Below are 57,671 nucleotides of genomic sequence, written 5' to 3' on the forward strand. Positions count from 1 at the left end.
CCTCGTGGACGTGCTGCGCGCCCGCTGGCCCGAGGACATCGTCTACACCTACTGGGACTACCGTCAGCTGGCCTTCCCGAAGAACAACGGCATGCGCATCGACCTCACCCTCGCGACCCCGGACGTGGCCGAGCGGGTCCGCGCTGTCTGGGTGGACCGGGCCGCCCGCAAGGGCACCGGCACCAGCGACCACGCGCCGGTCGTCGTCGACCTGGATCACGCCCCGGACGGGGACGTCGGCCCCATGGTGCCGCCGCCGTCGGCACGCACGTCGTCGGGTCGTGCCTCCTCCCGCGCATCGTCCGCCTCAGCCGCGGGCGCACCGCGCCAACCCTGACCACGGGCGCACCGCGCCACCTCTGACCACGGGCGCACCGACGCACGCGGGGGTGTCGGGGTGCGCGGGCGGAACGCACCCCGACCGGCTTCTCATGCGCCCGCGGTGTCCGTGGGCGCGTCCGGCGCGGCATCCGACCCGGTCGCGGCGCTGCCCACGGCCAACGCCGGCTCGCCGGGCTGCCGCGCCGCCGTCGCCGCGACGGCGATCCGCGTGGTCCTCGGTGCGACCGCCGCGCCCGCGAGCCGGACGGTCAGCACGCCACGCTCGTATCCGGCCGAGATCCGGGACGCGTCAACCCGCTCGGGCAGACGGAACTCGCGGCGGAAGCTGCCGGACCACCGCTCCCGGTGCACCCGACCATCCCGCTCCTGCTCATGGTGCCCCTCCCGCTGACCGCGCACGACCAGACGGCCACGGTCGATCTCCACGACGACGTCGCGCTCCACGTCGATACCCGGCAGCTCGAGGTTGATCAGCACATCGTCGCCATCGGCGATGACATCGGCGGACGGGACCGCCACCTCGGCGGGCACCGCTCGGCCGGCGGGCACCGGACGGCCGGCGGGCACCGGACGCCGGGTGCCCCACGCCCGCCGGACGATCTCCTCGAACTCCCGGTCCATCCGACCGAGCGCGGCAAACGGATCCCACAGGTAGGTGCTCACAGGACTCCCCTTCGTTGATCGACTCGCCGTTGACCAGCTCTTCGTCGGCCAGCTCTCCGCTGATCGCCTCACCATGACCACGCCTCCGCGTTCATCCCTCCCTCATTGTTTATGAGTCTAGACGACTCAATCTTACGTCGACAAGGGGGCTCAGAAGTCCTGGACTCATCCGTCGTGATCGTGATGCCCCGCAAGGCCGCGACCCGGCCATGACTCCCCATGAAACAGTCCAATACCCCCCAAAACCATCACAACTATCGTGCCGTCGCCACGGATTCCCCTCGGGCCCACGCCTCGCCGCCCCCACGCGCGAACCCGCCGACCACCAGCCGCCGACCACCAGCCGCCGACCAGCCGCTGCCGACCAGTCGCCGCTCGGCATCAGCGCGCCGGGCGCCATCGTTTGCCGTCGCGGCTCTCGGACGCGAGTGAGTGCCGCCGCACCGGGGCCCCCGAACGAGGGGCCGACCGGGGGCGAACAGCTCTTCCCACCGCTGCTGCGCTGGGATTGCGGGCCATCCCGGCCCGGACATGCCCGCACCGCGGCGCGCACCCGGAAGAGGGCCTCCAGTCCGCACCGTCCAAGCCGGCAGGCGCCGCCCCGACCCGACCCGGCCACTCCCTCCAACCCACGCCCTCCAATCCGGGCCCACCGACCGGCCGCACCGACCCGGCCCCGCCCCACCCCGCCGCGCCGCGCCGCGCCGCGCACCAGCCGACTCCACGGCCATCGCGAGCCGCGGCACCCTCGGGACGGCCAACGCGGATCCGCCGGGACGCCCGCCGCGACTCCGGAGGATCTCCTCCCGGCGCCGAGCGACCAGCGGGTCCGCCGGCCGCATTACCGACGTGTTGACCAATGTCGTGCCGTCGAATCGAGATTCATGTCGCTAAAGCGACAACAAACCGACCCTTCCGTCAGGGACAAGGAGGGCCTGGATAGCTATGTCATAGGACCGTGATATAAAGATCGACGCCAGCTGGAGAGGGGATCGTCAAGGTGGGTTGTTCGGGCCCGTGGAGCGGATCGTCCGGGTACGGCGCAGGTTTCCGTGGCGCGCTCGGCACGGTTTCGAAACCATGTCACCCCTGGCCCTCTCACAGCCGTCACCCAGGCAGCACACAGCCGCCGGACGGATGCGACGTCCCGAATGACGCTCCGGGCACGCCACCGGGACGACCCGCCGGGACGACCCCGTGCCGCCTGGATCAGTGGCGGCTGCCGACAGTGCCCGGCCGCACCGCTCGAAACACGCACCAGCTGATGAGATCGTCCGGCCGGCGAGGTTGAATCATTCGGTGCAGCCGGTTCACCCGGCGAGGTTGGATCAGTCGGCGAGGTTGGATCCGTCGATGAGGGCGGCGTGGTGGTGGGCATCCGCCGGGTCGGTGTGGGTGGGCCGCCGGTGGTGGCAGGAACCGGCGGGCAGTGCGCGGCAGGCTGGCGACGCGGATGTCGCGGGCGGCACAGGACGAGGGAGCGGCAGTGAACGAAGGTGATCGGCGCGCGGCCCTGGCGGTCGCTCAGCTCAGGAGCGCTTTCCTCCCGAGGTTGGACCTCGACATGCTCCCCGACTCGGTGGTCAGCCGGTTTCGCGAGGTCGCCGCTCGGCTACCCGACACACCCGCGCTGGTCTCGCCGGGTGTGTCGATGACGTTCGCCGAGGCCGACCGGCGCACCGATGACATCGCGGTCGCCATCCTCGGTCGACTCGACGCGAGCGAGGTCGGTCCGGTCGCCACCCTGCTCCCGCATGGCGTGGCCGGGCTGCTCGGCCTGCTCGCGGCGATGAAGACCGGGCGGGCCGTCGTCCCGCTCGACCCGATGGTCCCGCCGGAGCGGATGGCCCAGATCGTGCGTCAGGCCGGCTGCGCCGTCCTGCTCACCGACCTCGCCGACAGCACCGTCGAACGCTCGACGGTGGGCCTGCCCCCGCTCGACACCGGCTGGTCCGAGGCGCCGGCGGCCACCCGCGTCAACGCGGAACCGCTGCTCGACCTGCTCGGCGGGGCCGGTCCCCAGCTGATCCTGGACGTGGCCGCCGCGGCCAGCGACGGCTCGGAATGGATCACCGCGAACGGTTCGGACGCGGTCTGGTGGCCCGAACCCCGCCTCGACGAGCCGGCCTGCATCGTGTTCACCTCCGGCTCCACCGGGGCGCCCAAGGGCGTCGTCTGGACGCATGGGACCTTCCTGAGCGAGGCCTGCGCCGGTGCCACGCGGCTCGGGTTCGCCCCGGGCGACCGGGTGGCGCTGGTGCTGCCGTACTCGTTCGCGGCCGGCGTCACCGTGGTGGTGTTCGGGCTGCTCAACGGGGGCGGTCTGTACGCCTACGATCCGCGGTCGGCGGGTGTGCGCGGCCTGGCCGACTGGCTGGTCACCCAGCAGCTGAGCGCGTTGGCGACGACCCCGTCGCTGTTGCGGGCGCTGCTGGGCACCCTCGAGGTGGACGAGCCGCTGCCCGACCTGCGCATCGTGATCACCTGCGGGGAGGCCTCGTACGGGCGGGACATCGCCGCGCTGCGCACACATCTGCCCGCGACCTGCACCTATGTGAACTGGACGGGCGCCTCGGAGATCGCCTCGCTGGGCTTCCACGAGATCCCGGCCACGGCGGTGCTGCCGACCGGGACGATCCCCGGCGGGCGGCCCGCTCCCGGCAAGGAGGTCGTCCTGCGCCGTGAGGACGGCTCGCTCGCCCCGCTGGGCGAGGTCGGCGAGGTCGAGGTGACCTCGGCGTACCTGTCCGCCGGCTACTGGCAGAACCCGGCGTTGACCGCCGAGAAGTTCACCCCGCTGCCCGATGGGCGCGCCACCTGTCGCACCGGCGACCTCGGGCGGTGGGAGCCGGACGGCACGCTGGTGCTGCTGGGTCGACGTGACGCCGCCGTGAAGATCCGCGGCTATCTGGTCGAGCCGAGCGAGGTGGAGGCCGCGCTGCTGCGCTCCCCCGAGATCGCCGAGGCCGTCGTCACCGCGGTGAGCAGCCCCGACGGGCCGAACCGCCTGGTCGCCTATGTCGTGCCCGCGGTGCACGGCAACACGCTTTCCCCCGCCCGGGTCCGCCGGGCGCTGCGCGAACGTCTGCCGGTCTGGATGGTGCCGGCGACGATCGTGCCGATCGCCGAACTGCCCCGCAACGAACGTGGCAAGGTCGACCGCGGCGCCCTGCCCCCACCGCCCCAGCCGGCGGCGGTGTTCAAGCGTCCCCGGACGCAGTGGGAGATCGTCGTCGCCGACATCTGGACGCGGGTGCTCGACCTCGAGGAGGTCGGCATCGGCGACGACTTCATGGAGCTTGGCGGCGACTCGCTTGCCGCCAACGAGCTGCTCACACTCGTGCAGGAGCGGCTCGGGGTGTCCATGTCCTCGTCCACCCTGGTCGACTCGCCGACCCTCGGTGCCTTCGCCCACGCGCTGTCGCTGGCCCAGCAGTCCGGGCCACGTCACCCCACCGTCGTGCCGCTGCGGACCGTCGGCTCACGCCCCCCGCTGTTCTGCTTCGCCGGCGCCGGTGCCCTCGCGCTCGGCTTTCACTCGCTGGCCCGCCGGCTCGGCGAGGACCAGCCGGTCTACGCCTTCCAGGCGCACGGGCTGGAACGGCGCGGCTTCCCGGACTGGAGCGTCGTCAAGACCGCGCGACGCCATCTTGAGGTGATCCGGCTGCTGGCGCCGCGCGGCCCGTATCTGCTTGCCGGGCACTCGCTGGGCGGCCTGATCGCACTGGAGATCGCCCAGCAGCTCACCGCGGCCGGCGAGGAGGTCGGATTCCTGTCCATCATGGACACCTATCTCCCGTCCTCGCTGCGCATCGAGCCGGGCGACACACCCGACGGTCCGCTGCGCCTGGCCGCCGCCAGCAGCACCACCGGTACTCCCAGCGCCACCAGCGACGGGCCGACGAGTGCGGACGCGCGGGCGCATGCCAGCTCCTACCGCCGTCGGCTGGCCCGGTTCACCCAGCGACTGCTGCCCGAGCAGCGGACCAATCTCGCGAACATGTCCACGTTGAAGAAGATGGTGCAGATACCGCTGACCGGGATGGTGCAGTTCGGCGGAACGGAACAGTTTGATGTGTTCTTCAACCACGGCCGGCTGCTGGAACGTTTCTACCGCCCGGGCCCCTGGGCGGGCCGCACGCTCGTCTACCGCTCAGCCGAGAACCCGGACCCGGAAAATGCCTGGTCAACCTACCTGACCGGCAGCCACGAGACCTACTACGTCCCATGTGAGCATTTCTACCTGCTGCGCGAACCACATGTCATCAGGATTTCCGAGCATTTCCGGGCCGAGATCGACCGGGTCGTCGCCGAGCAGGCCACCCGGGGGTGACCCCCGGGTACCGCCCGCCTGCTCACCCTCGTCGGCGGGCGGTACCCACTGGCCCGAGGGGCCGCGGGGTCACCGCTTGTCGGCGGTGTAGTTCACCTTGACGTCGGTGAAGCCCAGCGCGCCGAGCAGACCGCGCAGCATCGCGGTCGTGTTCTTCTTGCCGAGTTCGATGACCTGACCGTCCTGCTTGGCCGCGTCGGTCATCTTCGTGGATGCCTTCTGGTAGAGCCCCTTGTCACTGCTGATCCCGCCGACCAGGCCACCCACCCGGTCCAGCACGCCGCGCTGGCGGGCGACGACGTAGCTGCGGTTCAGATCGAGCTGCGCCGACGACAGCGTCGGGTTCGGCAGGTTGATCGTGACCGAGCGCCGGTCCGGTGAGACGACCACGTCGCCGCTGCCGAGGTGGCTGAAGTCGACCATCGAGTCGACCGTGCCCACCCCGACGAACAGGGTGCGCTCACCCTTGAGCGCTGACGGGATCCACCTGGTGTCCTCCTCGAGGTCGACGACGACCTCGAAGTGGGCTCCAGCCGCGTGGTATTCGCTGAGATCCTCCAGGGAGCGCAGCACCGCCGGGGAGCTGCGGTCGATCGTGCGTTCCTTGAACGGGTTGAGGCTGGGTCGCCAGCCGACCACCACAGCGATGAGGCCAGCGACGAGGACGGCGAGCAGCGCGACAGCGATCAGCCGCAGCGGGCTGAAGTGCGGTCGAGGGATACGAGCGGACCGCGGGGCGGTCTGGGGCCGGTCCGTACCGGACTCGTCGTTCATAGTTGTTGATGTACCCCGAAATCACCCCGGCCACGCTCGTCGTCATCATCACGCCCCACTGTCGACCTCCTGGTCATGCTGGTTGGACCAGGCCAGGATGATGGCGGTCCGGTCGTCGTCGCGCTGCCCCGAGGCGTGCCGTCGGACCGCGTCGAAGGCGCCGTCGAGCAGCCCCACCGGGTCGCGGGTGGGATCGCGCAGGATCTCGGCGATCAGTCGGTGCACCCCGAACTGGCGGCCGGCGCCGTCGCGGGCCTCGACCAGGCCGTCGGTGTAGGCGATCAGCACGTCGCCGGGCTCCAGCTGGAGCGTCCCGCTCTGCCAGGCGTCGGGGGCGGCGAGCAGGCTCGACAGCAGCGGCCCGGTCGGTGGCAGCCGGATGATCTGCGCTGGTCCGCGGTCCCTGGGCGCCGCGGCTCGGGCCGGGTGCGCGGCTCGCGGCGGCGCCCCGGCGGAGGTGGCCCGGGTGAGGGAGACCTTCGGACGCGGCGCGCCTGCCGTCACCACAGCCGAACCCGCGGCACCTCCCGCCACCGCGTCCGAGGCCACCGCGTCCGAGGTCACCGCGTCCGAGGTCACCGCGTCCGAGGTCACACCGCTGGACGCCGTCGCGCCGACCGTCGGGGCGCTCGAGGACTCGGCGGTGTCCGGGGCCACCGGAGCCACCGGAGCCACCAGGGCCGCCAGCGCCGCGTGGGGCGCCGTGGCGGCCAGGGCCGCCGAGGGTGAGGTGGTGGTGGTGCGGGCCGTGGTCAGGGTCACGGGACGGCGCAGCAACAAGGTGTCGGGGTGGCCGGCGTTGACGTACTGCAGTTCACCGGTCCGCGGGTCGATCAGGAGAATGATCGCGGTAGCGAACATCTCGTCGGTGTCACCGAGGTTGTCCACCACCCATTCGAGGACGGCGGCGGGTGGGCCCCCGTTCGTCAGCGCCGCGTCCAGGAGCTGTTTGAGCCGCAGGGCGAAGACACCGGCGGCGGCACCGTGCCCGGAGACGTCGCCGACCACCACCGCGACCCGGCCGTCGGGTAGGTCGAGGGCGTCGTACCAGTCCCCGGCCAGCTCGCCCTGCGCCGGCTCCACCCGTCCGTGCAGGACGACGTCACGGGCCCGCAGCAGCGAGGGGGTGAGCGCGTCGCGCAGGGCGATGACGGCGGGTCCCTGCTGTGCCAGTGCCTCGAAGGACCGCTGGTTCTGGCGGACCAGACGGACGAGCTGGGCGCGCATCGTCTCGACGTCCGCGGCCAGCGCCACGATCTCCGCGGGACCCACCGACGGGATGCGGGTGTCGTAGCGCCCGGCGGCCACCGCGTTCACCGCTCGTTGCAGCGCTCCGATCGGCCGCAGCAGCCAGCGCCGGGACGCGGTCAGCACCGTCGCCAACACGATCAGGATGATCAGCACGGCGCTGGCCAGCGAGCTGAGCAGCAGGACAGCGGCCGTCTCCAGCTGCTCGGACGCCTCGTTCTGCTCGCGGTCGATCCCGGCGCCCAGGCGGGCCACGCCGGTGCGCAGGGAGTCGAAGTCACGCCGGGCGCTCTCGCGCACGATGTCGGTGGCGGCGACGACGTCCCCACGGGCCATCGCCGCGAGCTCGGGCCGCACCACCTCGCGTCGCCACAGGTCGTAGGCGGTGCGGACCTCGGCGAGCTGCGCGCGCAGCTCCGGGAAGTCGACGAGCAGCTCCTCCAGGGTCGCGGTGAGCCTGGGGACGGACCGGTTGGAGGTCGTGAACGGCGCCAGGAAGCCACGGTCGCGCGTGACGATATAGCCACGCAACGCGCTTTCCTGGTCGACGTAGCCGGCGAGCAACAGCGCGGTGGTGGTGGCGGCCGGGTCCAGATGGCGACTGCGGTTGGTCGCGGCCTGCCTCGACCCCCACCCAGAGATCACGGCAAGCACAAGCATCACCACAATGGCGACGCTGGCGACCAACGTCAGCACCCGGAGGCCACGGCGCAGGCCAGCGGTCTCGCTCACGCCAGGATTGTCGTCCACCCGCCGTGGCCGCGGCCTGGCGGGGCCACGATCCGACCGATCAGGCGCACTTCGCCCACCGCCACGGCTCGACCGACCCTCCCACACACGGCCATCCGACCAGGACGGGGGCCCTCCCCCGGGGTCACCGGGACCCCCACCGGTGGCGGCCGCCACCCCCGGCCGGTACGGCGACGCGCCACCACGTCAGCCGTGGTTCGCGCGCCCTTTCCGCGCCCTTCACCATGGATGGCCCAGATATAGCGGAAACAGAACGAGACGCCCGAAAAATCCATTTCGGCGCTCCCTTTGCCCATGGCGGCCCCGCAGGTCACAGGCGGCGCGAAGGAGAAGGACCGCGAAGGGGGGCAAAGGCGTGAGGATGAGGCGTTTCGCATGGGCGCCGCGTAATCCGACCCCGACAACTTCGGACCGCGCGGAACCCGGACTACCGGCCGCTCGTTGACCTGGCTGGACGCACCACCCGGCACGGGTAGGTAGGCGTCGAATCTCCGCGACATGCGCTGCCGCGCCGGTCGCCGTCCCTGTCGTCATCGCCGACCGCAGGCCCGGCCGCCGCCGTGCCCGTCTCGCGGCCAGACCGTGGCTGTCCCGCCCGTCGAACCGCGCACCGCGGCGATCCGGGTGGGGCGACACTCGAGCCTGGGAGCACGCAACGATGACGTCTGCTTCACCCGTCGGCCCGACGCATTCCCGGGCCGGGCCGACCCGCCCCACGGCCGGGCACCGGCCCACGCTCGGCTCGCGCCGGGCGGCCACCAGCGCCCGCTCCGAGGCGGCGATCTGGACGCGCGGCCTGACCCGCGACCACGGCACCCGCCGCGCGGTCGACCGGCTGGACCTTCAGGTCCCCCGCGGCGCGCTGTCCGGCTTCGTCGGGCCCAACGGCGCCGGCAAGTCCACCACGCTGCGGATGCTGCTGGGGCTCATCCGTCCGTCCGCGGGCCGTGGGTACGTGCTCGGCCAGCCGATCAGCCGGCCCGACCGGTACCTGCACCGCGTCGGCGCGATGATCGAGGGTCCGACGTTCCACCCGGGCCTGTCCGGCCGGCGTAACCTCGACCAGCTCGCCACCCTGCGCGGCCTCGGCGCCCACGGTGGCGGCGGCTCCGCCGGGCGTCGACGCCGGGTCACCCAGGTCCTCGACCAGGTCGGCCTGGCGGCGCGGGGAGACGACCGGTTCAGCACCTACTCCCTCGGGATGAAGCAGCGCCTCGGGATCGCCGCCGCGCTCCTGCCCAGGCCGTCCCTGCTCATCCTGGACGAACCGACCAACGGACTGGACCCGGCCGGTATCCGGGAGATCCGCACGTTGCTCGGGCAGCTCGCCGCGACCGGGATGACCGTGTTCGTCTCGAGCCATCTGCTCACCGAGGTCGAGCAGATCTGCGACCACCTTGTCATGATCAACAATGGTCGGATGCTCTTCCAGGGGCATGTCACGGACCTGCTGGCCGCCGAGGATCCGCGCATCCACCTCGTCCCCGAGCATGGCGACGACGCCCGCCGACTGGCCGGAATGATCAACAACGTCGGCCTGCCGGTCGAGCTCGACCTGCGCCTGGACATGCCGGACGCGGCCGGCCCCAGCACCCACCAGCCGGTCGTCACCGTGCACGGGCCGGAGGGCCTGGCCGCCGACCTCAACCGGATGGCGATGGGCGCGGGCATCGCGCTGCGCTCACTGCGCACCCAGCGCCCCAACCTGGAGGAGACGTTCCTGCGCGTCACCGGTGAGATCGACGGCGACCTGGTCCGCACCGGGTCGCTCGGGCACCTGCCGGACGGCAGCGTGCCGTCGGCCGGCGTCGGGCTCGACCCGGCGCACAGCCGTGGGGGCGCCACATGATCAACGCCTTTCGGGCCGAATGGGTGCCGCTGCTACGCCGGCGTTTCCTGCTGGGCACGCTCGGAGCCGTGTTCGCCTGCGCGATGCTGGGCACCGTGCTGACCTTTCTCTCCGTCGGGCACACCGACTTCGACGGCGACCCGGTGACCGCCGCCTGGCTGGCCGAGCCCGGTGGCATGGTCCAGGGCGCGCAGGCGGTGAGCATCCTGCTCGGTGTGGTCGCGCTGTCGGTGGTCGCCGCGGCGCTCGCGGGCGACCACGGTCACGGGATGCTGCGCAACCAGCTGGTCGCGCAGCCGCACCGGGCCCGGCTGCTCGCCGGCAAGCTGCTGGCGCTCGCCGTGTTCGTCGGACTGGTGGTGGCCGTGGCGACGCTGGTCTCCGCGGCGTTGGCCTTTCCGCTGGCGCCGGTCAAGGGGGTCTCGAGCGCCGCCTGGCACAGCTGGGCCGGTCTGGCCGCCCTCGGCGCCGGATTCGTGAACCTGTACATCGGGTCGCTTGGCTACGCCGCCGTCGGCGCCCTGGCCGCGATCGTGCTGCGCGGCCCGGCCAGCGCCATCGCGGTGGGCATCGCCTACGCGCTCCCGGTGGAGATGCTGGTCTCGCGGATCTACCATCCGGCCCGCGCGTGGCTGCCGATACAGCTCATGCAGGAGATCGCCACCGGAGGGGCCGCGTTCGCCACGCCGTACGCGGACGCCCTGCTGCGCGGCTGCCTCTACGCCGCCGCCATGCTCGTCATCGCCCTGGTGTACTTCCGCCGCCGTGACGTGACCTCCTGATCACCTCCTGATCAGTGACCGAAGGTGTCGGAGTCGAGGGCGGCGGCCTCACCGGCCGGGCCACGATCGAGCGCCGAGATCGCGGCGATCTCGGCCGACGTCAACGAGAAGTCGAACACGGCGATGTTCTCGGCCAGCCGACGCTCGCTCGCCGACTTCGGGACGACCACACAGCCGGAATCCAGATGCCAGCGCAGCACGACCTGGGCCGGGGTCCGCCCGCGTTCGGCGGCGATCCGGGCGATCACCGGTTCGTCGAGCAGACCGGTGCCGGCACCCAGCGGGCTCCACGACTCGGTGACGATGCCGTGCGCGGCGTGGTACTCCCGGGCGGCGGCCCGTCCCAGCCGGGGGTCGAGCTGGATCTGGTTGACCTCCGGGGCGACGCCGGTCTCGGCGAGCAGCCGGTCCAGATGCGCCGGTTTGAAGTTCGACACACCGATCGCCCGGACCAGCCCCGACCGCTGGAGCTCGAGCAGGCCCCGCCATGCCTCGACATACCGGTCCCGCCACGGGTTCGGCCAGTGGACGAGCAGCAGGTCGAGGTAGTCCAGGTCGAGGCGACGCAGGCTGTCCGCCGCGGCCCGGCGCACCCCGCGTACGCTGTGCGACCGCTTGTTGAACTTGGTCGTGACGAACAGCTCCTCGCGGGGCACCCCGGCGGCTCGCAGCCCGGCACCGACCCCACGCTCGTTGCCGTAGTTGTGCGCGGTGTCGACCAGCCGGTAGCCAAGCCCCACCGCCTGTTCGACCACACCCTGCACGGCACGGTCGTCCAAGGGCCAGGTTCCCAGGCCCAGTCGGGGCATCCGGGCACCGCGGGCAAGAGCGACGGTCGGCACGGGCGAAGGTGGCACGGTCGGCGGACCCTTCTGTCAGGATGGATGATGGTGACGGCGTGGGGCACCCAGGGCACCCGGTTCGGTGCCCTGGGGTTCTGGCCGGCGCCGGGTACATCGAAGCACCGGCGCACCTCCGGGCGGCACACCACACCCGGCGGGCCGGTACGTACGCGCGGGGAGCAGACTGCGAAGATGAGTGCCACCAGGGATGACAGACTGACCGTGGTGCTACCCACGGACGAGGCCCGTACCATCCGCGACGCCGCGGAGGGCGAAGGTCTGTCGCTGGAGAGCTTCGCCGTCGAGGCGATGAAGCGCTACGCCCGTGAGGTCCTCGCCGACCGGCGCCTGTTCCGTGTCCCCGACACGGACTGGAGCGCGTTCGAGGCCCTGCTGGAGTCACCGCCCAGTGACGCCACCCGGCTGCGTCGCCTGCTCGACGACGAACCGGGCGCCGAATAACCACCCCGCCCGGAAGGACCGTCTCCGTGCCGTTGGCCAAGCCGACCGCCCTGCTCGAGAGCATGGACCGCAACACCTTCAGCTGCGGGGATGATCCGCTGGACGCCTGGCTACGCCACCACGCGCTCGATCATCAGCATGACCGCACCACGAACACCTTCGTGATCATCGATCGTCCACTGGCGGGTCGAGGCGACTCCGACACCCCCGGTGGCGAGCGACCGAGCGACCCGGACCTCACCGCCGCGGGATCGGTTCTCGACGGACCGCGGGCGCAGCGGCCCGGAGCCGACGGCGCGGGCACCGAGGGAGCGGGCCATCCGCCGCCGGGCGGCGAGGTGCCGGGCGATGCGGGCGGGCGGATCGCCGGCTACTACTGCCTGGCGACCGCCGCCGTCGAACGCGTCCCCGGGTCGCGCCGCCGCTCCCGGCGCCCGACCGAGCCGGTGCCGGCGATGTTCGTCGGCCGGCTCGCGGTGGACCTGCGGTACGCCGGTCGCGGTGTCGGCGCCCGCCTCGTGCGCGACGCCGTGATGCGTTCCCTCACCGTGCACCGGATGGTCGGCCTGCCCGTGCTGCTGGCCCACACCCCGCACGCCGCCGGGGCGGCGTTCTACCACCACCTCGGCTTCCGTCCGACCCGCTTCGACCCCTACCTTCACGCCCTTGCGCTACGAGCCGCCGCCGGCTGATCGCCCGGGGCGAAGACACCATCCGCGCCGCCCGTGGCCGCGGCTGCTGTGGCTGGCGGGGCGGGGCTGGCTGGCGAGACCGGGTTCGCCGTGGCCTGGCCCGCGGCGAGCAGCAGGTCGGTACCGGTGCCAGGACGAAGGCGCAGTCCACCGGAGTCGGGTGCCGCGGTGACGCCCATCCGTTCGAGGGCGGTCCGCGTCTGCCGTGCGTCGGCCCCGTAGAGGACGGCGACGACCTGCTCACCGGCCGGATCCGGACGGTAGACCAGGTCCGTACGGCGCAGGGCCGGCAGGCCGGCGTGCACAGGCAGGGTGAACGTGGCGTGGGTGAGATCGTCGTCGATCCGGCGTCGTTCCCGGGCCCGCGACCGGGCGTCGACGGTGGGGCCGGTGAACCGGTCGATCTCGGCGCTGACCACCCGGGCGAGCAGTTCGGCGCTGGCGTCCCAGGTGAAACCGGCCGCCCAGGCCCGCGCCGCGGCGCGCAGATCCGCCGCGGCGGCCGGCTCGGCGAGCAGCCGCAGGCCGGCGTCGATCGCGGGGCCCAGCGGCTCGCCGTCGCGCACCAGCCAGCCGGTCGTGCCATCGCGGACGGCATCGCGCAGCCCGGGCACCCGGAAGGCGACCGCGGGCACCCCCAGCGCCGCGGCCTCCAGCACCGACAGACCCCAGCCCTCCCCGTGCGAGGGGTTGACCGTCAGCCAGGCCGAGGCCAGCAGCCGATCCCGCACCCGCGCCGCGACCTGGCCATGCCAGTGCACCACCTGCGCCGCGGACGGGCCGGACGGGCCGGACGGGGCGCCCGGGTCGCCCGCCGCCACGGCGGGGGCGCTCAGGCCGAGGCTGACCGCGTGCGCCGTCAGGCGCTCACGGTCAGGTCCGTCACCGACGATGTGCACCACCAGGCCGGGATGGGCCTCCCGCAGCGCCGGCAGCGCGTCCAGCAGCAGATGCAGGCGTTTGTGTGGGACCAGCCGTCCGACACAGACGATCGTCGGCGTGGCCGCGGGGCCCACCTCCTGCGGCGAGCTCGACACCGTGGCCGCGGTGACCCCGTTGGGGACCAGGTAGCGGGGGCCGGGCAGGCCCAGGACAGCGCGGGCCTCCTCCCGGGTGGACGGCGAGACGACGACCGACGGCCGACGGCGGTAGACCAGCCGGCTCCCGGGTGCCTCGAGCAACTGCCCGATCCGGGCCACCGGACCCGGAAAGTACAACGGGAACTGTTTCTGGTGGACGTGGTGCAGTACCTGCACCACCGGCGTCTGCCCGCTGAGGACCAGCGGACTGAAGAACGGGATTCCGTTCTGGCAGTCGACCACCGCGTCGACCCGGTGCCCGGCGCGGCTGATACTCGCCAACCGGGCCAGCACCGACGGATACACCCCGAAGGTGCCACCACCGCGACGTACGTCGACGCCGGCCACGACCTGCGCCGCGGCCGCCGGGGGTGCACCGTCCGGGCTCACCCGTGAGGTCAGCAGGGTCACCCGTACGCCGGCGGCCGCGAACCGTTCGGCGACGGACTCGCAGAACAGCTCGGCGCCGCCGGCCTGGGGGTGCGCGCGGTCGCGCCAGTTGAGGAACACCACGTGCCGCCCTGCGAGACTGGGCAGGTACCGGCTCGGGTCGGATGCGCCGGAACGCGGCGCGTGCGGGCTTCCCATCACCAGTGGCGTTCCTCTCGGGCGAAGGGGCAGGGCTTAGCATGTTCGCCTGCAACCTACCGATGCCGGAGAAATCCATGTCCTGCGCCTGATGGGAGACCGATGGCGAAGCCCTCGCGAGCGGCCGTGACCGGCCTGCTCGCTGGTCCGGCGTCGCTGGCGGTGGCCGGAATGCTCGTCAACGGCTGCAACCTGCTGATGAACCTGATCGTGGCGCGCTCGCTGGATTCGGACGCCTACGGCGCCGTATCGGTGCAGGTCAGCATTTTTCTGATCTTGTCTGTCGCCGGGAACGCGTTGCTCATCGGGGTCGTGCACCACGAGACATCCGGTACCGGTGAGTCACGGCGCGAGCAGTGGTACTGGATCCGTCGGCTGCGCGGTGCGTGTGGTCTTGGCATCGCCGTCGCGACGCTCGCGGCGCTCGTGCTGTCCCGGCCGGCGGCGGCGCTGATGTCCTACCCCCATCCGGTGGCGATCGCCGAGGCGACGATCGGCGCGGCGCTGTGGACGCTGCTGTGCGTCGAGCGGGGCCTCATCCAGGCACGCGGGGCCTACCAGCGGCTCGCGGTGAACTTCGTGGTCGAGGGGTTCGTCCGGATCGGCCTGGTGATCCTGTTCGTGGTCGCCGGGATGGGCGTCAACGGCGCGGGCCTGGGCATCGTCATCGGCGTGCTGGTCGGGTCCGAGCATGGCCGCTGGGCGGTCAACCGCACGCCCCGGCTGCCCCGGCTCTCCGCATCCACCGCCGCGGGCCAGGACCCGCCGGCGGATGCGTCCCTGACCGCGGCACGGGAACTGACAGCGGCACGGGAACTGTCGGTGGCACGGGAACTGTCGGTGGCGCAGGAGTCAGGACGGGCGTCGGCGGGCCAGGGGCAGCCGGCCGGGGTCGCGGTGCCACTGCTGCTCGAGGATGGGCTGCCGCCGGCCACCGGACCGATCCCGGTGCCGATCCCGGCGCCGCGGCCCAGCGCCCGCCAGAGCGTCATCGCGGACACGACAGTGGCACTGGGCGCTCTCGTCCCGCTGGCGCTGCTGCAGAACATGGACGTGGTGATCGTCGGCTGGCTGGGGTCGGCCGGTGTCGGTGGCTACGCGGCGATCTCGACGGCCTGCAAGGTTCCGGTGTTCATCGGGCTCGCGGTGGCCAACTTCCTGCTGCCCGAGGCGGCACGGCGGCGCAAGGAAGGTCGTCCGGCCGGCGGGACCCTCGCGATCGCGCTCGTCTTCGTGGTCACACCCGGGCTGCTGCTGGCCGCCATCGGTCTGGTCGGCGCGCACTGGCTGATCGGGCTGGTGTTCGGCGCCCATCTGACCGACGCGTCCGGCGCGCTGTGGGTGTTGGCGCTGTCGATGACGCTGCTGGCCGTCACCCTGATGTTCACCACCTATCTGCTCGGGGCGGGCGTGCGCCGGGTGGTGGCCGTGCTCGCGGTGGCCACGGTGGCCACCGCCGGCGCGCTGGTCTCCGCCGGCGGCGCTGCGATGCCGACGGCGGTCGCGGCACTGGTCACCGAACTCGTCACCGCGGTGGCCGTCGGCCTGCTCGTCGTGCAGCTGCATCACACCGATCGCCAGGAGGCCGCCGCCCGGCAGGCCGCCGACGTTCGCCGGCAGGCAACGGACGGCGGATTTCCGGCGGCGGTCTGAAGGACTGACCGATTGCGGGCCAGGGTAAAAGGCACCGGTCAACCCGTTTCGGCTGCCCCGAATGGGCGTGGGCCTTTGCCCTACGCCCGATATGCCGGATGGGTCGGTCCGGTACCGTCGTTCTACTCGATGGGCTCCCTTTCCATCGGTGTGGAAGCCCCCACCAGCGTCGAGAGGCGGAGGCCGCCGCACATGCCAGTCAGGATTCGCTCGGGCACCGACAGCGGTGAGCCCGGCCGCCAGGAGCACGAGTCGTCATCCGGCTCCGAGCCCGGCGGTGATGCCGGCGGCACGGCCGACGGCGACACCGGTCGTGGTCCTGGCGACGCCGGCCGGTCGGGTGGGCGTACCCAGGGCCCGGTGACCCGCCGGCGGCTGCTGGGCACCGGTCTGGGGCTCGGCGCGGCGGCGGCGGGTGGCCTGCTGGCCGGGCGGCTGCTGTCCTCGGACGGCGCGACGCGCGGCGGTCTGCCCGCCACCCGGCCGTCGGCACCGGTCGGCGGGGTGACGGCGGGGCCGTCGGAACCGGCCGGCGCGGTGAGCGAGGTACCGCGGGACCTGCTGACCATCTACGGCGCACCGGACAGTTTCAACGACCTCGGCTCACCCGGCTCGGCGGTGCGCACCGTCGACATTCCCGGTTGGGGTTTCGGCCCCGGGCAGGCCGCTTTCATGTCGGCCGTCGCCGAGGACGGCACGGTGTTCATCTCCACAACGCCGTTCACCGACGACCAGTCCAAGCTCACCGGCACCGACATGGAACTCGAGATCTTCGAGCCCGAGGCGCAGCGTTTCACCCGCCTGGTCATTCCCTCCAGTCGGGGCCGCACCTCACTGCCCCGTTTCGATCCGGGCTATCGCGGTGTCGGCGGCGGTGACACGTCCGATGTTCTCGTCGTACCCGGAAACGACGACGAGCAGCGGGTCATGTTCACCTCGCTGATGCCGTTCTACGGCTGGGATGTCCGCGCCGGCGGGGAACTGCCGAGCATCGGTTCGCTACGCAAGGACCGCGACTCCGGGCGCTGGGTCTACGACCCGACCGCCTCGCACACCGCGGCGGAGCTGGCAGCGTCCGCCCAGCCCAACATCGCCGCCAGGGCCTTCCCGACCTTGTCCGCGCTGGAGCCGCGCTCCCCGCGTGGGCCGGCGTCGATCGCCCGCCTGCCGCGCAGCGGCCATCTGGTCATCGCCCAGTACCTGGGTACCGGCGCCGGCGGCACGGACAACGGCTCCCTGCTGGTCATCGACCCCACCGGTCGGGTCCGCGCCTTCTGGCAGTACCCGCAGGTGCGACCGCTGGGCATCGAGGTCGTGGTCAATCCGCGCGAGATCAGCGTCGACCCGACCAGCGAACCGGACGACGAGCGGTTCGTCCTGATCAGCGACGCCCGCGGGCTTGACTACAGCACGCAGCCGTTCCCCATCCAGGAGTTCTCCTACAACGAGTCCCAGGGGACGATCTCCCCGCGTAGCACCGCGGTGCGGGCCGCACAGGACGGCTCGCGGATGGAGTCGGCGGTCTTCGACGGCGACGGCACCCTCTACATCGCCCGGACCAGGCGCGACGGTCTGACCGCCGAGACCCTGGCCGTCTACCCGAAGCTCGGGCGCGAACGGGGCCTGGTGACCCGCAGCCCGGCGACCGGGAACTGGCCGGTGGACAGCTGGGGCATCGCCAACCCACCCGACTACCTGGTGGTCGGCACCGATCAGGGTGGCCTGGTGCGCAGCGTGACCCTCGATCCGACCACCGGGGCGATCCTGCTGGCCGGCCTCGACGGTCTGGTGCAGGTGATCCGCCCCTCCGGACGGGGCAACCAGATGACCTTCCGGACCGACCGTCCCATCGACGTGGGTCTGTCCCGCCTACGCGGACCGTCGACCCGGTATGTCGGGGTCCGCCGCGGCGCGGTCGACGCGTCCCGGCGCATCCTGTGGCTGCCGGTGAACCAGATGGTTCTCGACGGCCTGACCTGGCCCTACCCGCCGTTCAAGCTGGACCAGTGGCTGCTGCGCGTCGACCTGGACGTTCTGCTCGCCGACCACTGAGTCCTGCCGGCCGACCACTGGGCCGTCTCGATGGTCGGGCCGGCCGGCGTCAGGGGGTCGGAACGGCGCCGCGTGGTGTTGTTCGCGGCAACCGGCGGACGGAGGCGCCGTTTGCCGAGGCGCCGTTTGCCGAGGCGCCGCGGGAGCGGCCCGACCTCGACGGCGACGGGGAGGGCGGGCACACCCCTGCGGGCGCCGCCGCCGCGCTCCCCGTCGGGTCGCCCACCTCGAGGTAGGCGGCCCGGAACAGGTCGGCGAACGCCGGTACGGATTCCGGCCCGAACATCTGCCGGTGATAGCAGACCGTGACGTTGAGGGCGCCGCCGATGCTCATCACGCCGAGGAACAGCCCCTGGGGCATGCCCGCGGTCCCGGTGAAGTAGGCGGCGGTCACCGCGGGACCGGGCAGCGCCGCCCGCCCCGCGTCGCCGACGGCGACGAGGTAGCGACCGCGTTCGCCGGAGCCGCCGACCGGACCGGCCACGTCGTCATGACGACCCAGGTTGCTGACCGCGGCGGTAGGTGCCAGCAGCGGCCGCGCGGCGGCGACCCCGATGCGCAGCAGGCCGCTGCGCCACGGACCGGGAACGTAGCGGGCCATCGCGACACCGAGCGCCCCGGACACACCCGGCACCGGCGGCGGGATCGCACCCTTGGCCTCGACGGTCTGGTCGACGACCCGGGCGGCGAGCCGCGCCGGGTCACGCCGGTCGGCCGCCTCGCTGATGATGAGCGCCTGACCGGTGTGGTTGCCCTGCATCTCGGTGGCCGCGGCCATGGTCGCGGTGCTGGCCGGGGCGGGGGCCGCGGTGGTGGCCGGCCCGGCCGCGGTGGCCAGGTCGATGGGCATCCGAATCCGCAGGCAGCCGGTCTGCCCGCCGCGGCGGGTGTTCCACCGGTCGATGGCCAGATGCGCCGCCGCGAGCAGAAGGTCGTTGATGGTCATCCGGCGCCCGTCGGCCAGGGTGCGATCGCCGGTGGGCAGCGCCAGCACCATGGGGTGAAAGCCGTAGCCCTCACCGCGCCCGGCGGCCAGGGGAACGACGTAGCGCCCCGAGCGCCGCGCCATCGTGGCCCACGGCGACGGCGCGGTCCGCACCACCGGCCCCACACCGGCCGGCATCCCCCGTAGCTCGCCGTCACCACCGGCCGCGCCGAAGGCACCCGGAAGCCCCCACTCCCCCGGTGACTGGCGGTACACGGCGAGGATCTCGGTGGCGAGCCTGGTCAGGCGCAGCCCGTCGAGGGCCAGGTGATGGGCGACCACGCTGAGATGATCACCACCGGGCTGGCGGACGAGGACGACCCGCAGCGGCGGGAAGCGGCGCAGGTCGAACGGTGCCGAGGCGAGCACCTCGTGCACCCGCCAGGCCTCGGTGCCGTCGTCGACGAAGCCGAACGGGTCGCTGGTCGGCTCGGCGACGAAGCGCCAGGCGTGCTGGCGGGAGCCGTAGAGCACCGCGCGCGTCATCGGATGGCGGCGCATGACCGTCCAGACCGCGGCGCGCAACCGGCGGGGATCAAGCTGGCCATCGGTCTGGACGAGCAGCCCACAGGTCAGGGGTGCGCTCGCCCGATCGGAGGCGGCGAGAATCTGCTCGCCGGGAGTCAGGACTCGATCCGGAATCGGCGAAGTGGCGGCTCCGCTCTCGTGCGCCCATCCCATCCTTGTCGGCCGGCCTCTCTCCCGTAGCTCGCACATCCAGCACGGCGCGCTGATCGCCATGCAGTCGCAGCTTTCAAGCCTAACCAGCGGGAAAGTCCCGGCCGCACCGCCGGTAAGCCCGATCAGGCGATCGGGTCGCCGCGCCGCCACGATTCCCGCATCGGTTCACCACCACCGGCTACGAGGCGACGCCCGCCGCCTGCTCCGAGGTGACTCACAATCGCCGGTGGCCGGCCTTGATCGGAGCGTACGGGCCCCACCCACCCCCGTCACGTCGCCGCAGGCAGACCCCGCGCCGGCGACGGCGGCCACCATCACCCGCGCCCTACCCCGCACCCACACCCGGCCATCCCCCGCTGATTACGCAGCGTACAAGACTGGTTATTTTTCGACAGAAATGAGAGGATGGTCACAGGGTTGACGGATGCGCCTGGGTCCGGACGGAGCTGGTGCGGCGGCGAAGGAGTGGTATGTCCGATGACGGGACACCCGGATCGCAGCGCCTCGAACTCGCGGACCTGGTCTGCCTGACCGGCGGCCGAACCCGGCGGTACGCGACCCGCCCGATCCCGGACGAGCGTGACGTCGCCATCGTCGCCCTGCTGCGCAAGGCTGGCCGCACCGGCGGCCTCGGCCAGCTGCTCGAGCTGATCCGCCCGGACGTGGAGGCGGAGACGCTGCGGACGTTCGCCGTGCGGATGGCGTCGTGCGCGCTCCGGCGCACCGATCCGGAGCTGCTGCGCCTCGGGGTGTGCGCCATGGCCCTGGCCGCCCTGCGCGGTACCGCCCGCCGCGACGACGCCGCGGCCTTCGCTCCGCTGTGGCACGCCGCCGGCCAGGTGGGCCTCGACCCGGCGGCCGAGTTCGCCACCACCGCCTCGGCCGTGCCCGCCGCGGCGCCCCTGCTGGCCGGGTGGTCTGCCCGCCCGGCCAGCCAGCGTGAGCTGCGGGTGATGGGCTTTCATCTGTCGACGGACGTGGACGGTCCGCGCTACACCGAGGACTGGACGCTGCTGGCCGCCGACTTCGACCGTGAGTTCGCGGGTCCGTCGCTGCTCGACCAGCTCCACCTGCCGCGCCGGTGGCGCAACGCCCGAGCCGCCGGACGCGCCGCCCGCTGCCTTGGCCACCCGCCCCGCAACGGCCTGGACGTCCGGCCACCGAGCACCGACCCGACCAGCACCGACCCGACCAGCACCGAGCGGGCCGGCACCGATCACACGGACGGCGCGACAGACGGCGACGGCCCGATCTGAGCCGCCCCGGGCACATCCGACCCAGGCACATCCCGCTCAGGTCCCTCTCTCCCAGGTCCCTCTCGCCCAGGCACATCCGGACCGGCAAGCGGACGGTTCCAGCACCAGGACACCAGCGTGGCGAGGACGGCGGCGAGCGCGAGCGCGCCGAGAACCTGGGTGGCGGCGCCGAAGGCACCCTGGCCGGAGCCGGGTGTGCTGTTCGGGGCGACGGCGACGGCGATCCCGGCACCGGCCATCGTGGCGCCGGCGATCCAGGCCGGCACCGTCGGCCAGCGCCGTGCGATCACCACCAGCACGGGCACGGCCAGTGCGACCGGGCCGGCCACCAGCACGACCGCGAGCGTCGCGAGTCCGACCCAGGCCAACCGCGCCGGCAACCGGGGCCGCGTGGGGCCCGACACCGCGTCCGACCCCGGGGACACACCGGGAATCCGGGCCAGCCAGGGCATCAGCGGGGTGTCGCGCCGGTCGGGACGACCCCGGCGCCGGCCGGGCCACCGCGGCACCACGGCGAGGACCACCAGTACGAGGATGCCCACCAGCCCGATGAGGAGATTGCGCCGGTACTCCTCGCCCGCGGCGTTCTCGATGACGATCGTGCCGCCCGCGCCGGCCGGCACGATCCAACCCTGCTGCCAGCCGTCCAACCGCAGGGGGACGAGGGTGGCACCGTTGAGCTTCGCCGTCCAGGAGGCGTTCGCGTTCTCCCGCACGGACAGGAACGCCCGGCTGCCGGCGCCGATCGTGACGGTGCGGTGTTCGGCGTTCCACGCGCCGACGGTGGTGGTCCGCGCGGCGGCGAGGGCGGGTTCCCGGCCGGGCCCGACGATGCTCAGCGAGTCGACCAGGATGGAGGTGGTGCCCTGGTCGACGGTCACCAGGTGGGAGCCGGGGGTGAGGGTCAGGCGGCTGCCGTCGGTGCACAGCGACACCTGCACGGGTCGGACGGCGGTCACGTCACTGTTGCGTCCGGTGATCCGCAGCGGGTAGCGCTGGCCGTCGACGACCAGGCTCGGGCCGCTGCCGCAGTCGACGAGCAGCGGGCTGTCGTCCGCCGCCGGGGTGCCCCGCGGTGGCGGCAGGAAGCTGGCGCTGCCGGCGACGACGACGTCCATCCGGGTGGGGACCTCGAAGCGGCGCGAGAGCACCAGCTCCTCGGAGCCGCCGAACGGCTGCGCCGGGTCCACCCGCTCACGGACCATCGAATAGGCGATGTGACCACGGTCGGCACCGCTGAACAGGCCGCTGACGTCGTCGGGCAGCTGTGCGTAGTGCGTGAAGGTGACACCCGGGACGCTGATCTCCCGCAGGCCACCACCGAGGGTGTCCGGGCCTTCGGGGTCGACCCGGTCGAAGGTCAGCCGGTACCAGCGGCTCTCCCCCGGTGGGACGGCCAGACGCTGCGTGGCCTCCACCGGGGACACCTCGGTCACGACCGAACCCGTCTCGGTGGTCACCCGCATCGCCCGCACCCGCGGCCGCCAGGCGCCCTCCGACTGCAGCTGGATGTCGATGTAGGGCACCGACATCCGCCGTCCGACGTCGAGCTGGATCCACTGGCCCTGGGTGCCGGACCCGGCGGTGCGCAGCACGGTCCAGGCCGTCGCGGGGTAGCCGTCGACCGCGGCCGGTGGCGCCAGGTCCGGGGCGGCGAGCAGGTCATAGCCGTAGGAGGAGGCGGTGACCGATCTGCCGTCGGCGTAGCCGGCGACGGTCTGGTGGCCGGCCACGTCGTCCTCGGCCCACTGGCTGGGCTGGCCGGAGCGGCCGACGGCGTTGCCCGTCGGGCCGAGCAGGTAGGAGCTCGCGTCGTGCACGATGCCGTAGATGCTGTCCCGACGGGTCAGGGTGTCGGTGTCGAACCAGGCCGTTCGCGGGCCGATCACCTCGTCCGGCGCGACCTTGATCGCCGCCGGGCTGGTGGACGGCGCGGTGGTGTTGGCGGGGGCGGCGAGGTCACCGGCGAGCACGGCGGCACGGTCCGGGCTGAGCAGGCCCTGGGCGGCGAGCTGCACCGTGGCCTCCGGGCCACCGGAGACGACGACGGCACTGTCGGCCGGGTAGGACCCCACCAGTGACGTTCCGCCCGGCACCGTCCACACCTCCAGCGCCGGCACGGTCGTGCTCGGATCGCGCAGATCCGGGACGAGCCGTTCCTTCGCCGAGGCTCGCGCGCGCACCCGCGGCCCGAACGACGCCGACCGGGTCAGCCCGGACGACTCCAGTGCCCGGTGCAGCTCGTCGGTGGACGGCGGCACGTCCCAGTCCTTCTGCTCCAGGTCGTTGCGCAACAGGATCTGGCCGATGCCGGCCCGGGCGAGCGCACTGTTCAGGCCCGGGGCGGAGCCGGTGGCGAGTTCCTGTTCGATGCCGTCCATCAGTCGGGTGATGCCCACCCCGCCGAGCGGGATGAGGCTGCGGACCCCCCAGGGGCTCTTCGCGAGCCACTGCAACGGCTCGTCCAGCGGCCGTCCCCACGAGTACTCCGCGAACGGCGAGGCGGGCAGGACGAGCGTGTGTCCGCCGTCCGGGTTGTCGGCGAGCCAGTCCGCGGCCTGCACCCAGTAGTCCGGCACCTGGGTGAACGGGCGGGGTTGCAGTGCCCGTCCGGACAGCGCCGGGGTGATGCCACAGACCAGCGCGGCCGCCGTGAGCACCGCCGTCGCACTGGCCACCCCGTGGTACCCCGCCCGCGGCCAGCCCCGCGCGGCGAACAGCCGGCGGTACCGGGCCGACCCACGGGGCAGGACGGTCAGAGCGTGGGCGACGCCGAGGGCGATCGGCAGGCGCACCACCGGCTGGAACTTGTAGACGTTGCGCAGGAAGCCGAGCTGGTCACCGAGCAGGTCGCGCAGCGGTCCGGCCAGCGGCCCACCCGGGTCGCCGGGGTAGGCGGCAGACACCGACACCGTGCCCACGGCGAGCGTGACCAGCAGGAGGCGACGGGCGGGCAGGTCCGGCCGGGCAAGGCCCCACAGCCCGATCGCGACGACCGCGGCGGACCCGAGGATCGGCACCGGCCGGGAGATGTACTCGGTCGCGGCGGGCAGCCACGGCCGGGGCAGCTGCAGGTAGGCCAGCCAGTCGGTGGCGCCACGCAGCGCCTCGGCGACCGAGGTGGTCGCGGTCGTCGTCGCCGCCGTCTCGGTGTAGGGCAGGAAGTTCAGGCCGTAGCGGCCCTGCACCGCCAGCGCCAGCACCCACCAGGCGGTGGCGAGCACGAGCGACAGGACCCACCAGGCCCGCAGCGCCCAGGCACGCCGGGAACCACCGGCGAACAGCAGCACCACCCCGGGGCAGAGCAGCACACACAACGTGACGGTGGCGTTGGTGCCACCGGTACACAGCACGGCCAGTCCCGGCCCCCCCGCCCCCCCCCCCCGCCCCCGCCCCCCCCCCCGCCCCCCCCCGGGGGCGCCCCCCGCGGGGCGGCCCCGCCCGCCCCGCCCCCGCCGCCGGCGGGAGGGGCGGCGGCGGTGCCGGTGTCGGCGCCGAGCGCGCCGTCGGGGCGCAGGGCGAGGATCAGCGGCAGCGTGATCCACGGCAGCATCGCCGCGCCGGCCAGCGCCACCGACGTGGCCCCGATCTTGCCCAGGAACATCGGTGACAGTGTGTAGGCGAGCCCGGCGATGATCCTGGTCACCGGTATTCCGAGGCGCAGCGCGTCCGCCAGCCGCACGACCCCCCAGGTCGAGACGGTCAGCAGCAGGGCCATCCACAGCCGCTGGGAGATCCACGGGGGCACACCGAGGAGGTGGCCGAGCCCGAAGAAGGGTCCCATCGGGAACAGGTACCCGACGTACTGGTTCGGCAGGTAGCCGAACTCGGCCAGCGAGTTCCACAGGTGGGTCGCCCGACCCATGAAGCCCCACGGGTCCAGCGGGACGTCGAGCTTGGTGTCCGCGGTCAGTGTGCCGGGCGCCTGCAGAAGGTAGAGCGCCGAGAAGCCGATGGCGATCCCGAGCAGTGGCCACCGGGATGTGCGTGCGTCCCGCGGCGGCGGGGTCGACACGCGGGCGGGTGGTCCGGTGACTGGCGCGGGGGGACTGACGACGGAGGAACGGATCTTCGACTCCAAGGCCGGATGTGAGGTACGCCGACCCTACCCACGGTGCCCGAAGCCGGTGTCTACCGGGCAGCGGCCTCCGGCTCCGCGGCCGCGGCCAGCGGAAACGGTGTGACCGAGGACGGAAGGGGCCGGCGTGGCGGCGACAGCGGCGGGCGAGCCGACACCCGTGTGGCGGCCCCCTGTACCGGCAGCGAGGACGCCGACACGACGGCCGGCGACACCGGCGGGGTGCCCGGCGCGGCGGTGACCGACGGCGACACGCTCGAGGGTGCCGCGCCGATCGGGGTGTGCGCGGGCGTGACCACGCTGGGAGCGGCGCGACCCAGGTAACGCCGGGCGCGTACGACGTCGACGAGCATGGCGGGGGTGTGCCGACCGACCCGGAACGTGCCGCCGGGCATCTCCGCCCATGTCACCGGCACCTCGGCGATGCGATAGCCCATGGACCGGGCGATCGAGAGCACCTCGACGTCGAAGCCGAACCCCGAGGACCGGGCGAGGCTGAACAGCAGCTTGGCCTCCGGGCCCCGAAAGGCCTTGAAACCACACTGGGTGTCGGCGACATCCAGGCTGGCCAGCGAGCGGGTGATCTGGTTGAACGCCCAGCTGCCGACCCGACGCCCGCTGCTGCGCACCGCCCGCCCGCCGATGCGCCGCGAGCCGAGCGCGACCTCGGCGTGTTCCAGCGCGGCGAGCAGCAGCGGCAGATCGTCGATGTCGGAGGCGCCGTCGGCGTCGAGGAAGGCGATGGACTCGCCGTGGGCGGCGGACACACCGACCCGCACGGCGGCCCCCTTACCCGAGTTCCAGGGCAACCGCAGCACCCGGCCACCCGGCAGCCCGGCCAGCAGTTTCTCCGCGACCGCGGCGGTGCCGTCCGTGCTGCCGTCGTCGACCACGATCACTTCGGCACCGGGTGTCCGGCCCATCATGGCTACGATCTCCGGCAGCGCCCCGGGCAGCCGCAGTGCCTCGTTGTAGGCCGGAATGATGACGCTCACAGGCACGAAGGCGCTCACGGGCACGCTGTCCACGAGTCAGCTCCTAGGCTTCGACGGCGGTTCCGGTCACGGACGCTGGCCGGGGCGTCGCAGCTATGAGCGGCCGGTCGAGATCAGCGCATAGTTTCAGCTCGTTCGCGATGGAAGTCAATGTATTCATCCATAGCCTCCCACGCAGTGATCACACCATGAACTTTGCGAAGCACCACCTACGTGCTACAAGCGGGTGGCCATTCACGATCTCATGGCAGCAACAAGCATACGGAGACCTTCGCGGCCGACGTCGACCGGTATCGCGTCCCGGGGAAGTGACACCGGGAACCAGAAGGAGAGCACACTCCGCCGTCTAATAGCGGACGGTATCCATCCACCGACGGCCGGCAACGGAAAATCTCCGGCAACACAATAAGGAGAGCAACAAGAACTACGAACGCCAGGTCAATCTCATCCGACCACCGTGGGAGAGCGTCCGACGACAGTCACCCGCCACGGCCACCAACAATAGAATGATCTACCCGACACCGAATCCCCGCCGCCGGCGGGCACGGTCCGCGCCGGTCCGAATACCCGCTCCGCCGCGGATTCCGGGACCGGTCGCTACGCTCGAGGTATGGCCCGCAGCGTCCGTCCCAGCGGCCCCCACGACTCCACCAACGATGCCAGCTCCACCAGCGGTAGCAGCGGTTTCGGTGGCACCAGCGGCTCCGGCGGCTCCCGCGGTGGGGCCGCCGATCCGGACGCGCCGTTGCGGGGTCTGGTCGGCTCGGGCCGCACCCACCTGCCGCCGCTGGTCGCGATGCGGGCCCGTGACGTGGCCCAGCCCACCGACGAGGACCTCGCCGAAGCCGAACGCACCCTGGTGCTACGCCCACCCGGCCGGGTCGCGAACCGTGCGCTCCGGCCGGGTGAACCGGCCCGGCCGGAGCCGCGGGTTCAGGACGCGGGCGACGCCGCGTCGGGGACGGCGGGGATCTCGCCGGTGCGCTCGTAGTTCGACAGCATCCGCAGCCGACGGGTGTGACGCTGTTCGGCGCTGAACGGGGTGGACAGGAAGACCTCGACGAAGCCGACGGCCTCGGGGACGGTGTGCATCCGCGCGCCGATGCTCAGCACGTTGGCGTCGTTGTGCTGACGGCCAAGCGTCGCGGTCTGCTCGCTCCAGACCAGCGCGGCGCGCACCCCGTCGACCTTGTTCGCCGCGATGGCCTCGCCGTTACCCGAGCCGCCGATGACGATCCCGAGGCTGTCCGGTTCGGCCGCCGTGGCCTGCGCGGCGGCGAGCACGAACGGCGGGTAGTCGTCGTCGGGGTCGTACTCGACCGGGCCATGGTCAACGGGTGCGTGGCCAAGTTCCACCAGGCGTTCGGCGAGCGCCGCCTTCAGATGGAAGCCGGCATGATCAGAACCTAGATGGACGCGCATGATGCGTCATCATGCCCGATCACGTGAAGATCGGTCCGACATCCCGGGTGCGCTTGAGTTCGTAGAAGCCGGGAGTGCCGGCCACCAGCAGTACGCCGTCCCACAGCCGGCCAGCCGACTCGCCCTTGGGTGCCGGCGTGATCACCGGCCCGAAGAAGGCGTTCTCGCCGACGGCGATCACCGGGGTGCCCACGTCCATACCGACCCGGCTGATGCCGTCGTGGTGGCTGGCCCGCAGCGCCTCGTCCCACTCGGTCGAGGTCGCGGCGTCGGCCAGCGACGCCTCGGCGCCCGCCTCGGTGAGCGCCGCGGCGAACGTCTCGGCGTTCCACTCGGCCTTCTCCACGTGCCGACGCCGGCCCAGCGCGGTGTACAGCGGACCGAGGACGTCCTCGCCGTGCTTGGCGGCCGCGGCGATGCAGATCCGCACCGGGCCCCAGGCCTGCGCCATCGCCTCCCGGTACGCCTCGGGCACCTCCTGGCCGGAGTTGAGCACGGCCAGGCTCATCACGTGCCAGCGGGCGCGGACGGGCCGTACCCGCTCGACCTCCAGCAGCCAGCGCGAGGTGATCCACGCCCATGGGCAGCTCGGGTCGAACCACAGATCGGCGGTCACGATGTCGGCGTCGGCGCCGGCGACGTTCTCGGTACTCACGAGCGAGTCTCCTCGTTTGACGGAGTGTGATCGTCGGAGTCAACCCGACCGGATGGCACCGGATTCCCGTCCGCCGCTGGTGGCGTCGTTTCGCCGCTGGCCGCCAGATAGCCGGCGACCCGGTTGACGACGGCCACGAACGGCACCGCGGCGATCGCGCCGGGAATGCCGGCGAGCACACCACCGGCGGACAGCGAGATCACGATGGCCAGTGGATGCAGTCGCACGGCGCGGCGCATCACCAGCGGCTGCAACAGATGGCCCTCGATCTGCTGCACGGCCAGCACCACCGCGAGAATGATCAGTGCGTCGGTGACGCCGCCCGAGACGAGGGTGACCAGCACTGCGGCGACCCCGGCCACGGTGGCCCCGATGATCGGGATGAAGCCACCGAAGAACGTCAGCAGCGCCAGCGGGGCGACCAGCGGCACACCGACGCCCACCAGCCCCATCGCGATCCCGAACGCGTCGACGGCCGCGACGAACACCGTCCCGCGGATGTAGCCGGTGATCGTCAGCCAGGCCTCCCGGCCGGCGCCGCGCACCCGCTGCTCGGCACCGGCCGGGAAGCGGGTGACGATCCAGCCCCAGATCCGGTCCCCGTCGTAGAGGAAGAAGAACGTGGAGAACAACGCGACCAGCAGGCTGGTGAGCGCCTCCGCGGCGACCGACGCCCCCGAGATCACGCCCGAGACGAGCCGCCCACGGTTGTTCGCGAGGTTGCGCCGGATGTCGTCGACCAGATCGTCGAGCTGGCGCTGCGACAGGTGGAACGGCCCGTCGGTCAGGTAGCCCCGGACCTGCTCGACTCCCTGGCTGACCTGGTCGGACACGGTCGGAATCTCGTTGGCGGCGTTGAACCCGACCGCCACCGCCGCCCCGGCGAGCACCACGATGAACACGAACAGCGCCGCGAACGCGGCCCCGAGCCGGGGCATGCCCATCCGCTGGAAACGATGGGCCAGTGGATGGATCAGCGCGGCGATGAGCAGCCCGGCGATGATCGGGATGACCACGAGGCGGACCCGGCCGACCGCCATCAGCAGGATCCAGATCGCGGCCCCGGTGACGATCAGCCGCCAGGACCAGCCGGCGGAGACCCGCAGCGCCACCGGGATGTGCTCCTCGGCCCGTTGCGCGGTCGACAGCTCACGCGCCGGCCCCTCCGAACGACCGGACTGCACCGGGACCGGCGAGACTCCGCCGGGATGCCCCGCGCGCGCCGCGGCCCGCAGCTCCCGTAGCCGGCGCGGCACGAACCCCTTGCGCGAGGACGAACCAGCCGAGGCCGAACCGGCCGACGACGAACCGGCCGACGAGGACGAACCAGCCGAGGACGAACCAGCCGAGGGTGCGGGCGAACCGGCCGGTGACGAACCGGCGGGCGGGCCGGGGGCTGGCGCGGCGGAGCGGGCCCGCGGCTGCACTCGACCCAGCCCAGCGACCCGTCTCACCCGCGCTCCTTCCCGACGCCGCCCGTGCGACGTCCGCCAACCCGCCGCGCGGACGATGACGCCCGCCCGTCACGCGGGAGATGTCGCCATCGTGCCGTACCGGCCGCGCCGGTGGGAGTGGCAGGGCCGCGAAACCCGACAATTCACGACGGTCACGGGCGGTGTACCGACCACGGAGGGTCTCCCACCAGGGTTCGGGCCCACCGGTGGCGTGCGAGACTGAACCTCGGTGTGAGCCGTCCCGGCAGGCGCCGGTCGACGTCCGAAGAACTAGCTGCGAGCCGACGCGCGAGCGGCAAGCTGAGAGGAACCGGGTGCCCAACAATCTCACCCGCGACGAGGCGCGCGAGCGCGCCCGCCTGCTCAACGTGGCGTCCTACGACGTCGAACTCGACCTGACGACGGGCCCGGAGCACTTCCGCACGTCGACCCAGGTCATCTTCACCAGCACCGAGCCGGGAGCGTCGACGTTCATCGAGCTCGCGGCCGCCAGCGTCGACGAGGTCGTGCTCAACGGCCGGGCGCTGGCGGTGGCCGACGTCTTCGACGGGGAGCGCATCCGCCTCGACGGGCTCGCCGAGGCCAACAACCTGCGGGTCATCGGCACCGGGGTCTACTCCCGCACCGGTGAGGGGCTGCACCGCTTCGTCGACCCCGTGGACGACGCGGTCTACCTCTACACCCAGTTCGAGACGTACGACGCGCACCGGATGTACGCCTGTTTCGACCAGCCTGACCTGAAGGCCACGTTCACCCTGACGGTGACAGTGCCCGCCGACTGGTCGGCGATCTCGGGCGGGGCGGTCGCCGCGACGGCCGAGGCCGCCATCGGGGTGCGCACGATCCGCTTCCTCGAGACACCGGTGATGTCGACCTACATCACGGCGCTGGTCGCCGGTCCGTACCACGAGGTCCGCGATGAGCACGACGGCATCGACCTGGGGCTGTTCTGTCGCCGTTCGCTGGCCGAACATCTCGACCCCGACGAGCTGTTCGAGATCACCAGGGCCGGCTTCGACTTCTACCACCGGGTGTTCGACTACCGGTACCCGTTCGGCAAGTACGACCAGTTGTTCGTGCCCGAGTTCAACGCGGGCGCGATGGAGAACGCCGGCTGCGTGACGTTCCTGGAGGACTACGTCTTCCGGGCGAAGGTCACCGAGGCCCGCCGTGAGCGCCGCGCCGAGACGATCCTGCACGAGATGGCGCACATGTGGTTCGGCGACCTGGTCACCATGCGCTGGTGGGACGACCTGTGGCTGAACGAGTCGTTCGCGACCTACATGTCGGTGCTGGCGCAGGTCACCTCCACCCGGTTCACCAACGGGTGGACGACGTTCGCCAACGCCGAGAAGGGCTGGGCGTACCGCCAGGACCAGCTCTCCTCGACCCATCCGATCGTCGCCGACGCCCCCGACATGGACGCGGTGCGCACCAACTTCGACGGCATCACCTACGCCAAGGGCGCGAGCGTGCTCAAGCAGCTCGTCGCCTGGGTCGGGCAGGAGGAGTTCCTCGCCGGCCTGCGGTCGTACTTCCGCCGCTACGAGTACGCGAACACGTCCCTGCGGGATCTGCTGGACGAGCTGGAGAACGCCTCCGGGCGTGACCTGTCCGCCTGGTCGGCCGCCTGGTTGGAGACGACCGGCGTCAACACGCTGCGCCCGCGGTTCTCCACCGACTCCTCGGGCCTGTTCACCTCGTTCGACGTCGTGCAGGAGCCGGCGAGCGCCCCGCCGACCGCCTCACGCACGCTGCGTCCGCACCGGCTGGCCGTCGGTCTCTACGATCGGGACGCCGACGGCGCGCTGGTCCGCCGCGAACGGATCGAGCTCGACGTCACCGGTGAGCTCACCGAGGTGCCGAAGATCGTCGGTGCCCGCCAGCCGGATCTGATCCTGCTCAACGACGACGACCTCACCTTCGCCAAGGTCCGTCTCGACCCGCGGTCACTGACCACCCTGATCGACTCGATCGGGTCGTTCACCGAGAGCCTGCCCCGGACGTTGTGCTGGGCGGCGGCGTGGGACATGACCCGCGACGCGGAACTCGCCGCCCGCGACTACGTCCGCCTCGTGCTGTCCGGGGTGAGCGCCGAGGACGACATCGGTGTGGTGCAGTCGCTGCTCGCCAAGGCCGATCTCACCATCGACGCCTACGGTGACCCGGCGAACCGCGCCACGGCGCTACGCGCGCTCACCGAACGCTCCGAGGAGCTCGCCCGGGCCGCCGCACCGGGCAGCGACCTGCAGCTGGTGTTCACCACGACGTTCGCCAGGGCGGAGAACCCCGAGCAGATCGCCCGGGTCCGCGCCCTGTTCGAGGGCACCGAGGTGCTCGACGGTCTGGTCGTGGACACCGAACTGCGCTGGACGCTGCTCATCCAGCTCGTCGCCCGGGGCGTCTACGGCGACGCCGAGATCGACGCCGAGCTCGCCCGGGACCGCACCGCCACCGGCGAGAAGCGCGCCGCGACCGCCCGGGCCGCCCGCCCCACCGCCGAGGCGAAGGCCGCGGCCTGGTCCGCGGTGATGGACTCGGCGGACCTGTCGAACCACCTGGCGGTGGCGACGATGAGCGGCTTCTGGATCTCCGACCAGCAGAAGATCACTCTGCCCTACGTCGACCGGTTCTTCGCCGAGATCGGCGGTATCTGGTCCTCGCGCAGCTTCGACACGGCCGCGACGATCAGCCAGATGCTGTTCCCGTCCTCGGTCATCTCCCCCGACACGGTGGCGAAGGTCGACGCCTACCTGGCCGAACGCGACCCGACCCCGCCGCTGCGCCGAGCCCTGCTCGAGGGCCGCGACGGCCTGGTCCGCGCCCTGGCCGCCCGGCAGAAGGACATCGCCGCCGGTTAGCCGGCGGCCGCGCCCGCCGTCCTGGCTTCCCTTCGTCGGCCAGGACGGCGGCACCGCCGGGCACCGCGAGCCCCTCAGCGCGGTGTGGTTCAGTGCGGGGCGGGGCTGCCAGCCGGGGCGGCGGTCGGAGCCGACGGGCGCAGGGCCGCCGGGGTGGTGGCGGCGGGGCCGGCGGCCTCGGCGAGCTGGCGGATGCCCGAGGTCAGGCCGCCGACCAGGTCGCCGAGGGAGAAACTGGACGTCATCGCGAGCGAGGCGAGGCTCGACGCGGTGTTGCTGATCCGCTTGCGGGCGGCGGGCGTGGTCGAGATCCGCACGACGCGCTGCCCCGGGGAGACCACGATCAGGACGGCCGGGTCCCGCGCGGGGTCGCCGACGAGGGTGGACAGGGTCCGCTCCGCGGCCAGGCGGATGTCACCACGCACGGCGCCGACCCGCAGCGTGAACGGGATGCCACTGTGCTTCTCGGCCTGCTCGAGCGCCCGGTCCAGCCGCTCGAGCTGCTCGGGGCTGAAGGCCTCACCAGTTGCCACTGGCTCCACCTGCTCCCGGAACGGCCTTCTCCTCGCGGGCGCCCTCGAGCTCCTCGGGACGCCTGCCGACCCAGACGTCGTCGTGCTCCCAGGCCTGGCCCGGACGGTACCGGGTCGGGCCGCTGCGCCGGCTTGACCAGGCGGCCAGCAGGATCGCGATGAGGAACCCGCCGGCGATGGTGCCGCCGTAGACACCCCAGGTCTGCAGAACGGTCAACGGGTCGGGGTTGTACTTCGTCCCGATCTCCGCGGCTGATGCCGTCGCGGCGAACACCGGAACGGTGAACATCGCGAGGCCGGCGACCGTGAGCACCCGGCGGTAGGCGGCGCCCCTGGGCCGCGCTGGACGTGGAGTCACGCAGCGAAGGTTACCGGGAAGTGGTGCCCGGGTCCTCCGAGAGGGGTACCACCCGGCCCCCACCGGAGGGTGAGTTCGGACTCTCCGTACCCGCGTCCGCCCGAACCTCGCCCAGCAGCGCCCCCAGCCGGGCCACGGCCGGTTCGGCCAGCAGCCGTTCGAGGGTGACCTCCACGCCGTCGCCGTCACGCACCGGCAGCCGCCAGTTCGGGTAGGCGTCGGTGGTGCCGGGCAGGTTCGGCTGGTGCCGATCGCCGAGCGCGTCGCCGGGCGCGGCGAGCACGACCTGGCAGGGTGAACGGACGAGCAGCCGGTGCATTCCCCGCACATAGGCGTCCAGGTCGCCAGGTGGGAACGCCTGCCCGACCCCGGGTGACGCGGGCGTCGCCGCACCCGCGGTGTCCAGCGGGTCCGTGGTGTCCAGCGGGTCCGTGGTGTCCAGCGGGTCCGTGGTGTCCAGCAGGCCCTCGGTGCGCAGCAGGGCGAGCAGGGCGTCGCGGTCACGCCGCCAGGCGTCGGCCTCGGCCTGTTCGGAGCGGCCGAGCAGACCCAGACCGGCACGCAGGCGCACATGTTCGCCTTCGAGGTAGCCGGCGGCGGTCGGCAGGTCGTGGGTGGTGACGCTGGCCATGGTGGCCGCCCGGTACCGGGCGGGGGGCAGCGGGTTGCCGTCCTCGTCCTGCTCGAACCACAGCACCGAGGAGCCGAGCACGCCGGCCGCGTCCAGCGCCGTCGCCATCGAGGGTTCGACGGTGCCGAGGTCCTCGCCGACGACGAGGGCGTCGGCCCGGGTGGCCTCGAGAGCGATGAGTCCGAGCATCGCCTTCGCGTCATACCGGACGTAGGTGCCGCGGGCCGCACCGGCACCCCGCGGAATCCACCACAGCCGGAACAGACCGAGGATGTGGTCGACCCGCAGCCCGCCGCCGCGGCGCAGCACCGCGGCGACCATCTCGCGCAGCGGGGCGTACCCGGTCTCGGCCAGGGCCTGCGGTCGCCAGGGTGGCAGCCCCCAGTCCTGGCCCTGCTGGTTGAACGAGTCCGGCGGCGCGCCGACGCTGGCTTCCACGGCGAGCACGTCCTGCAGTGCCCAGGCGTCGGCGCCCCCCGCGTCGACGCCGACGGCCAGGTCATGCACGATCCCGGCGGCCATCCCGGCGGCCCGGGCGGTGGCCTGCGCGGTGGCGAGCTGCTCGTCGCAGCGGTGTTGCAGCCAGCTGTGGAAGGCGATCCGGTCGGCGAGTTCGACCCGGGCGGCGGCGACGGCGTCGGTGTCCGGGCGGGTGAGTTCCGCGGGCCAGCCGCGCCAGTCCGACCCGTGTCGTTCGGCCAGCGCGCACCAGGTGGCGAAGTCCGCGAGGTCCGCGTCCCCCGGCTCCGCGGCGTCCGCCGCCTCCGCCGTGGTGGCGTTCGCGGAGCCGGCGGGACGGGTGGTGGCGAACAGCAGCTCGAGGGCTGCGAGCTTGGCCGTCCAGACGACGTCGCGATCGAGCAGGCCGCCGGGTCGGCCGTCGCGGCGGGCCCGGGCGGCCAGGTCGTCCACGGCGGCCCGGGTGCCGGCGTCGGCCTGGGCGTACTCGCGGGTGGCCTCGGGACGCAGGTACAGCGGTGCGGCGAAACGCCGGCTCACCGGGGAGTACGGCGAGTCGGCGACCGGGAGGGTCGGCGCGGCCGCGTGCAGCGGGTTGACCAGCAGCACGTCGGCTCCGGCCGCCCCGGACCAGGCCGCGAGCTCACCGAGGTCGCCGTAGTCGCCCATCCCCCAGCCGTGCGCCGAACGCAGCGCGTACAGCTGGATCATCCAGCCCCAGGCCCGCCAGCGCGGTCCCCGCGCCCGCAGCGCCTCGGGTCCCGGCAGCACGTCCGGCACGGCGATGACCGGGCAGCGCGACGGCTGGCCGGCGACGGTGACGTGCAGGACGTGATCACCCAGCGGCAGCCCGGCGGGCAGGGTGATCGGGCGGGCCACCCACGGCTGGCCGTCAAGCTCCCGCCGCTCCCGCGGGTCACCGGGGGCGGCCAGCGCCAGCCGCGCGCCGGTCTCCAGCTCCACCTCGGCGTGGACGTCGACACCGACCGGCAGGTACACCGTGACCGGCTCCGGCGTCGCCGCGGACACCACGGCGCAGGGCGGCAGCTGGCGGCGCCACCGGGCCTCGTGCAACCGGTCGAGGGCGGCCACCGGATCGCTCGGGTCGATGCCGAGCAGCCCCAGCACGGCGCGCACCGTGTCGGCGGCGATGGGTACCGGCTGGTCCAGCGCGTCGGTGTACCCCACCGCCACACCGCAGGCGTCGGCCAACGCGGCCAGATCCGCGGGCACCGGATCGGCGAGCGCGGCCGGATCGGCGAGCACGGGCGCAGCGGCGGGCACGGGCGGGGCGGCGGGCACAGGGCGGGGAGTGGGGTCGGCTGGGCTCACACGGTCGTCTTGGCTCACACCGCAGGATTCTGACCGGGTCCCGGGGGCGCGTCCTCACCCCGCCCCGGGTGGGGTGGTTCGAGTGCCGGTCGGCTCCACGGGGAGACGGGGGGCAGGCCGCGCGGGGAGAGCGGGGGCAGGCCCTGCGGCGGGGACGGGGGCGGGGTGTAGACGTCCGGGAGGTCGAAGGCGCTGGCCGGCTCGGCGGGAGGCAGCCACATCCGCAGCAGGGCGCCGCCGCCGCTGGGTGCGGCCTCGGCCCGCACCCAGCCACCGTGGGTGGCCACCGCGTCGGCGACGATGGCCAGGCCCAGGCCCGAACCGGGCAGTCCGCGGGCGGAGGTGGCCCGGTAGAAGCGGTCGAAGACCTGGACACGGTCCTCCGGGGTGATCCCGGGGCCCTCGTCGGTGACGGTGACCTCGGTGCCGTGGCAGCTGATCCGTACCACCGACACCGGGGGTGAGAACTTCACGGCGTTGTCCAGCAGGTTCGTCACGGCACGTTCCAGCAGGTTCGCCCGGCCGTTGACGACATGCCCACCGGTGAGGCCGACCATGGGGCCGGCACCCGCCGCGGCCGAGGTGTCGGTGGCGTCGATGCTGTCGGTGGCTCCGTCGCCGATCTCCACGTCGATCAGGATGCCCTTGCCGTTGGCGCGCCGACGGGCGCGTTCGGCGGCGGCGCGGACGATGTCGGCCAGGTCGAGTCGTTCGACCTCATCGGCGGGCACCTCGTCCCGGGCGAGTTCGACGAGCTCACTGACCAGACCGGACAGCTCACGCATCTGGGCGTCGACGTCACGCAGCAGGGCCTGGCGGTCGGCCACGGGCAGGGCCCGGTGCGGGTTGGCCTCGGCGCGCAGCAGCAGCTCGATGTTGGTGCGCAGGCTGGTCAGGGGGGTGCGCAGCTCATGGCTGGCATCGTCGACGAGCTGGCGCTGGCGGGCCCGGGAGGCCTCCAGCGCCCGCAGCATGCTGTTGAGGCTCTCCGCCAGCCGGGCGATCTCGTCGGTGCCGATGACCGGGATCAGGGCGGAGAGGTTCTGGGTGCGGGCGACCTCCTCGGCGGCGGCCGCCGCGGCGTCGACGGGTTTGAGCGCGGCGCGCGCGACGATCCGACCGGCCAGCGCCGAACCCACCACCCCGACGACGCCGACGACGAGCAGCACCAGGCCGAGTTCACGCAGCGTGCGGTCGACGTCGGTGGTGGGGCGGGCGAGCTGCAGCGCGGCGGCCACCGCCGGCCGCTGCAGCGGGACGGTGACCAGCCGGTAGGACTGCCCGTCCACGGTGATGGTGCGCAGGTTCTGGGTGCGTTCGCGGCGGGCCACCTCGGCATCGGCGGCGTTCACCGGGATCGGCACCTTGTTCCACGGTGAGACCGCGTTCTCCAGCGGGTTGCCGGCGGCGTCGAGGAACTGGCCCTCCAGGCCGAAACTGAAGGCCTGCACGCCGCTGCCCAGCGCGTTGGTCTGGATCGTGTCCGCCGATGCCTGCGCCTGTTCGACCAGCTGATCGTCGATGGCGTTGTTCAGCACGATGCTGGTCGCGCCGAGTGACACCCCGGCGACCACGGCTACGGCGGCGGCCACCGCCATGCCGACCAGCAGGGCGAGGCGGGCCCGCAGGGTGAGGCGTCCCAGCGGCGAGGACGGACGCAGCGTCGAGGGCTGACCGGCGCCGAAGCGGCGGGTGGCCCGGCGCTCACCCGAACGCCCGGGGACGGGTTGGCCGGGAGGGATCGGATGTCCCCAGGCCGGAGCGGAAACGGCGCCCGGGGAGGGCGCAGCGCTCACGTACGGTCCCCCGAGGGCTCACGCAGCACGTAGCCCACGCCGCGCACGGTGTGCAGCAGCCGGGGTTCGCCGCCGGCCTCCAGCTTGCGGCGCAGGTAGCTCACGAAGACCTCAAGCGAGTTGGACGTGGGACCGAAGTCGTACCCCCACACCCGCTCCATGATCGTCGATCGGGACAGGACCTGGCGCGGATGCCCGAGGAAGAGCTCGAGCAGCTCGAACTCGGTCTTGGTCAGCGTCAGTTCCCGCTGGCCACGGTGCACCTGCCGGCTGACCTGGTCGAGCGCGACCCCGGCGTAGGACAGCACGGCGCCGGGCAGGCCACCGCCCGACCCGGCACCACCGGCGACGCTGGCCGCCCGGGCCGCCAGTGCCGCCCGACGGATCAGCGCCCGGAGCCGGGCGAACAGCTCCTCGAGGGCGAACGGTTTGACCAGGTAGTCGTCCGCGCCGACGTCCAGCCCGCTGACCCGGTCGGCGAGGCCGTCGCGGGCGGTGAGCATGAGCACCGGCACGTCGTCGCCGCGTGCCCGCAGCTGGCGGCAGGTCTCCAGCCCGTCCATCCGGGGCATCATGACATCGAGGATGAGGATGTCGGGTTGATCGCGCTGGACGGCCGCGAGCGCGTCGATACCGTCACCGGCCGTCGCCACCTCATAGCCCTCGAACCGGAGCGAACGTTCCAGGGACTCCCGCACGGCCGTGTCATCGTCGACCACCAGTACTCGCACGGTTCCCAGTCTGCCCCGGCGGCGCCGACCCGCGGCGGTCCGCCGACTCGTCTCAGCAACACCTTTCGCGGTCTTCAGCCAGGCTTCAGCCCCGCGGCCGGCGCTGCTCAGATATGGGAGAGGTGCTCGGCGGGTCGATCCGCGGCCGGGGTACGTCCTCGGTGATGTCCGTCGCGCCGGAACCACCCGCGTTGCCGGAGATGCCGGAACCGCCGGGCTGCGCGGTGTCGTCGTCCTGCGCCGCCGGCTCGTCCTCGTCGTCGTCGACGACGGTGACCTCGCTGCGCTGGACGGACCCCAACGCGATGCCCTCGAGGCTCAGCGCGTTACGGACCCGCTCGCGCAGTTCGCGGGCGACATCCCACTGTTTGAGCGGCTGGGTCTTGATCGCCACCCGCAGGGTGTAGCCGTCCGCGGTCATCGACTCCATGCCCCACACCTCGGGCGCCTCGAGGATCACCGCGCTCCACTCGGCGTCCGACCAGAGGCTGCCGGCGGTGCGGGTGAGCACCCGCTTGGCGGCCTCGACCTCGGTGTCGTAGTCGAGCGGGACGTCCAGGACGGTGCGGGCCCACTGCTGGCTCTTGTTCCCGATCCGGGTGATCTCACCGTTGCGGACGTACCAGACCGTGCCCTCCACGTCCCGCAGCCGGGTCATCCGCAGGCTGACCGCCTCGACGGTGCCCGACACCGCGCCGACGTCGATGACGTCCCCGACGCCGTACTGGTCCTCGAGCAACATGAACATCCCCGACAGGAAGTCGCGCACCAGGTTCTGGGCGCCGAATCCGACGGCGATTCCCAGCACACCGGCGCTGGCGACGATCGGGGCGAGATTGATGCCCAGCTCGCCGAGGATGCTCAGAAAGGCCAATCCGAACACGAAGACAGAGGTCACGCTGCGCAGGAGTGAGCCGGCGGTCGCGGCCCGCTGACGGCGCCTTTCCATCAGGACGGACGGATCACCGAACGCGCCGAGCAGTGTTCCGGCCCGCGTCCCGCGAAACGGCCCGGCGGCGTTGCCGGACCCGGCCCGTTCGGTCGTTCGGCGAATGAACCGGTGCAGCAACGCGCGGACCAGGAAGGCGATGACCAGGATCAGGGCGATGCGGATCGGGGTGCCGAGGAAGACCTCCGCACCCGAGGCGAGGTAGTTGCTGTGCGTGGCGTTGTAGACGGTGCGACACAGCAGGCCGGGGTCGGTACCGCAGGCGTCCCGCACGGCGTTGGCGACACCGGCCAGGGAGACCAGCGGATCCGTGCTGGTCGTCGGGCTGGGGGTGGGCATCGGGGTGATCGTCGCGGCGACGGAGGCGGCCGTGGCGGTGGGGCCTGGCGGGCTCGACAGCAACATGCCCAGTCCGGGGATGGGGATGAGCGGGGCGGCCAGCAGGGACGAGGCGGGCGTCACGACGTAGGTCGACCTTCCGATGCTGATCTGATGGATGTCGGGCCGGTTCCCCCCGGGAGACGACGATCAGCGATCAGTCTCGCCGATGCCCACCACCTCCCGGCACCCCACCCCCCACGTCAACGGCGTGGCACCGATCCGTCCACTATCGGGACCACGCCCGGCAAACAGTCGACGCTGCGTAACCAACAGGCCGCACAATGATCGGCGGAGAGTGACAAACGCCACCAGATATGTGCAGCGACACGGTGTGAATTGCGATGACCATGCAAACAGGCTCGCGTTCTGCCGCCGAAGGCGGTTGACTGTCCATTGTCACCGGAGACGCTGTGCAGATCGGCCCGTAAAGGGCCCTCGGTGGGCAGGAGGTCGGCGCGTGGCAGAGGCGCTGGTTCTCAACGCCACGTATGAGCCTCTGTGCGTGGTGTCGCAACGGCGCGCGCTCGTTCTGGTCCTGACGGACAAGGCGGTCATGGTCGAGTCCGCCGGCCAGGTACTTCGGTCCGCGGCGACGTCGATCGACGTTCCCATCGTGGTGCGGTTGGCCCGGTTCGTGCGGGTGCCCTACCGCTCCCAGGTTCCACTCACCCGCAAGGGCGTACTGGCCCGTGACCACCACCGGTGCGTTTACTGCAACGCGCCGGCCACCTCCTTGGATCATGTGATTCCCCGTTCCCGCGGGGGTCAGCACGTATGGGAGAACGTCGTGGCGGCCTGCGGTCGCTGCAACCATGTCAAAGCCGACCGGGCTGTCGCCGATCTGGGCTGGCGGCTTCGCACGGCACCTCGAGCGCCGAGCGGAGCCGCTTGGCGCATTCTGGGCTCCCGTCGGATGGATCCGCGCTGGTCGGCCTATCTGAGCGCGGATGTGACCGAGGCAGCCTCCGCCTGAGGCCACCGGCCGCGCCGCCCCGGGATTCCCACTGCCGGGGCGGGGCAGGTAGCCGGAGTGCGCATTCTGGTGACCGGTGCTACCGGGTACATTGGCGGCCGGCTGGCCCCTCGTCTGCTTGAGCGCGGCCACACCGTGCGGGCCATGACCCGCGACCCGGCCCGGTTGCGGGATGTCGCCTGGGCCGGCCAGGCCGAGATCGTCCGGGCCGACGCCCGCGAACCCGACACGTTGGGTCCGGCCCTGCGCGGGGTGGACGTCGCCTACTACCTGATCCACTCGATCGACGGCGGCGGCGACTTCTCCACCGTCGACCGGCAGGCCGCGACCGCCTTCGCCACCGCCTGCCACGACGCCGGCGTGCGGCGCATCATCTACCTCGGCGGCCTCGGGCCGGCCCAGGACGCCGGCGGGGGCGGGAAGGCCCTGTCCGCGCATCTGAGTTCGCGGCACGAGGTGGCCCGCATTCTGCTCGACTCGGGTGTGCCCACCCTCGTCCTGCGGGCAGCGGTGATCATCGGTAGTGGCAGCGCCTCGTTCGAGATGCTGCGTCACCTCACCGAGCGTCTGCCGATCATGCTCACCCCGCGCTGGGTGCGCACCCGCATCCAGCCCATCGCCGTCCGGGATGTCCTGCACTATCTGATCGGCGCGCTCGAGGCGCCCGCCGACGCCCACGGCTCGTTCGACATCGGCGGACCGGACGTGTTGACCTACGCCGAGATGATGCAGCGCTTCGCCGCGGTCGAGGGGCTACGGCCGCGGATCATCCTCGGCGTGCCGATGCTGTCCCCCGGCCTGTCCTCGCTGTGGGTCGGGGTGATCACCCCGGTGCCCAAGGCCATCGCCCGGCCGCTGGTGCGCTCGCTACGCACCGAGGTGGTGGTGCGCGACGGCGGGGCGGTGCGCACGATCATCCCCGACCCGCCGGACGGTCTGATGGGCTTCGACGCCGCCGCCGCCCACGCCCTGAGCCGGGTCCGCGAGCGCGGTGTGGAGACCCGCTGGTCGACCGCGGTCTGGCCGGCGAGGTCCGGTGGCCAGACCGCCACCTCGCCCCCCGGCGAACCCGCGCCCACCGATCCGCAGTGGAGCGGCGGGGCGCTGTTCGTCGACGAACGCGACAGTGACGTCGCGGCCGACCCGGCCCGGCTGTGGGCGGTCATCGAGGGCATCGGCGGGGAGAACGGCTGGTACTCGTGGCCGCTGGCCTGGTCGGCCCGCGGCTGGCTGGACACCCTGGTCGGTGGGGTCGGCCCGCGGCGTGGCCGACGCGATCCGGCGTCGGTCCACGTCGGCGAGGCCCTGGACTTCTGGCGGGTCGAGGAGATCGAACCCGGACGGCTGCTGCGCCTGCGCGCCGAGATGAAGCTGCCCGGTGAGGCCTGGCTGGAACTACGGGCCCTGCCCGGCGACAGCCCCGGCACCGCGCTGTACCGCCAGCGGGCGGTGTTCCGTCCGCACGGGCTCAACGGGCAGCTCTACTGGTGGGCGGTCAGCCCCTTCCACGCCATCGTGTTCGGTGGCATGGCACGCAACATCGTCCGCGCGGCCGAGCACCTGGCCGCCGCGGACGACGAACGCTCAGGAGTGGCCCCGGCCCTGCACCGGGGGTCCACCGTCTGAGGTGCCGCCGGGGGACAGTTCGCCGAAGACCGGTCGCGGCGGGGCGGCGGGGTCGGCGTCGGGAAGTTCGGTGTCGAACCAGACCCGCTTGCCGTTGACCGTGGTCTCCACGCCCCAGGCCATCGACAGGGCCTCGACGAGCAGCAGCCCCCAGCCGGACTCGGGGTCGGGCCGGTTGGCCGCCGCCGCCCCCGGCCGTGGCAGATGGGCGCCCTCGCGGTCCTCGACGCTGACCCGCAGCCGACCGGGCTCCAGAAACGCCCGCAGCACCAGGTCGCTGCGCGCGTGCAGGACCGCGTTCGTCACCACCTCGCTGACCAGCAACGTCACATCCTCGACCGCGGCGATGCCGTAGTCGAGCAGGACGGCGCGGATCGCCGTGCGGGCCTGCCCGGAGGAGGCGGCCACCGCGGGCAGGGAAAGCTCCAGCAGCGGCGGGTTCACCGTGAGCGTGGTCAGCACGATCAGCGCCGTGTCGTCATCGGTACGGCTGGGCAGGTCGGCGGCGAGCAGGCAGCGTTCCAGCAGCGAACGGGCGGTCTCCTGAGCGGGGCCCTCACCGGTGCCGGCGATGACGTCCGGGCCGAACCAGCTGCGCGCGGCGAACGAACCGCCGCGGGGTCGACGCCGGCGCCGTTCGACGCCGCGGGCGGGCAGCGGCTGCTCTCCGCGCCGGTCCTCGCCGCTGCGCCGGTCGGCGACACCGGGCGGGGGGCCCTGGGACGGGCCGGGGGCCCGACGGTCCGTCCAGACGCCGGGGGCCGCGTCGGCCATCTCACTGAAACCAGCCGCGATCGCGGCCGCGGCGTCGAGTTCGGCCTGGGCCTCCCGGGCCGCGGCGGCCTTGGCGCGCTGTTCGATCAGCCCGCGACGCAGGTTCTGCAGCCCGTCGGAGAGCGGGCGGCGACGCGACTCGACCAGACCGTCGGTGAACATCACCAGTGCGGATCCGGGCGGCAGGGTCACCCTGGTCTCGCTGAAGCCGGCGGCCTCGCCCTCGCCGACCCCGAGCGGCAGGCCCGGTTCGAGCACCAGATAGTCGGGGTCCTCGTCGGGCAGCACGACCAGGGGTGCCAGGTGGCCGGCGTTGGCGATGACGGCCCGTCCGGTGTGCCGGTCGTAGACGGCGTACATGCAGGTCGCCATCTGCAGGCCGGGCAGCATCCCGACCACCCGGTCGAGGCGGTAGAGCACGTCCGCCGGCGGCCACTCCTCGAGCGCGTAGGCGCGCAGCGCCGCCCGCAGCTGACCCATCACCGCCGCCGCCTGCAACCCGCGGCCCATGACGTCGCCGATCGCGACGCCGAACCGGCCGCCGGAGAGCGGGATGATGTCGTAGAAGTCGCCACCGACCTCGGTGCCGGCCGTTCCGGGGCGGTACTCCATGGCGATCTCGACGCCGTCGAGCGCCGGGGGGTTCGCCGGCAGCAGCGAACGCTGCAGGGTCAGCGCCGACTCCTGGGCCTCCCGGAACCGCATCGCGTTGTGCAGTGCGATCGAGCCGCGCCGGGCCAGTCCCTCCAACAGCAGGATCTCGTTGTTGCGGTAGTCACCCGTGGGCCGCCCGACCGAGAGCACACCGAAGATCTCCCCGCCGGCGGACAGCGGGACATGCGCCGTCGGCCCGTCACGTAGCTGACGGAACCGCTGGTAGCCCGATTCGGTGGCGGCCGTGCGCAGGGCGCGCATGTCCGCCAGGCGCGGCAGGCTGTAGGTCTGCCCGGAGCGCAGCACCAGCCCCGGCGGGTAGTCGTCGGCGAGCAGCGGGGGGCGAGCGGAGATCATGGCGCGCAGCAGCTGGTCGACCCGCGGGTCAAGCGAGCTCGAGGCCGCGAGCTGCGGGGTGTCCTCCTCGCGCAGCCACACCAGGCTGACGGCGCCCAGGTGGGGCAGGACGAGGTCGGCGAGCAGGCGGGCGACCCGGTCCGGGTCCAGCGACTCGGCGAGCAGCAGACCCGCGTCGGCCAGGAAGCTGCCGGGAACTCCCCCGGACTGGCCCAGACCCGGCAGGTGGCCCACCGGCCCACGCCTGCCCGGCCCACCCCCGGCCTGCCCACTCCCGCCCGGCCCACCCCCGGCCGGGCCACGGGCAGGGGCCGCGCCCGCCGAGCGGACGCCGCGGGCGGTGCGGCGCAGCACGCCGACCAGCCGATCGACCGCCCGCCGACCGGACGCGGCCGCTGCCGCCCCCGGACCGGCGTCAGCCACCGCGCCACTCGCGCCGACCGCGCCCGTCTCGTCGCCTGGTACAGCGGAGTCGGACGCGTCTGACCGATGCCCGGGAGCCTGGTCGGACGTCGAAGCCGTATCCACTCGCTTCTGACGGTTCCCGACTCCCGGGACTGAGCCGTAACGGCCAGTCACCTGGTCCACCTGCGGAAGTGTAGTTCCGTACCCTGACATCGCGCAGCGCGAGCAGGTCGGTCGGACCCGACAGCGGGGCCCCGTTCGCTACCAGGATGGAGCGGATGAGTACACGTCATGGCAGCACAGATGATTCCATGATTGATCCAGACGATGCCGATCGCCCCGGTTCTCCGGCTCCGGGGGGCGCCGACTGGTGGCGCCGGGCCGTGCTCTACCAGGTGTACGTGCGCAGCTTCGCCGACTCCGACGGCGACGGGGTCGGCGACCTGCCGGGTCTGCGCCGCCACCTGCCGGTGCTGGTCGAACTCGGCGTGGACGCGCTGTGGATCACCCCGTTCTACCGGTCCCCGATGGCCGACCACGGCTACGACGTGGCCGACCATCGCGACGTCGACCCGCTGTTCGGGCGGCTCGCCGACCTGGACGCGCTGCTGGCCGAGGCCGCGGCGGCGGGGCTGCGGGTACTCGTCGATCTCGTCCCGAACCATTCCAGCGCCGCGCATCCGGCGTTCGTCGAGGCGCTCGCCGCACCGCCGGGTGACCCGCGGCGCGCGCTGTACGTCTTCCGGGACGGGCGCGGAGCGGACGGGGCGGCCCCGCCGAACAACTGGCGGTCGGTCTTCGGCGGCCCGGCCTGGACCCGCGTCCCCGACGGCCAGTGGTACCTGCACCTGTTCGACGCCGCGCAGCCGGACTGGAACTGGTCGCATCCGGCGGTGCGCGCCGACCACGAGACGACCCTGCGGTTCTGGCTCGACCGGGGGGTCGACGGGTTCCGCATCGACGTCAGCCACGGCCTGGTCAAGGACGCCGAGCTGCGGGACAACCCGCCCGGCGTGGACCTCGAACCGGACAGCGGTTTCCGGGACGGGGCCGAGCCGCACGTGTGGGACCAGGACGGCGTCCACGAGATCTACCGGTCCTGGCGGACCCTCACCGAGGGTTACACCGCTCGTGATGGTCGGGCCCGGGTCCTCATCGGTGAGACCTGGGTGAGCGATCCGGTCCGGCTGGCCCGCTATGTCCGCCCCGACGAGCTGCATCTGACGTTCTCGTTCTCGTTGCTGGGCGCGCCGTTCACGTCGTCGGCGTGGCGGGCGGCGATCGACGCCGAACGGGACGCCCTCGGCGCGGTCGGGGCCGCGGCCACCTGGGTGCTGGCCAACCATGACGTGGTCCGTCCGGTGGGCCGCTACGGCGGCGGGGCGGTCGGTGAGCGCCGGGCCCGGGCGGCCCTGCTGACCATGCTGGCGCTGCCCGGGGTCGCCGTGCTCTACCAGGGTGACGAGCTGGCCCTGCCGCAGGTCGAGGTGGCCCCGGCCGACCGGCGCGACCCGGTGTGGACCCGTTCCGGGGGTACCTCGGTGGGCCGGGACGGCGCCCGGGTGCCGATGCCCTGGTCGGGGGACGCGCCGCCGTACGGCTTCAGCGCGGACGGTGTCCGGCCGTGGCTGCCGCAGCCGGCGGACTGGGCGGCGCGCACCGTGCTGGCCCAGGCCGCCGATCCGATGTCGACCTGGCTGCTGGTGCGCGGCGCGCTCACGCTGCGTCGCTCACTGCCGCATCTGCGGGGCGACGAGCTGCGCTGGCGCGACGATGTTCCGGCCGGTTGCCTGGCCTTTGACCGGCTTCCGCCGGCTTCGGGCGCCGAACCCGGTTCCGCGTCTGCGTCCGGATGCACCGCCGGGACGGCCACCTCGGTGGGGCCGTCCGGTATGACGTGTGTGATGGCCACGGACGGGCCGGTGCGGCTGGCGATCTCCGGACGGCTGGCGCTGGCGAGCGGACCTGTGGGTTATGACGGTGCGACCCTCGATCTGCCGGCGGACACGACCGTCTGGGTGGCGCCGCCCGCCCCCTGAGGGCCCACGCGTGGCCGGGGCGGTCGATGGCTGGCGCACAATGGACCAGTGAGCCAGCCTTCCACCCCGGCCCAGCCCACCACGACCTTCTTTGACGCGGTCGGCGGGGAGCCCACCTTCCGCACGCTGGTCGCGCGGTTCTACGAGGGCGTGGCCAGTGACCCGGTGCTGCGCCCGCTCTACCCGCAGGACGATCTCGAGGGCGCCGAGGAACGGCTACGGCTGTTCCTCATCCAGTACTGGGGCGGTCCCAGCGACTACCAGGCGCTGCGCGGCCATCCGCGGCTGCGGTTGCGCCACGTCCCGTATGCCATCGGCCACGCCGAACGTGAGGCGTGGCTGGTCGTGATGCGCCGGGCGGTCGATTCGCTGAACCTGCCACCCGACCAGTTCGCCACCCTGTGGGAGTACCTGCGCACCGCCGCGAAGTCCCTGCAGAACCGACCGGACTGACACACCCGTAACACCGTGACGCCCATGGTGGCCCGCCTGTTCCTGGCCGGCCACCATGGGCGCGTAGGGGCTCAGTCGCGGGTGAGCCTGCGGTGGGTCACCCGGTGCGGGCGGGCGGCCTCCTGGCCGAGGCGGTCGATCTTGTTGGCCTCGTAGTCGGCGAAGTTGCCCTCGAACCAGAACCAGCGCCCCGGGTCCTCATCCGTGCCCTCCCAGGCCAGGATGTGGGTGGAGACCCGGTCCAGGAACCACCGATCGTGGGAGATCACCACCGCGCAGCCGGCGAACTCCAGCAGCGCGTCCTCGAGGGAGCGCAGCGTCTCGACGTCCAGGTCGTTGGTGGGTTCGTCGAGCAGCAGGACGTTGCCGCCGCGCTTGAGGGTGAGCGCGAGGTTGAGCCGGTTGCGCTCACCACCGGAGAGCACCCCGACCGGCTTCTGCTGGTCGGGGCCCTTGAAGCCGAACGACGACACCCACGCCCGGCTGGGCAGTTCGGTCTTGCCGACGATGATGTGATCCAGCCCGTCGGAGACGATCTGCCAGACGTTCTTCTTCGGGTCCAGGCCCGAGCGGGACTGGTCGACGTAGGCGATGTCGACGGTGTCGCCGATGACGAGCTCACCCGCGTCCGGTGTGGCCTGCCCGGTCAGCATCGTGAACAGGGTGGTCTTGCCGACCCCGTTCGGGCCGATGACGCCGACGATGCCACCGCGGGGCATCGTGAACGACAGCCCTTCGATGAGCGGCCGGTCGTCGAAGCCCTTGGCGAGGCCGCGGGCCTCGATGACCTGGTTGCCCAGGCGGGGGCCGGGTGGGATCTGGATGTCGTCGAAGTCGCGCGGCCGGGCCCGGTCGGCCTCGGCGGCGAGCTCCTCGTAACGGGCCAGGCGGGACTTGCTCTTGGTCTGGCGGGCCTTCGGGTTGGAACGGACCCATTCCAGCTCCTGGGCGAGGACCCGGCGCCGCTTGGCGTCCTTCTGGCCCTCCACCTTCAGCCGGCCGGCCTTGTTCTCCAGGTAGGTCGTGTAGTTGCCCTCGTAGGGCAGGGCGCGACCGCGGTCGAGCTCGAGGATCCACCCGGCGACGTTGTCGAGGAAGTACCGGTCGTGGGTGACGGCGAGCACGGCGCCGGCGTAACGGGCGAGGTGCTGCTCGAGCCAGGCGACGCTCTCGGCGTCGAGATGGTTGGTGGGCTCGTCGAGCAGCAGCAGGTCGGGGGCCTCCAGCAGCAGCTTGCACAGCGCCACCCGGCGCCGCTCACCGCCGGACAGCAGCGACACGTCGGCGTCGCCCGGGGGCAGCCGCAGCGCGTCCATCGCCTGGTCGAGCTGACTGTCGAGCTCCCAGGCGTTCGCCGCCTCGATCCTGTCGATCAGCTCGGCCTGCTCGGCGAGCAACGCGTCGAAGTCCGCGTCGGGCGCGGACATCTTCTCGTTGATCTCCTCGTAGCGGGCGAGCACCCGACGGATCTCCTGGACGCCGTCCTCGACGTTGCCGCGGACATCCTTGGTCTCGTCCAGGGATGGTTCCTGGGCGAGCATGCCGACGGTGTAGCCCGGGCTGAGGGTCGCGTCGCCGTTGCTCGGCTGGTCGATCCCAGCCATGATCTTCAGCAGGGACGACTTCCCGGCACCGTTGGGACCTACCACCCCGATCTTGGCTCCGGGTAGGAACGACAGGGTCACATCGTCGAGGATGACCTTGTCGCCGTGGGCCTTGCGCGCTTTGCGCATCTGGAAGACGTACTGCGCCATGTCTCCAACCCTAGGGCATGACGATGCGGGGCCCGACGCCGGTGATCGGCCCGCCGTGGGTGGGTAGCACTCACCCGGTTGCGGGCACGCAACGTATGACGGCGAACACCCGACGGAATCGGATGGCCTGCGATGCCCGGCATGCGTGCGAACGATCACCGCTTCGGACTGGCGGCCGAGGCCTACGTCTTCGGCTACCCGCTGGTGAGCAGCGTGCGACTGCTGGAGCGGTACGCCGGCGGTGGGCTCGGGAGCCGCGGGAACACCGGCTTCAACTACTTCGACCACCAGTGGGAGCTGCCCGGGCCGCGCTCGTCGTTCGTCAGCCTGGAGGCGGACCTGCTGTCGTCGATCGCCCTGGTCGACCTCGCGGTCGGCCCGGTGATCCTGAAGGTGCCGACCGACCCGGAGCCGCCGCTGCTGGTCGTGTTCACCGACCTGTGGCGCAACGTGTTCGCCTACGTGGGGTCGGCCGGCATCACCGGCACCGAGCCCCCGGTGCCCTCGTCCTACATCCTGGTGCCGCCCGGGTGGACGCGGCGGCTGCCCGTCGGCTTCGTCCCGATCGAGGCCCCCACCCGGCTGCTCATCGTGACCGCGCGGATCGCCCTGGACAGCCGGCAGGACGCCGACCTCGTCCACCATCGACAGGACGCCCTGCGGCTGTTCCCACTCAACCCGCACGGGCCGGCGGCCCCCGGCCCGCCCCCGTTCACCTCGACGATCTGCGATGACCTGCGGTTCTGGGAGGAGCTGCGGATGTGGCTGGCGGCGTTCCCGCCGGCGTCGGCCGAGGTCGAGTACGCCCGCCGGTTCGCCCCGCTGGGCCTGTTCGACGATCCGTCGCCCTACGTCGACCCGGATCCGTCGCTGGCCTGGTCGCTGCGCGGCGGCCTGCGGGCGGGCCGCGACGGCCTGGAACGTCTGGTGCACGCCGGACGGGCGCTGCGCGGTGGCTGGTCGAGCACCCCACACGCGCTGGACTTCAACATCGACTTCTTCGGTCCCGGTACCCGCGACGACCCGGCCTGGCGGATCGCGGACCGCCAGCACGGACGCCTGGCCCGGGCGATCCTCGCCCGCCAGCCGGTCGGCCCGACCCACGGCTACCGCAGTCTGCGCGCGAGCTGCCTGTTCGACGCGGACGGTCGACGTCTGACCGGCGCGCACCGCTACACCCTCGACCTCGCGCCGCCGCCGGACGGGGCGAGCTGGTCACTCACCATGCACGACTATCCCGACTACTACCTGGTCGACAATCCGCTGTCCCGCTACTGGCTGGGCAGCCGCACCAAGGGCTTACGCATCCGGCGGGACGGCTCGGTCCGCCTGTTCCTGCAGTGCGAACCACCGTCGGACGACGACGAACTGGCGAACTGGCTGCCCACCGCTCCCGGCGACTTCCGCCCGACCCTGCGCGTCGACGGCCCCGGCCCCGCGGTACTCGACGACAGCTACGCCCCACCCACCATCCAGCGAATCGACTGACCCGGACGACCCACCACCAGCACCACCACCAGCACCATCACTGCCGGCACCGGCTGCCACGCACCGGCTGCCACTTGCTGGGCGCGGCTCACCGGCTGCCGGACCGTCCCTGGCCAGGCGCCGAGGCGAGGGTGAGGCTCAGCGGTGGACGAGCGCCGGCCCCGACCTCGTCGACGCGCCCAAGCGACCCGAGCACCGTGACCGCCGCCGACCCCGCGCGGGTCACCGCGCCGGGGGTGCTGGGAGTACCGGGGGCAGCGGGGATGGCGAGCCGGACGGGGAGGATCTGGCGGTCCACCGTGCGGTCCCGCCCGTGGGTGTCCGTGGCGAGCAGAGCGACGGTGACCGACGTGCCGCGGCCACCGCGCACGGCGCTCGCCGTCACGGTGGGTGAGTCCGGTTCTGCGGTGTCGCCGCCACCGGACGGGGTGAGGTCCGCCGGGTCGAGGCCGTCCGCGTCGACGGTGAGGGTGAACGCGCTGGCCGCCCGCGGATCGACCGGGACCGTCAGGCGATGGCTGCCGGCGGTGACCACCAGCCGAGCCGATCGCACCGGTCCCAACACCGACCGGGCGCCGACGGCCACCGTCACCTCGACCTGCCCGCCGGCCCGGACAGCCAGCCGTTCGAGCCGGGCCGCCGACGGCGAACTCGGCGACCGGTTGTAGGCGGTGGCCAGCCGCAGCAGGTAGGCCGGCCGGCCGGGATGGTCCGCCGCGACGGTCAGGTCGTCCACACCGCGGGCGATGGCGTACAGCTGCCGGCCGTCGAGGTCCGGCCCGTTGGCGGTCACCGGCGAGGGATGCCCCAGGAAGGCGGGGCTGGCCGCGACGAACACCAGCGGCCGCCCCGGCAGCCCGGCCACCATGGCGCGCAGGTCCTTGTCGTGGTCGGTGAGCACGAGGTTGTCGCGCACCGCCCCGGAGAACACGAAGCCGGTCAGTACCGCCACGGCGGTCACCACCGGCACGAGCACCGCGAGGCCCACCCGCCGCCCGCGGGCCAGCAACGCCGCCGCCCCCGCGGCAGCGCCCCGCGCACCCAGATGGACCAGCGGGATGAGCACCGGGACCAGGTAGAACGGCCCGACATAGCGAATCCCACCCCACAGCTCGGCCGCGTTCCACGCCCCCCAGAACCCCACATATCCGATCAGGAACACCACGGCGCCGACCCCGAGCATCGCCGCCGGGGCGGGCAGCCGTCGCCGCACGGCGGCGCCGATCGCCGCGGCGGCCAGCACCACCCCGCCGCAGGCCCAGCCGCCCATCAGCCACAGATGGTCCCCGACCGAGCGCAGCCCGTCGGGCAGCCCGAACTGGTGCAGCCCGTCCGCGGGGTAGAGCCGGCGCCCACCGAAGCCGAGCCGGTCGTCCGGTTCGAGCAGGGCGAACGGCAACCGCAGCGGGTTGCCGGTCGCCGCCAGGTTCGTCACCAGCACCACCACGGCGGGCACGGCCAGCCCGCACAGCAGCCAGCGCAGCAGCCACCAGCGCCGGCCCACGCTGGTGACCGCCAGCCACACCGCCAGCGGACCCAGCAGCAGCACCACGTCGTAGGGCCGCACCGCGGCGGCCACTCCCAGGGCGGCGCCCCCCAGCGCGACCGGCCAGGCCCGCAGGCGACGCCGCCCGCGCAGCACCCCGAGGACCGCGGCCTGCGTCAGGATGAGCGCCGGCAGATAGCTGAGCACCATGGCGCTCTGGATCACGGTCAGCGGGGAGAACGCGAGCAGGGTCGCGGACAACGCCGCGACGCGGCGGCTCCCGCCCAGCTCCACGCCGAGCAGGTAGGTGACGACCACCGCGGCCGCGGCGATGACGGCCAGCGCCAGGTCGATGCTGCCGGTCAGCAGCAGACCGACCGCGTAGATCGCCGGGACGAACGGCGTGTACTTCAGGACGTAGTGGCCGTCGACCACCGTGCCCAGCCACGGCAGGTAGGACTGCGCCGGGTCGGGCGCGGCGGGGAACAGCCGCCCGGCGGCGAGGGTGCGGGCGTGCAACAGGTAGATGCCCTCGTCGTTGTTCACCGACAGCAGCGGGAACACGGTGTGCCGCAGCACGACCGCGCCGAGGCCCGCGCACACGGCGAGCGCCACCACGTACCAGCCGACCGCGCTGCGCCGGGGCACGGACGCGTCGTCATCGTGCCCGGTTGTCACCCCCGGCACGCTACCGAGCGGTCGCGGCCCACCGGGCGGCAGGTCCGGCCCGCGCCGCACTGGCCACGGACCGGACCCGCGCGGGCTAGCCGACCAGCGCATCCGCGTGACGATCCGCGCTGTCGCGCCCGTCGTGGCGGCTCGACATCTCGGCGGGCAGGGGCAGCTCCGGCAGGTCGGCGAATTCCGCCAGCCCGTCGTCACCCGCCGCCACGGCATCATCGGTGAACTCCTCGGCCTGGTCGTCGGGCTGGCCGGCGGCCTGGTCGTCGGGCTGGCCGGCGGCCTGGTCGTCGGGCTGGCCGGCGGCCTGGTCGTCGGGCTGCGCGGTGGGTGCCGGCGCGGGCGCGGGCGTGCTGCCCCGGGCCAGTCGCTGCGAGCGGGCGCCATGCCAGGTCAGCTCGGCCCCGACAGCCTCGGCGTCGATCTCGAAGGAGACCCGCCGCTCGCCCTCGCTCGTCTCGAACGACCGCTGGCGCAGATGCCCGAAGACCAGGGCCCGGTCCCCCTTGGTCAGGCTGGAGGCGACGTTGTCGGCGAGCTGGCGCCAGCAGGAGACCCGCACGAACAACGTGGCGCCGTCGACCCAGCGGTTCTCCGCCCGGTCGAACCGCCGCGGCGTGGACGCCAGCCGAAAGCTGCAGACGGACGCGCCGCCCGCCGTCACCCGCAGCTCCGGCGCGTCGACGAGGTTGCCGACGACAGTGATGGTGGTGTCAAGCATGGTGCTCCTCAGGTTCAGGGAGGGTGCCCCACGACCGGTGTTCGGGGTGCGTCCCAGCCTGCGACACCACCGCGGCCCGGCAAAGCCCATCCGGTGTGGCTGTGGACGACGCGACGCCGTCCACAGCCGGCGCATCCCCACATCGGGCCCGGTAGGAGCGGCCCGGGGCGGGCAACACCGTTCGCGGACGGGAACACCGTCCGGGACACCCCGGTTGTCGCTGTGGGGCTGTTGCCCTCACGGACGCCGCACCCGCCACTGGCCGTAGACCCGGGCGATCCGGGCCACGCCGTCCACGGCAGGCGGTGCCGTCCGTGGGGCGAACCGTCGCCGCGGGCCCCGGCAGCACTCGTGCCGTCCCGCGCATCGCCACACCGCCACGCCGCCACACCGTCGTACCGGAGGACACTGATGTCGACGACCACGACCCCCACCAGCACGGATGCCGCCGCGAGCGGCTCGTTCCGACTCGGCGACGACCTGCCGGTCAACCGGCTCGGGTTCGGCGCGATGCGGATCACCGGCGCTGGGATCTGGGGGCCACCCGCCGACCCGGCGCAGGCCCTGGCCGTCCTGCGCCGAGCTGTAGATCTTGGCGTGACCTTCATCGACACCGCCGACTCGTACGGTCCGGAGGTCAGCGAGGACCTGATCGCCGAGGCGCTGTACCCATACCCGGCCGACCTGATCATCGCCACCAAGGGCGGGCTGACCCGCGGCGGCCCGAACCAGTGGGCCCCCGTCGGCCGCCCCGCCTACCTGCGTCAGCAGGTGGAGATGTCGCTGCGCCGCCTGCGACTCGAGCGCATCGACCTCTACCAGCTGCACCGGATCGACCCCGACACCCCCGTCGAGGACTCCCTCGGCGAACTGAAAGCTCTCCAGGACGAGGGCAAGATCCGCCACATCGGCCTGTCCGAGGTCAACGTGACCGAGCTGGCCCACGCCCGTTCCATCGTGCCGATCGTCAGCGTGCAGAACCGCTACAACCTGGCCTACCGCACCGCCGAGGAGCTGCTCGACTACGCCGAGAAGGAGAACATCGCCTTCATCCCCTGGGACCCGATGGCCACCGGCCGGCTGGCCCAGCCCGGCGGTGTCCTCGACACCGCCGCCAGGACGCACACCGCCTCCCCCGCCCAGCTGGCCCTCGCCTGGCTGCTGCGCCGCTCGCCGGTGGTCCTGCCCATTCCCGGCACCTCGTCGGTGGCCCACGTGGAGGAGAACATCGCCGCCGCCGGCATCACCCTCACCGACCAGGAGTTCACCGACCTGGCCCACCTCGCCGCCTGACCCAAGCAACGCCTAGGTACCAGCGGTACCACCGGCTGATCGCCGAGTAGCCCCGGCGGCCGTCACCCGATCAGGTGACGGCCGCCGGGCTCGGCACCAACGCCGCCAGGCACGACGAAGCACCACAACCGCGACCACAGGCCGTCTCTTCGACGCTCCGGACGCAGGCGTGTCCACCACGTGTCCAGCACAGGCCCTGAACTTGCTACCCTGAGTTCGGCCCGCCCGGTGGGCCCACGCATCAGCGCGCCCGTAGCTCAGTGGATAGAGCGAGTGCCTTCTAAGCACCAGGTCGCAGGTTCGATCCCTGCCGGGCGCACGCGGGGATCATGCCCACATGCTGCGCCTTTTCGATCCCCTTGTCATGTCTGCCGGGGGGCAGAGCCCCCCGAGACCCCCCGGGTGTAGCAACGCGTGTAGCAACGGGCATCGGGTGTGTTCAGGGCCTCGGGTTGGTCAGGTGGCCATCGAGCTTGCCGAGGGCACGGCGCTTCTCGCCCATGGATGCGTGGGCGTAGATCGTCATCGTGACCTCGATCGCCGAGTGTCCGGCGATGTCGCGGACGATGTGCGGCGGGACGCCGAGGTCGAGAAGCAGGGTGACGCAGGTGTGCCGTAGCCCGTGGAACACCACGCTGTCGAGGCCGGCCGCCCGTCGTAGTGGCATCCAGAACCGGCGGAGGTTGTCCGGTTCGATCGGGGTTCCGATCTTGGTGGTGAAGACGTGACCGGTATTCACCCACCGCGTGCCGGCCGTTTCCCGCTCGGCATCCTGGAGCTTGCGGTGCTCCGTCAGCGCGTCGGCTACCAGGCCCAGCAGCGGAAGGGTACGTTCCGAGTCGTCCGTCTTCGGCGGGAGCAGCCGCAGTTCCCCGCCGACCCGTTGCAGGGTGTGGCGGATGGTGAGCGTTTGCCGTTCCTCGTCGATGTCGGACCACTGGAGTCCGAGCAGTTCCCCACGGCGCATTCCGAGGAACAGGGCCAGGACCAGGAGGGCGTACAGCCGGTCGCCGGCCGCAGCGTCGAGCAACATGTGAGCCTGGCCCACGGTCAGACCCCGGTCGATGCCATAGCGCGGTGTCGAAACCTGCACGAGCTTGGCGACGTTGCGCCGGATCAGTTCCTCGCGGACCGCCGCTTGCAGCGCGTTGCGCAGCACCGCGTGAACGACCTGGACCTGACGCTTCGAGGGACGTCGTTCGCAGCACCGGCCGACCGCGCAGCAGCGCCGCTCCCCCGCCGGACGCGCGGCGTCTCTCCCCCGCTCGCAGCACAGGCAGGTGTTCTCAAGTCGCCGGATGAACTGCCGGACCTCTGCCGCCGTCAGCTTGTTCAGCCGTTTCTTGCCGAGCCCCGGCACGAGGTAGATCCGAACGGCCTTCTCGTACGTGACGTAGGTGTTCGGCTGCCGGTTCGGCTTCACCGTGCCGTCCAGCCACGCCAGCAGGAACCGGCCGACCGTCCACCCGGTCGCGTCCGCGGGGATGCCCTGATCGGAGTTGGCCTGTAGCTCGGTGAGCTTGCCGCGGACGACCTCTTCCGACTTGCCGTAGACCGGCCGCCGTTTGGTGGTGCCGTCGGGCATGAGGACGTAGGCCGCGCCGACCCACATACCGTCGGCACGCTGGTAGATCGAGCCCTGTCCGTTGGCACGCTTCGTCCGTTCCTTGCGGGTCTTGCGCCGGCCGTTCGTGGGGGCGTCGTCGTTGGCGGGCATGGTGAGCGTGGCTCCTTGCCGAGAGATGGGGTGGGCTCGCCCCCGGGGCCGGTCGCGGGGTGCGGTGTCGGCCCAGGACGAGATGCCCCCCGTTCCTCCGGCGAGGCGATGGTCTTCCGGCCGCGACGGAGGAACGGGGAGAGCGACAGTGGGTTACGACGTCGCGTGTGCCGCCGCAGGGTCGGGCGGGTTCGTCTCGCCGGCCGGGACGGTTGCCGGATGTCCGGGGACCAGACGGAAGATCAGGACTGCGTCGACGTCGCCGAAGTGCTCGGTGAAGAAGGCGGCCGGCGGCAGCGTGGTGAGCAGCGCCACCAGGTCGCCGATGTCCGCGCCGGGGCGGAGGGTGAGTTCGTGCTCGCCGTTGTGGTCGACCCGGGCGGAGATGAGCGGATGGTCGTCGTCGGGGGTGCGCCATGAGCCGTGTGGGCCGGACGAGAAGATAGGCATCAGGATCTCGCTCCTGGTGATGTCAGGGTGGGGTCTCAGGTCCCGGCCGGGTGTTGGTAGCACCCGACCGGGACCGCTTCGATTGCCGAGCGGATGGGCGCGCTGATGGTGGTCCGCGAGCCTGTGCGTGGCGTCGTTTGCCGGTCACGCGGCTTCTCCTTCGCCGCGCAGCCGATCGACGTAGGCGAGGACCGCGGCGCGGGGAACACGGCGGGACCGGCCGATCTGGACCGCCTCAAGGCGGTTGGCTCGGATCAGGTCATAGACGGTCGTCCGGCCGACGCCAAGCAGGGCCGCAGCTTCGTTGACGGTCAGCAAGAGCTTGTGCACGGGTCTCTCCGAGGACTCGCGGGGTCAGAGGTCACGCGGCATCGGGGAGCGGTGGGCCGGTTGCCGGAAGCCCATCGGCAGCGGCGGCCCGCGCGGCGTCGAGCTGCGCCCGCCAGGCGTGACGTTGCGCGACCGCGTGCAACAACAGATGCTCACGGCGAGGTGCCGCCGGGTCGCCGGGCCGCAGGAGCTGCCAGACCATCCGGGCCGGGTCAGACTCGCCGTCGGGTGCGGCCGGGCCGGTCCCGGTGGCGCCGAGGGTTTCGAGCTGCTGGCGGATGAACGCGACCCGGTCGTGTCGGTGGTCGGTGAGGGTCTTGCCGGACCAGCGCCGCGAGACCAGGACGCGCCGGCCGCCGAAGCCGAGGGTTTCCCGCCGGTGGACCTTGCCCTTGCACCGTCCCGGGACCAGTCCGGGGCGGGTGTTGCGGGGTTGGATGCCGTAGCGCAGCCAGTTCGCGCAGGTCGGGGAGCACGGTTCGTGGCGCAGCGCGTCGGTGAGCCGGTCGACGTGGCGTCGTTGCGGGTCGCTGGCGATGTCGTGGCAGGCGTCAAGACCGCGGTGCGGTCCTGCGCCGCGCGACGGCTGCGCGCGGCCGTAAACGGCCGTGCTCGCCGGTGCGTCGCCAGCCCACACCGCGCAGACGATCCCCCGGATGTTCGAGCAGGGCCGCCGGTCGACAGCCTTGGGGGGAGGGCAGCCATGGCACGACAAGCCCGACCCGGGGACGTACCGCCGCGCACGCTGGGTGGCAGAACAACGAGTAGGGGGCACGCCAGCGCACAGCCGGGAGACTGGACCAG

41 protein-coding genes, 1 tRNA gene and 2 pseudogenes (1 of these 44 only partly in view) are annotated in these 57,671 nt (G+C 72.6%); 18 read left to right on the top strand and 26 right to left on the bottom strand.

Annotated features, from left to right (window positions below; all coding sequences use genetic code 11):
* Positions 1-337: the final stretch of an exodeoxyribonuclease III gene (locus tag MXD61_RS00635; protein ID WP_248810731.1), read on the top strand. Its footprint begins 560 nt before the window's first position; the window shows 337 of its 897 coding nt (coding positions 561-897); its start codon lies beyond the left edge, outside the window; its stop codon occupies positions 335-337.
* 92 nt (positions 338-429) lie between these two features.
* Here MXD61_RS00635 and MXD61_RS00640 read toward each other — a convergent pair whose 3' ends face one another.
* Complete coding sequence (locus MXD61_RS00640) at positions 430-1,005, bottom strand: Hsp20/alpha crystallin family protein (protein WP_248810733.1); 576 nt, start codon at positions 1,003-1,005, stop codon at positions 430-432.
* A gap of 1,486 nt (positions 1,006-2,491) precedes the next feature.
* Here MXD61_RS00640 and MXD61_RS00645 point away from each other — a divergent pair.
* Entirely contained in the window at positions 2,492-5,338 is a 2,847-nt protein-coding gene (locus MXD61_RS00645; RefSeq protein ID WP_248810735.1) for an alpha/beta fold hydrolase, read from the top strand.
* Between the two features lie 69 nt (positions 5,339-5,407).
* Here MXD61_RS00645 and MXD61_RS00650 read toward each other — a convergent pair whose 3' ends face one another.
* Together MXD61_RS00650 and MXD61_RS27825 are read right to left on the bottom strand one after the other, a co-directional pair.
* Positions 5,408-6,112 carry a DUF4230 domain-containing protein gene (locus MXD61_RS00650; protein WP_248810737.1) on the bottom strand — a complete coding sequence of 235 codons (705 nt, stop codon included), beginning with the start codon at positions 6,110-6,112 and terminating at the stop codon, positions 5,408-5,410.
* Positions 6,113-6,160: 48 nt separating this feature from the next.
* Positions 6,161-8,092 (bottom strand): SpoIIE family protein phosphatase, encoded by a 1,932-nt coding sequence (locus MXD61_RS27825; RefSeq protein WP_308222649.1) that lies wholly within the window; start codon positions 8,090-8,092, stop codon positions 6,161-6,163.
* A 676-nt stretch (positions 8,093-8,768) separates the two neighbouring features.
* Here MXD61_RS27825 and MXD61_RS00670 point away from each other — a divergent pair.
* A complete protein-coding gene (locus MXD61_RS00670) occupies positions 8,769-9,959 on the top strand; it encodes an ABC transporter ATP-binding protein (protein WP_248810739.1) in 1,191 nt (396 codons plus the stop codon).
* Positions 9,956-10,741, top strand: a complete 786-nt coding sequence (locus tag MXD61_RS00675) for an ABC transporter permease subunit (protein ID WP_248810741.1) — start codon at positions 9,956-9,958, stop codon at positions 10,739-10,741. The genes MXD61_RS00670 and MXD61_RS00675 overlap by 4 nt, the downstream gene beginning before the upstream one ends.
* Positions 10,742-10,752: 11 nt before the next feature.
* Here MXD61_RS00675 and MXD61_RS00680 read toward each other — a convergent pair whose 3' ends face one another.
* Positions 10,753-11,598 (bottom strand): aldo/keto reductase, encoded by an 846-nt coding sequence (locus MXD61_RS00680; protein ID WP_248810743.1) that lies wholly within the window; start codon positions 11,596-11,598, stop codon positions 10,753-10,755.
* Between the two features lie 177 nt (positions 11,599-11,775).
* On the opposite strand from MXD61_RS00680, the gene MXD61_RS00685 reads away from it, so the two are divergent.
* Positions 11,776-12,045 (top strand): DUF1778 domain-containing protein, encoded by a 270-nt coding sequence (locus MXD61_RS00685; RefSeq protein WP_248810745.1) that lies wholly within the window; start codon positions 11,776-11,778, stop codon positions 12,043-12,045.
* Between the two features lie 26 nt (positions 12,046-12,071).
* Positions 12,072-12,737 (top strand): GNAT family N-acetyltransferase, encoded by a 666-nt coding sequence (locus MXD61_RS28275; protein ID WP_308222650.1) that lies wholly within the window; start codon positions 12,072-12,074, stop codon positions 12,735-12,737.
* Here MXD61_RS28275 and MXD61_RS00695 read toward each other — a convergent pair.
* A complete protein-coding gene (locus MXD61_RS00695; protein ID WP_248810818.1) occupies positions 12,704-14,404 on the bottom strand; it encodes a glycosyltransferase family 4 protein in 1,701 nt (566 codons plus the stop codon). The two genes, MXD61_RS28275 and MXD61_RS00695, sit on opposite strands and share 34 nt — an antisense overlap.
* 102 nt (positions 14,405-14,506) lie before the next feature.
* On the opposite strand from MXD61_RS00695, the gene MXD61_RS00700 reads away from it, so the two are divergent.
* Together MXD61_RS00700 and MXD61_RS00705 are read left to right on the top strand one after the other, a co-directional pair.
* Positions 14,507-16,057 carry a polysaccharide biosynthesis protein gene (locus MXD61_RS00700; protein ID WP_248810747.1) on the top strand — a complete coding sequence of 517 codons (1,551 nt, stop codon included), beginning with the start codon at positions 14,507-14,509 and terminating at the stop codon, positions 16,055-16,057.
* Between the two features lie 192 nt (positions 16,058-16,249).
* Positions 16,250-18,109: a hypothetical protein gene (locus MXD61_RS00705; RefSeq protein ID WP_248810749.1), complete on the top strand. Its 1,860-nt coding sequence runs from the start codon at positions 16,250-16,252 to the stop codon at positions 18,107-18,109.
* Between the two features lie 49 nt (positions 18,110-18,158).
* Here MXD61_RS00705 and MXD61_RS00710 read toward each other — a convergent pair whose 3' ends face one another.
* Entirely contained in the window at positions 18,159-19,775 is a 1,617-nt protein-coding gene (locus MXD61_RS00710) for a condensation domain-containing protein (protein ID WP_248810751.1), read from the bottom strand.
* A 470-nt stretch (positions 19,776-20,245) separates the two neighbouring features.
* Between MXD61_RS00710 and MXD61_RS00715 the strand changes: the two genes are divergently transcribed.
* Positions 20,246-21,031 (top strand): hypothetical protein, encoded by a 786-nt coding sequence (locus MXD61_RS00715; protein WP_248810753.1) that lies wholly within the window; start codon positions 20,246-20,248, stop codon positions 21,029-21,031.
* Here MXD61_RS00715 and MXD61_RS00720 read toward each other — a convergent pair.
* The 3 genes and pseudogenes from MXD61_RS00720 to MXD61_RS00725 form a co-directional block, all read right to left on the bottom strand.
* Positions 20,992-24,384, bottom strand: coding sequence for an alpha-(1->3)-arabinofuranosyltransferase family protein (locus MXD61_RS00720; protein WP_308222651.1), 3,393 nt, complete (start codon positions 24,382-24,384; stop codon positions 20,992-20,994). The two genes, MXD61_RS00715 and MXD61_RS00720, sit on opposite strands and share 40 nt — an antisense overlap.
* Positions 24,385-24,602: 218 nt before the next feature.
* Positions 24,603-25,046 (bottom strand): annotated as a pseudogene (locus MXD61_RS27435) (alpha-(1->3)-arabinofuranosyltransferase family protein); the annotation flags it as partial.
* A 116-nt stretch (positions 25,047-25,162) separates the two neighbouring features.
* Positions 25,163-26,137, bottom strand: coding sequence for a glycosyltransferase (locus tag MXD61_RS00725; RefSeq protein WP_248810755.1), 975 nt, complete (start codon positions 26,135-26,137; stop codon positions 25,163-25,165).
* Between the two features lie 577 nt (positions 26,138-26,714).
* On the opposite strand from MXD61_RS00725, the gene MXD61_RS00730 reads away from it, so the two are divergent.
* The gene (locus tag MXD61_RS00730; RefSeq protein WP_248810757.1) at positions 26,715-27,095 is read left to right on the top strand and encodes a hypothetical protein; all 381 of its coding nucleotides are present in this window, start codon (positions 26,715-26,717) and stop codon (positions 27,093-27,095) included.
* Here MXD61_RS00730 and MXD61_RS00735 read toward each other — a convergent pair.
* Genes MXD61_RS00735 through MXD61_RS00745 form a run of 3 tightly spaced genes read right to left on the bottom strand, consistent with a single transcriptional unit; the run spans position 27,038 to position 29,635 of the window.
* Positions 27,038-27,526 (bottom strand): ribose-5-phosphate isomerase, encoded by a 489-nt coding sequence (locus tag MXD61_RS00735; protein WP_163548136.1) that lies wholly within the window; start codon positions 27,524-27,526, stop codon positions 27,038-27,040. The genes MXD61_RS00730 and MXD61_RS00735 overlap by 58 nt on opposite strands.
* A gap of 19 nt (positions 27,527-27,545) precedes the next feature.
* A complete protein-coding gene (locus tag MXD61_RS00740; RefSeq protein WP_248810759.1) occupies positions 27,546-28,181 on the bottom strand; it encodes a disulfide bond formation protein DsbA in 636 nt (211 codons plus the stop codon).
* Entirely contained in the window at positions 28,178-29,635 is a 1,458-nt protein-coding gene (locus tag MXD61_RS00745; RefSeq protein WP_374628212.1) for an AI-2E family transporter, read from the bottom strand. The genes MXD61_RS00740 and MXD61_RS00745 overlap by 4 nt, the downstream gene beginning before the upstream one ends.
* 314 nt (positions 29,636-29,949) lie before the next feature.
* On the opposite strand from MXD61_RS00745, the gene pepN reads away from it, so the two are divergent.
* The gene (pepN, locus tag MXD61_RS00750; protein WP_248810768.1) at positions 29,950-32,496 is read left to right on the top strand and encodes an aminopeptidase N; all 2,547 of its coding nucleotides are present in this window, start codon (positions 29,950-29,952) and stop codon (positions 32,494-32,496) included.
* Positions 32,497-32,585: 89 nt separating this feature from the next.
* Here pepN and MXD61_RS00755 read toward each other — a convergent pair whose 3' ends face one another.
* The 6 genes from MXD61_RS00755 to MXD61_RS00780 all read right to left on the bottom strand — a co-directional run bounded on the left by MXD61_RS00755 (position 32,586) and on the right by MXD61_RS00780 (position 39,690).
* A complete protein-coding gene (locus MXD61_RS00755) occupies positions 32,586-33,029 on the bottom strand; it encodes a DUF5130 family protein (RefSeq protein WP_248810770.1) in 444 nt (147 codons plus the stop codon).
* The gene (locus tag MXD61_RS00760; RefSeq protein WP_248810771.1) at positions 33,016-33,387 is read right to left on the bottom strand and encodes a hypothetical protein; all 372 of its coding nucleotides are present in this window, start codon (positions 33,385-33,387) and stop codon (positions 33,016-33,018) included. The genes MXD61_RS00755 and MXD61_RS00760 overlap by 14 nt, the downstream gene beginning before the upstream one ends.
* A 10-nt stretch (positions 33,388-33,397) precedes the next feature.
* Entirely contained in the window at positions 33,398-35,809 is a 2,412-nt protein-coding gene (malQ, locus tag MXD61_RS00765) for a 4-alpha-glucanotransferase (protein ID WP_374628215.1), read from the bottom strand.
* A 14-nt stretch (positions 35,810-35,823) separates the two neighbouring features.
* On the bottom strand, positions 35,824-37,407 hold the full coding sequence (locus MXD61_RS00770; protein ID WP_248810824.1) for a HAMP domain-containing sensor histidine kinase: 1,584 nt from the start codon (positions 37,405-37,407) through the stop codon (positions 35,824-35,826).
* Between the two features lie 194 nt (positions 37,408-37,601).
* Positions 37,602-38,336, bottom strand: coding sequence for a response regulator transcription factor (locus tag MXD61_RS00775; RefSeq protein ID WP_308222652.1), 735 nt, complete (start codon positions 38,334-38,336; stop codon positions 37,602-37,604).
* Positions 38,337-38,421: 85 nt separating this feature from the next.
* Positions 38,422-39,690 carry a mechanosensitive ion channel family protein gene (locus MXD61_RS00780; protein WP_248810828.1) on the bottom strand — a complete coding sequence of 423 codons (1,269 nt, stop codon included), beginning with the start codon at positions 39,688-39,690 and terminating at the stop codon, positions 38,422-38,424.
* 433 nt (positions 39,691-40,123) lie between these two features.
* On the opposite strand from MXD61_RS00780, the gene MXD61_RS00785 reads away from it, so the two are divergent.
* Both MXD61_RS00785 and MXD61_RS00790 read left to right on the top strand, forming a co-directional pair.
* Positions 40,124-40,639: an HNH endonuclease gene (locus tag MXD61_RS00785; protein ID WP_163549320.1), complete on the top strand. Its 516-nt coding sequence runs from the start codon at positions 40,124-40,126 to the stop codon at positions 40,637-40,639.
* 57 nt (positions 40,640-40,696) lie between these two features.
* Positions 40,697-42,265 (top strand): SDR family oxidoreductase, encoded by a 1,569-nt coding sequence (locus MXD61_RS00790; protein WP_248810773.1) that lies wholly within the window; start codon positions 40,697-40,699, stop codon positions 42,263-42,265.
* Here the strand turns inward: MXD61_RS00790 and MXD61_RS00795 are convergent.
* Positions 42,224-44,473 (bottom strand): SpoIIE family protein phosphatase, encoded by a 2,250-nt coding sequence (locus MXD61_RS00795; RefSeq protein WP_248810775.1) that lies wholly within the window; start codon positions 44,471-44,473, stop codon positions 42,224-42,226. The two genes, MXD61_RS00790 and MXD61_RS00795, sit on opposite strands and share 42 nt — an antisense overlap.
* A 293-nt stretch (positions 44,474-44,766) precedes the next feature.
* Between MXD61_RS00795 and MXD61_RS00800 the strand changes: the two genes are divergently transcribed.
* Together MXD61_RS00800 and MXD61_RS00805 are read left to right on the top strand one after the other, a co-directional pair.
* Positions 44,767-46,494: a glycoside hydrolase family 13 protein gene (locus tag MXD61_RS00800; protein WP_248810777.1), complete on the top strand. Its 1,728-nt coding sequence runs from the start codon at positions 44,767-44,769 to the stop codon at positions 46,492-46,494.
* A gap of 30 nt (positions 46,495-46,524) precedes the next feature.
* Positions 46,525-46,947 carry a globin gene (locus MXD61_RS00805; RefSeq protein ID WP_251079226.1) on the top strand — a complete coding sequence of 141 codons (423 nt, stop codon included), beginning with the start codon at positions 46,525-46,527 and terminating at the stop codon, positions 46,945-46,947.
* Between the two features lie 71 nt (positions 46,948-47,018).
* Here MXD61_RS00805 and ettA read toward each other — a convergent pair whose 3' ends face one another.
* Positions 47,019-48,701 carry an energy-dependent translational throttle protein EttA gene (gene ettA / locus MXD61_RS00810; protein ID WP_248810781.1) on the bottom strand — a complete coding sequence of 561 codons (1,683 nt, stop codon included), beginning with the start codon at positions 48,699-48,701 and terminating at the stop codon, positions 47,019-47,021.
* A gap of 141 nt (positions 48,702-48,842) precedes the next feature.
* Here ettA and MXD61_RS00815 point away from each other — a divergent pair, with 141 nt between their 5' ends.
* Entirely contained in the window at positions 48,843-50,189 is a 1,347-nt protein-coding gene (locus tag MXD61_RS00815; protein ID WP_248810783.1) for a DUF1214 domain-containing protein, read from the top strand.
* An 88-nt stretch (positions 50,190-50,277) separates the two neighbouring features.
* Here MXD61_RS00815 and MXD61_RS00820 read toward each other — a convergent pair whose 3' ends face one another.
* Positions 50,278-52,353, bottom strand: coding sequence for a phospholipid carrier-dependent glycosyltransferase (locus MXD61_RS00820; RefSeq protein ID WP_248810785.1), 2,076 nt, complete (start codon positions 52,351-52,353; stop codon positions 50,278-50,280).
* Positions 52,354-52,438: 85 nt separating this feature from the next.
* Positions 52,439-53,077 (bottom strand): single-stranded DNA-binding protein, encoded by a 639-nt coding sequence (locus tag MXD61_RS00825; protein WP_248810787.1) that lies wholly within the window; start codon positions 53,075-53,077, stop codon positions 52,439-52,441.
* 411 nt (positions 53,078-53,488) lie between these two features.
* Here MXD61_RS00825 and MXD61_RS00830 point away from each other — a divergent pair, with 411 nt between their 5' ends.
* Positions 53,489-54,370: an aldo/keto reductase gene (locus MXD61_RS00830; protein ID WP_248810789.1), complete on the top strand. Its 882-nt coding sequence runs from the start codon at positions 53,489-53,491 to the stop codon at positions 54,368-54,370.
* 246 nt (positions 54,371-54,616) lie between these two features.
* Positions 54,617-54,689, top strand: a tRNA-Arg gene (locus MXD61_RS00835).
* 120 nt (positions 54,690-54,809) lie between these two features.
* Here the strand turns inward: MXD61_RS00835 and MXD61_RS00840 are convergent.
* The 4 genes and pseudogenes from MXD61_RS00840 to MXD61_RS00855 all read right to left on the bottom strand — a co-directional run.
* Positions 54,810-56,087: a site-specific integrase gene (locus MXD61_RS00840; protein WP_248810790.1), complete on the bottom strand. Its 1,278-nt coding sequence runs from the start codon at positions 56,085-56,087 to the stop codon at positions 54,810-54,812.
* A gap of 153 nt (positions 56,088-56,240) precedes the next feature.
* A complete protein-coding gene (locus MXD61_RS00845) occupies positions 56,241-56,537 on the bottom strand; it encodes a hypothetical protein (RefSeq protein ID WP_248810792.1) in 297 nt (98 codons plus the stop codon).
* A 144-nt stretch (positions 56,538-56,681) separates the two neighbouring features.
* Entirely contained in the window at positions 56,682-56,867 is a 186-nt protein-coding gene (locus MXD61_RS00850; RefSeq protein WP_248810795.1) for a helix-turn-helix domain-containing protein, read from the bottom strand.
* Between the two features lie 31 nt (positions 56,868-56,898).
* Positions 56,899-57,429, bottom strand: a pseudogene (locus tag MXD61_RS00855) (replication initiator); the annotation flags it as partial.
* Positions 57,430-57,671: the final 242 nt, after the last annotated feature.

The sequence above is a fragment of the Frankia sp. AgPm24 genome, assembly GCF_023243055.1.
Lineage (GTDB): Bacteria > Actinomycetota > Actinomycetes > Frankiales > Frankiaceae > Frankia > Frankia umida.

Excerpts from the sequence above, each read along its gene's own strand:
- MXD61_RS00650 (WP_248810737.1), bottom strand. The coding sequence starts at position 6,112 with ATGAACGACGAGTCCGGTACGGACCGGCCCCAGACCGCCCCGCGGTCC.
- MXD61_RS00670 (WP_248810739.1), top strand. The coding sequence starts at position 8,769 with ATGACGTCTGCTTCACCCGTCGGCCCGACGCATTCCCGGGCCGGGCCG.
- MXD61_RS00675 (WP_248810741.1), top strand. The coding sequence starts at position 9,956 with ATGATCAACGCCTTTCGGGCCGAATGGGTGCCGCTGCTACGCCGGCGT.
- MXD61_RS00685 (WP_248810745.1), top strand. The coding sequence starts at position 11,776 with ATGAGTGCCACCAGGGATGACAGACTGACCGTGGTGCTACCCACGGAC.
- MXD61_RS00695 (WP_248810818.1), bottom strand. The coding sequence starts at position 14,404 with ATGGGAAGCCCGCACGCGCCGCGTTCCGGCGCATCCGACCCGAGCCGG.
- MXD61_RS00700 (WP_248810747.1), top strand. The coding sequence starts at position 14,507 with ATGGCGAAGCCCTCGCGAGCGGCCGTGACCGGCCTGCTCGCTGGTCCG.
- MXD61_RS00705 (WP_248810749.1), top strand. The coding sequence starts at position 16,250 with ATGCCAGTCAGGATTCGCTCGGGCACCGACAGCGGTGAGCCCGGCCGC.
- MXD61_RS00710 (WP_248810751.1), bottom strand. The coding sequence starts at position 19,775 with ATGGGATGGGCGCACGAGAGCGGAGCCGCCACTTCGCCGATTCCGGAT.
- MXD61_RS00715 (WP_248810753.1), top strand. The coding sequence starts at position 20,246 with ATGTCCGATGACGGGACACCCGGATCGCAGCGCCTCGAACTCGCGGAC.
- MXD61_RS00730 (WP_248810757.1), top strand. The coding sequence starts at position 26,715 with ATGGCCCGCAGCGTCCGTCCCAGCGGCCCCCACGACTCCACCAACGAT.
- MXD61_RS00735 (WP_163548136.1), bottom strand. The coding sequence starts at position 27,526 with ATGCGCGTCCATCTAGGTTCTGATCATGCCGGCTTCCATCTGAAGGCG.
- MXD61_RS00770 (WP_248810824.1), bottom strand. The coding sequence starts at position 37,407 with ATGGCGGTGGCCGCCGCCGTAGCCGTGGTCGCCGGGGTGTCACTCGGC.
- MXD61_RS00780 (WP_248810828.1), bottom strand. The coding sequence starts at position 39,690 with ATGTTGCTGTCGAGCCCGCCAGGCCCCACCGCCACGGCCGCCTCCGTC.
- MXD61_RS00800 (WP_248810777.1), top strand. The coding sequence starts at position 44,767 with ATGATTGATCCAGACGATGCCGATCGCCCCGGTTCTCCGGCTCCGGGG.
- ettA (WP_248810781.1), bottom strand. The coding sequence starts at position 48,701 with ATGGCGCAGTACGTCTTCCAGATGCGCAAAGCGCGCAAGGCCCACGGC.
- MXD61_RS00815 (WP_248810783.1), top strand. The coding sequence starts at position 48,843 with ATGCGTGCGAACGATCACCGCTTCGGACTGGCGGCCGAGGCCTACGTC.
- MXD61_RS00825 (WP_248810787.1), bottom strand. The coding sequence starts at position 53,077 with ATGCTTGACACCACCATCACTGTCGTCGGCAACCTCGTCGACGCGCCG.
- MXD61_RS00830 (WP_248810789.1), top strand. The coding sequence starts at position 53,489 with ATGTCGACGACCACGACCCCCACCAGCACGGATGCCGCCGCGAGCGGC.
- MXD61_RS00840 (WP_248810790.1), bottom strand. The coding sequence starts at position 56,087 with ATGCCCGCCAACGACGACGCCCCCACGAACGGCCGGCGCAAGACCCGC.
- MXD61_RS00845 (WP_248810792.1), bottom strand. The coding sequence starts at position 56,537 with ATGCCTATCTTCTCGTCCGGCCCACACGGCTCATGGCGCACCCCCGAC.